We start from the raw sequence: 55,814 nt of genomic DNA on the forward strand, positions 1-55,814 counted from the left end.
TTATCCGCCATAGCTCAGTTGGTAGTAGCGCATGACTGTTAATCATGATGTCGTAGGTTCGAGTCCTACTGGCGGAGTACTAAACGTTCTACGGAACGTTTTTTTATTTTGTTGAAATAGGTATAATAGTTTTGTATCATTTTCACATCTATTTTTACTTCATTTTTTTGTTTTAAGTTATTTTAGCTTTTATTTTTTACGATACAGGATTTTTTATTTCTTTTGTTAACCTTTCTGATAAACTTGTTTTATCAATAAGAAAGGTTTTTTATATGCTTCAAAATTATTATGACTATTGTTTCCATTTCCTAAAACAGGTTGAAAAGGAATATTCGTTTTTAGTTCAGACAAGTGACGATTGGGAGTCGCTTCATTTAAAATTTCTTCTTTATTACTTAATCCGCTTTAGGATAAAAGATGAGAAGGATTTTATTCTCTGCCATTTTAGGGCTGCTTATCGTATCTACCTAAATCGTTTACTGGGACATCGATTTACATATTGTTAGTAAGCATAGTTAATTTCCATTTATTACGAACGTTAGTTTATGGTTAGAAAAAAATATATAGAATAAGCTTTAAATTGGCCTTTTTTTAATTACAAATTGAAGGAAAACCCTAATCTTTTCTATTGTTTATTCTTGATTAAATGGTGTTTTTTTCTTATAATAAATTGTAAGATATAATTGTGGGTGAAAGTCCCACCATGTATATGAGAAAGGACGAGCCTTTTGGCTCAGACGAAAATATGACTTCAGTTGTTGTTGTAGGTACCCAATGGGGTGATGAAGGTAAAGGAAAAATTACAGATTTTCTTTCAGCTAATGCGGAAGTGATTGCTCGTTACCAAGGTGGTGACAATGCAGGGCACACTATCGTCATTGATGGGAAAAAATTTAAATTGCACTTGATTCCATCTGGTATTTTCTTCCCTGAAAAAATCTCTGTAATTGGGAATGGTATGGTTGTAAATCCTAAGTCTCTTGTCAATGAATTGTCATACCTTCATGCAGAGGGAGTTACAACGGATAACCTACGTATTTCTGATCGTGCGCATGTAATTTTGCCTTATCATATTGAGTTAGACCGTCTTCAAGAAGAAGCTAAGGGTGATAACAAGATTGGGACGACAATTAAAGGAATTGGTCCAGCCTATATGGACAAGGCAGCTCGTGTTGGAATTCGTATTGCGGATCTTTTGGATAAAGAAATTTTCCGTGAACGTTTAGAACGTAATCTTGCTGAGAAAAATCGTCAATTTGTAAAATTGTATGATAGTGAACCTATTTCAATTGATGATATTTTTGAAGAATACTATGAGTATGGCCAACAAATCAAGCAATATGTGACTGATACTTCCGTAATCTTGAACGATGCACTTGATAATGGGAAACGTGTTCTCTTTGAAGGTGCACAAGGTGTTATGTTAGACATCGACCAAGGTACTTATCCGTTTGTTACTTCATCAAACCCTGTTGCTGGTGGTGTTACTATCGGTTCTGGTGTGGGCCCAAGTAAAATCGATAAGGTTGTCGGTGTATGTAAGGCCTATACTAGTCGTGTAGGAGACGGTCCTTTCCCAACTGAACTATTTGATGAAGTTGGACATCGTATCCGTGAAGTTGGGCATGAGTATGGAACAACTACTGGTCGTCCACGTCGTGTAGGTTGGTTTGACTCAGTGGTTATGCGTCATAGTCGCCGTGTCTCTGGCATCACAAATCTCTCTTTGAACTCGATTGATGTGTTGAGTGGTTTGGATACTGTGAAAATTTGTGTGGCCTACGATCTTGATGGTCAACGTATTGATTACTATCCGGCTAGTCTCGAACAATTGAAACGTTGTAAACCAATCTACGAAGAATTGCCTGGTTGGTCTGAAGATATTACTGGAGTACGTACTTTGGAAGACCTTCCTGAAAATGCACGTAACTATGTTCGCCGTGTCAGTGAATTGGTGGGTGTTCGTATTTCTACCTTCTCAGTAGGTCCTGATCGTGATCAAACAAATATTTTAGAGAGTGTTTGGTCATAGGAGATTTTTTAAGATTTGTTTAAGACAGGTTGGATATACTATAGACAGTTACAAGAAGACCTCCTAACTTGTTGTAACAAATTTCCTAAACTTTTCTTTTTCATAATAATCTCCCTATAAAGTCACCGCATTCGGTGGCTTTTTTTGTGTTGAGAAACATGGTATAATGATAGAATTGATAGCTAGGAAGAGAGAGAGAAGAGATGAATTACACGCTTGAAGAGAAAGAAGCTTTTATGAGAGAGGCCTTAAAGGAGGCAGAAATTGCTTTAGAGCATGATGAAATCCCGATTGGTTGTGTGATTGTCAAGGATGGAAAAATCATAGGGAGGGGCCATAATGCGCGCGAGGAGTTGCAACGTGCAGTCATGCATGCAGAAATTATGGCTATAGAAAATGCTAATCTAAGCGAAGAGAGTTGGCGTTTGCTGGATTGTACGCTTTTTGTGACTATTGAGCCTTGCGTTATGTGTAGTGGGGCAATTGGTCTTGCCCGCATTCCAAACGTGGTCTACGGGGCTAAAAACCAAAAATTTGGCGCTGCTGGAAGCTTGTATGATATTTTGACAGATGAAAGACTCAATCACCGTGTGGACGTTGAAACAGGTGTTTTAGAGAGTGAGTGTGCAGCGATTATGCAAGACTTTTTCCGAAATCGACGTAAAAAATAATTTCTCTTTAAAAACAGAGGGGAATGTGGTATAATAACTAGTGGAGCAACAGTTCTGCGTGAAGCGGGTCAGGGGAGGAATCCAGCAGCCCTAAGCGAGTGTGAATTGTGTGCTCTTTTTTCGTGCTTTTTTCGAATAAATAAGATAAAATAGCCTAGAATATAAGATTAAAAAAGAGGGGAAATATGAAAATTCGTGGTTTTGAATTAGTTTCTAGTTTTACGGATGAAAATTTGTTGCCAAAGCGTGAGACAGCTCATGCAGCTGGTTACGATTTAAAGGTTGCAGAACGTACTGTGATTGCTCCAGGAGAGATTGTTCTCGTCCCAACTGGTGTTAAGGCTTATATGCAGCCGACTGAGGTTCTCTACCTCTATGATCGTTCTTCAAACCCTCGTAAGAAGGGGCTAGTCTTGATCAATTCTGTGGGTGTCATTGATGGAGACTATTATGGCAACCCTGGAAATGAAGGACATATCTTTGCTCAGATGAAAAACATCACCGATCAAGAAGTTGTTCTTGAAGTTGGGGAACGTGTGGTCCAGGCTGTCTTTGCACCATTTTTAATCGCAGATGGAGATGAGGCGGATGGCGTACGGACCGGTGGATTTGGGTCAACAGGGCACTAAGATGAAGATTATCTTTGTACGTCATGGAGAGCCAGATTATAGTATGCTTGATAAACTTGAAAACCCGCAACTCTATAGTGGTTTTGGTCGTGATTTAGCACCATTGACAGGAAAAGGGCGCGGTCTAGCAAAAGAAGTTGCTAAAACTGCATGTTTTGGAAAGGCAGAGATTATTATTTCATCATCTGTGACGAGGGCTTTAGAAACAGCACATTATATAGCGGTTGAAACAGGATTGGACTTATTTGTAGAGCCGTTTTTTCATGAGTGGCGTCCAGACTTAGATGGCACTAACTCTGATTTAACTAGTGTATTGGTAGCTCATGAATATTATCTAAAACATCAAGGAGGTTTATCTGAAGATTCTCCTTATCGCTATGAAACTGATCTAGAGATGCGTCATCGTTTTTTAAGAGCTTTGGAAAAATATAAAGATTATAAAACTATTATCATTGTAACTCACGGAATGCTCATGCGCCAATTTGTACCAGACGAGAAGATTGATTTTTGCCAAGTGATTGAGTGTGAGATAGAGATATAGAAAGAGGTTTATTATAGCAAAGAAAAAGGCGACATTTGTGTGTCAAAATTGTGAATATAACTCACCTAAGTATTTAGGACGCTGTCCAAACTGTGGGTCTTGGTCTTCTTTTGTGGAGGAAGTTGAGGTTGCAGAAGTCAAAAATGCGCGTGTGTCCTTGACAGGTGAGAAAACCAAGCCTATGAAATTGGCTGAAGTAACTTCTATTAATGTCAATCGAACCAAGACTGAGATGGAGGAATTCAACCGTGTACTCGGTGGAGGTGTGGTACCAGGGAGTCTTGTCCTTATCGGTGGGGATCCAGGGATTGGGAAATCAACCCTTCTCTTACAAGTATCAACCCAGTTATCTCATGTGGGAACGGTTCTCTATGTCAGTGGAGAGGAGTCGGCCCAACAGATCAAACTCCGTGCAGAGCGTTTAGGTGATATTGATAGCGAATTTTATCTCTATGCAGAGACCAATATGCAAAGCGTTCGTGCAGAAGTAGAGCGCATCCAGCCAGATTTCCTTATTATCGATTCGATCCAGACCATTATGTCTCCTGAGATTTCAGGGGTGCAGGGGTCAGTTTCCCAGGTACGCGAGGTAACTGCTGAACTCATGCAGTTGGCCAAGACTAATAACATCGCTATCTTTATCGTAGGGCATGTGACCAAGGAGGGAACCTTGGCTGGTCCTCGGATGTTGGAACATATGGTGGATACGGTGCTTTACTTTGAAGGGGAACGCCACCATACCTTCCGTATCTTGAGAGCGGTCAAAAACCGTTTTGGCTCCACCAATGAGATTGGGATCTTCGAGATGCAGTCGGGCGGTCTAGTTGAGGTACTCAATCCGAGTCAAGTTTTCCTAGAAGAACGTTTAGACGGTGCGACTGGTTCGTCCATCGTGGTGACTATGGAAGGAACACGTCCAATTCTTGCGGAAGTGCAGGCCTTGGTGACGCCAACCATGTTTGGAAACGCTAAGCGTACGACGACAGGGCTTGATTTCAATCGAGCTAGTCTGATTATGGCTGTCTTGGAGAAACGGGCAGGCTTACTCCTTCAAAATCAGGATGCCTATCTCAAATCGGCTGGTGGTGTCAAATTAGATGAGCCTGCCATTGACCTGGCTGTTGCGGTTGCTATTGCTTCGAGCTACAAGGACAAGCCAACCAATCCCCAGGAATGTTTTGTAGGAGAGTTGGGTTTGACGGGAGAGATTCGGCGCGTAAATCGTATCGAACAACGGATCAATGAAGCTGCTAAGCTTGGATTTACAAAAATCTATGTACCAAAAAATTCCCTAACAGGTATAAAGCCACCTAAGGAAATTCAGGTGATTGGGGTGACAACTATTCAGGAAGTCTTGAAAAAAGTATTCTCCTAATAGTTAAACTTAGTTTTAGATTGCAAAATATTTTGTAGCCAATATTTATAAAAAAGGAGGAATTTCTGATGAAATTTTCTATGGATAGTCACATGCAATTTCCTTTGGTAGAGTTGTCGCTCAATCAGGGAGAAACGCTCTTTATCCAGCGCGGTAGTATGGTTTACCATACACCCAATGTAAGTCTAAATACCCAGCTCAATGCAAGCGGTTCTGGTTTGGGACGTTTTGTCAAAGCTGTGGGGCGTTCGATGGTTTCTGGCGAAAGCACCTTCATTACTCAAGCTGTTGCAGAGTCAGATAACGGCAACCTTGCTCTAGCACCAGATACTCCTGGTCAAGTGATTGCTCTTGAGCTAGGCGAAAAGCAATATCGATTGAATGATGGGGCTTTTCTAGCTCTTGATGGTACGGCCTTCTATACAATGGAGCGCCAGTCTATCGGGAAGGCTCTGTTTGGAGGGCAAGGCGGTCTCTTTGTGATGACAACCCAAGGTCAGGGGACTCTCTTGGCCAATGCTTTTGGTTCTATTAAGAAAATTGAACTGCAAAACCAAGAAATGACGATCGACAATGCCCATGTGGTTGCTTGGGACCAGTTTTTGGACTATAATATCCATCTAGAAAATGGCTTCTGGCAATCTATCGGTACAGGTGAAGGAGTCGTTAATACCTTCCGAGGTACGGGTGAGGTTTATGTACAAAGCCTCAATCTTCAGAGCTTTGCAGGATCTCTTAACAAGTATATCCAAAAAGGTTCATAACAATAAAAAAACTAGGACAGGGCCCCAAGTTAGTTGCTGGATGTCTCTGTCCTAGTTTTCTATATATAGTCTGAAAGCTGACAAACGAGGTAAAAGATGGTAAGATAGAAAATAAATAATTTGGTGTTCAAATTATCTTGAAAGTAAGAAAGTGTGTTGTCATGTCCTATTTCGAACAATTTATGCAGGCTAATCAGGCTTATGTGGCCTTACACGGAGAACTCAATCTTCCAATCAAACCTAAAACAAGAGTAGCGATTGTCACTTGTATGGATTCTCGTTTACATGTTGCCCAAGCTTTGGGGCTTGCACTGGGTGATGCCCATATTTTACGGAATGCGGGTGGCCGTGTGACAGATGACATGATCCGTTCCCTCGTGATTTCCCAGCAACAAATGGGAACAAGAGAAATTGTGGTTCTCCATCATACAGACTGTGGTGCTCAAACTTTCAATAATGAGGATTTTCAAGAGCACTTAAAATGCGAACTGGGAGTTGATGTATCTGGTCAAGATTTTCTTCCTTTCCAAGACGTTGAGGAAAGTGTTCGCGAGGATATTAAATTGCTTCGAGAATGTCCGTTAATTCCAGATGATGTCATTATTTCGGGGGCTGTTTATGATGTGGACACAGGAAGAATGATTGAAGTATACTAATTTTCCATTTGAAAGTGTATATCATACAGATGATAAGGTAGTAGATTTTCGCTTGGATATCACTAATATAAAATAGCATAAGACAAGGGTATAAAAGTCTACTCTTGTCTTATTTTTTATTGAAAAATTGAAAAAAAAGCGCTACAATGGTAGTTGGAAAAGTGTTGTGGAAAACACAAGCGATACATAAATACTGGAGGAAATCATGTCTTTTTCTGACTTAAAGCTGTTTGCCCTCTCCTCAAATAGGGAATTGGCAGAGCGTGTGGCACAAGAAATTGGAATGGAATTGGGAAAATCAAGTGTTCGCCAATTTTCAGACGGAGAGATTCAGGTCAATATTGAAGAATCTATCCGTGGAAAACACGTCTTTATCCTGCAATCAACTAGTTCACCAGTCAATGACAATTTGCTTGAAATCTTAATCATGGTGGATGCTTTGAAGCGTGCTAGTGCAGAGTCTGTTAATGTAGTCATGCCTTACTATGGCTATGCACGTCAGGATAGAAAGGCGAGAGCTCGTGAGCCGATTACTTCGAAACTTGTTGCAAATATGCTTGAAGTTGCTGGTGTAGATCGCTTGTTGACCATTGACTTACACGCTGCACAGATTCAAGGCTTCTTTGATATTCCTGTAGATCACTTGATGGGTGCTCCGTTGATTGCGGACTATTTTGAACGTCGTGGTATGGTTGGTTCTGACTATGTGGTTGTTAGTCCAGACCATGGTGGGGTGACTCGTGCTCGTAAATTAGCAGAGTTCTTAAAAACGCCAATTGCCATTATTGACAAACGTCGTAGCGTGGATAAGATGAATACTAGTGAAGTGATGAACATCATTGGTAAGGTAGAAGGCAAGACTTGTATCTTGATCGACGATATGATTGATACAGCTGGAACTATTTGTCATGCGGCAGATGCACTTGCTGAAGCAGGTGCTGTTGAAGTTTACGCAAGCTGTACGCACCCAGTTCTTTCAGGGCCTGCTATGGATAATATCCAGAAGTCTGCGATTAAAAAATTAGTGGTGCTTGATACGATTTACCTCCCAGAAGACCGTTTGATTGACAAGATTGAACAAATCTCTATCGCCCACCTTTTGGCGGATGCCATTGTCCGTATCCACGAAAAACGCCCACTTTCTCCATTGTTTAATATGGAAAAGACCATTTAAAAAGTATCGTCAAACAGATTAAGTTATTTTTACATAATAGCGAGAAACTATTTTAGAATCACTAGCAGCAAAGCGCAAAGATGAACTGATAAATCCAGAGTTACAATGGAATAACACGACAGATTGTTCGGACTTTGCTTGCTTTTGAGCCTGACATCCCAAGAATTTCGCTTGGTTTTTGAGATTACTATTAATGTTACTTATTTTTATTAGAAATTATAAAAAAATTTTTTAAAAAAGCTTGACAACTTAAAAATATGTGATATAATTTGTTTTAATAAGGATTGTCCTTATAATTAAATTTAAAAATTAAAGAGGAGATAAAACAATGAAAAAAGTTTTATTATCATCAGTAGTAGCTCTTGCAGTATTCTCTGCAGCAGCTCCAGCATTTGCAGATATCAATGGTGGAGCTAACACTCCTGGAGCATATGATTCACGTGAAGCATATGAAAACCAATCTGAATTCGTAAGTGCTCGTACAGTTGAAGAGTACCTTGCAGGTCACCAAGAAGATATCGCAGCTGAAGCAGCAGCTGATCCAGCAGTAGTAGCAGCTAAAGCAGCTTTGGATGCAGTTGAAGGTGGAAGCCACAAGTATGGTGAAATCAAAGCAGCATACGATGAAGCATATAACGAAGCATTCTTAAAAGTACGTAACGTATATGTAGAAAAATTCCAAAATGTACAAAATTCAGCTAAGAAAGCTGAAGGCAACTACTACATCTTGAATGAAACTCCAGAGCAAAAAAATGCTCGTTATTTGAAAGAACATGGTCTATCTGACCAAGCAGCAGCTGATCAAGTTTCAGCTGATCAAGCAGCAGCTGATCAAGCAGCAACTGAACCAGAATCTGGTACTGCTGTAGACCAAGCTAAAAAAGCTGACGAAGCAGCTAAAAAAGCTGGTGCTTCTGCAAAAGCAGGTCAAAAAGCTCTTCCAAAAACACACGCTGTTAAATAATTAATTTATTTGGTGAAGTATCCTATCACTGAAACTTTGTTTCAGTGATTTTTTTGGTAAATAATGAGGGAAAAATGATGAGTGGACATTCTAGGACAAAAAAAACACCTATTGGTAAAATAATTGCTTCTATCATTACAGTAGCTGTTGTTGCCTTAGGAGGCTTCTTTATCTACAGTAGCTTCCTAGCTCCAAAATCAGATAAACAAAATGATGTTAAAGTTACTCAGGAGGCTTCAAAACAGGCCTATACTGTTAGTGCAGAAGAAAAGGAATATCTCGCTAATAAATTTAAAGGCCTACTTGCAACCAACTCTGAAACTGTGGCTTATGTATATATTCCAGGTACACAGTTAGATGAACCAGTCGTTCAAACAACGGATAATGCGACTTATTTAGATAAGCGCTTTGATGGCGTTAATGAGCCTTTAATGGGGACAGTCTTTATGGACGCCGATAACAAGAAGGACTTTAGCGATCGATTGACTTGGTTATTTGGTCACGCTCGTGGAAGTAAAGTTCCTGACCATCGTATGTTTAAGGATGTAAATTACTTCAGTCGTCAAGATTATTTTGATAAACATCCGTATGTTGTTATTGAAACTCCAGAGAGAAAGTATTATTATGAAGCTGTTGCTATGATTATTGTTCCAGAAGAAACAGCTTTTTACCGTACAAGTTTTGATGATGATGCTGATTTTGAAAAGCAATTGACAACTATATATGATACTGCACAGGTTAAGAAACCAAATGTTAAGGTTTCGTCTAAAGATAAATATCTTGTTCTTTCTACTTGTCGTGAAGAAGATGATACAATCCGTGCCAACCTTTACCTTCGACAAATTCCTGATTCAGAGATGACTGACTTTGTCAAACAACATGGTGAAGAACTTCAGTATAAACCAACAAGATAATAAAATTAAAAAACTATATGAATCCTCCTAAAATGAAATATTTTTATTTTGGAGGATTTTTGATTTTCTTTTCGAGTGCAGCCCTGCAAGCCTTTTCAAAATGTGGTATACTGATGAAAAAGGAGGAATATTATGACTCAAGAATTTATCAATCCAAGTGATGGTGTCGTGCGTCAATACCTTGCGACCAGCAAAACAATTGCTGTAGTGGGTTTGTCTGACCGTGAGGAAACAACTAGCAATCGAGTTACCAAGGAAATGCAGGCTCGTGGGTATAAAATTATTCCAGTAAATCCTAAGGCTGCTGGTGGTCAAATCTTGGGAGAAAAGGCTTATGCTAGCCTAGCTGAGATTCCTTTTCCAGTAGATATTGTTGATGTTTACCGTCGCAGTGAGTTCTTGCCTGATATTGCGCGTGATTTTCTCAAGGCTGATGCAAGGATTTTCTGGGCTCAATTAGGACTTGAAAGCCTTGAAGCAGAAAAGATTTTACGTGCCGGAGGATGTGATGATATCGTCATGAATCGTTGCATCAAGAGAGAGCATACACGCTTAATTCTTGAACAATAAAAAGGTAGCCTACAGGCTACCTTTTGTGTTATACTCAATGAAAATCAAAGAGCAAACTAGGAAACTAGCCGCAGGCTGTACTTGAGTACGGCAAGATGAAGTTGACGTGGTTTGAATTTGATTTTCGAAGAGTATTAGAAAATACCGATAAGGGTTTGCATCCCAAGACTGGTTAGGATAATGGCGATCCAGCAAAGGGCTCCCAGGAGAATCGATTTTCCACTGGATTTAACCATCGTGATAAGATTGGTTTTGAGTCCGATAGCGCTCATTGCCATGATGATGAGGAATTTTGAGAGTTGTTTGAGAGGTGCGAAGAAGCTACTACTGATACCTAAAGAGGTAAGAAGAGTAGTTAGTAGGGAAGCTAGGATAAAGTAGAGAATAAAAAGTGGGAACACTTTTTTGATTTGAAAGCTTTGTTTATGGCTTTCTTGACGACTTTGCCAGTATGAAAGGAAAAGAGTGATGGGGATAATAGCTAGGGTGCGGGTTAATTTGACAATGGTTGCAGCTTCGAGAGTATTAGACTGATAAAGACTGTCCCAGGCGCTAGCAGTAGCTGTTACAGAAGAGGTATCGTTGACTGCCGTACCTGCAAAGAGGGAAAATCCTTCATTAGAGAGATGTAGCCAGGTTCCTAGGGTTGGAAAGATAAGAGCAGCTATGACATTGAAGAAAAAGATGACAGAGATGGCTTGAGCTACTTCTTTTTCTTTGGCATGAATGACAGGAGCTGTCGCAGCAATAGCAGAGCCTCCGCAAATAGAGGAACCAACACCAATCAAGGTAGCTAGCTTTGTATCTAAGTCAAAAAATCTCTGGAAGAGATAAGCTACAATCAAGGCGATAGAAATGGTTGAAAGAATCACGGGAAGAGAAGATTTCCCAACTGCAAAAACTTGTGAAATATTGAGTCCGAAACCGAGTAAGACAACCGCATATTGAAGCAGTTTTTTGGAGCTGTAAGTCAAGCCTGCATCCAGTTGTTTATAGGGAGTGAGAAAGTGGTGAAGCATCATCCCTATAAAGATGGCAAAAACAGGCGCTCCTACGACTGGAAAGAAACTTCCTAAATACCAAGAAACGATAGAAATGACAAGACAGACTGAGAGACCAGCCCCATTTTTTGATAGAAATGACATAAAAACCTCCTAAAAAATAAGCACTTCTTATTATAGTCTTATCTAGGAGAAAAGTAAAATAGAAAGCGACAGGGAGGGGATAGTATTAGATGGAATTTTGCGGTCAAGAAGCTTTTGTAGTATAATAGAAGTACGTTTTGAAAGTAGGAGGTATCAATGGACTTAACTAAGCGCTTTAACAAACAGTTAGACAAGATTCAAGTTTCTTTGATTCGTCAGTTTGATCAGGCTATTTCAACAATTCCTGGAGTCTTACGATTGACTTTAGGGGAACCTGATTTTACGACTCCAGAACATGTCAAGGAAGCAGCAAAAAGAGCAATCGATCAGAATCAATCCTACTATACCGGAATGAGTGGCTTGCTGACTTTGCGTCAGGCAGCTAGTGATTTTGTAAGAGAGAAATACCAATTAGACTATGCTCCTGAAAATGAGATTTTGGTCACAATTGGTGCGACAGAAGCTTTGTCAGCTACTTTGACAGCTATTTTGGAGGAAGGAGATAAGGTGCTCTTGCCAGCTCCTGCCTATCCAGGTTACGAACCCATTGTCAATCTAGTTGGTGCAGAGGTTGTTGAGATTGACACTACTGAGAATGGTTTTGTATTGACTCCGGAAATGCTTGAAAAAGCAATTCTGGAGCAAGGGGACAAGCTTAAGGCTGTCATTCTCAACTATCCAGCCAATCCGACAGGGATTACCTACAGTCGTGAGCAGTTGGAGGCTTTAGCGGCAGTACTACGCAAGTACGAGATTTTCGTTGTCTGTGATGAGGTCTACTCAGAATTGACTTATACTGGTGAAAATCATGTATCTCTGGGCACTATGCTGAGAGATCAAGCTATTATCATCAACGGTCTATCTAAGTCCCATGCCATGACCGGTTGGCGTTTAGGTTTTATCTTTGCACCAGCAAACTTTACATCCCAGTTAATTAAGAGTCATCAATATTTGGTGACTGCTGCAAATACCATGGCACAACATGCTGCAGTAGAAGCATTAACAGCTGGTAAGAATGATGCAGAACCGATGAAGAAGGAATATATTCAACGTCGAGACTACATTATCGAGAAGATGACGAATCTTGGGTTTGAGATTATCAAACCAGATGGTGCCTTTTATATCTTTGCCAAGATTCCAGCGGGCTACAATCAAGATTCATTTGCTTTTCTGAAAGATTTTGCGCAGAAGAAGGCGGTTGCCTTTATCCCGGGTGCTGCTTTTGGGCGCTACGGAGAAGGCTATGTTCGCATCTCTTATGCAGCTAGCATGGAAACCATCAGAGAAGCTATGAAACGACTAGAAGAGTACATGAGAGAAGTATGATCCAGTCTATTACGAGCCGAGGTTTAGTGCTCTACAATCGCAATTTCCGTGAGGATGATAAGCTTGTCAAAATCTTCACAGAGCAGGCAGGGAAACGCATGTTTTTTGTGAAACATGCTGGGCAAACAAAGTTAGCTCCTGTTATACAGCCCTTGGTGTTAGCGCGCTTTCTCATGAAAGTCAACGATGATGGTCTTAGCTATATCGAGGACTATCGTGAAGTGATGACATTTCCAAAGATTAATAGTGATCTTTTTGTTATGGCCTATGCGACCTATGTTGCAGCCTTGGCAGATGCAAGTTTGCAAGATAATCACGAGGATGCTCCCTTGTTTGCTTTTTTGCAAAAGACCTTGGAGCTGATGGAAGAGGGCTTAGACTATCAGATTTTGACCAATATCTTTGAAATTCAGATTTTGACCCGTTTTGGGATTAGTCTCAACTTTAATGAGTGTACCTTTTGTCATCGTGTGGGGCAAGCCTTTGACTTCTCCTTCAAATACGGGGGTTGCCTTTGTCCCGATCATTACCATGAAGATGAGAAACGATGTCATTTAAATCCCAATATTCCTTATCTGCTCAATCAATTTCAGGCTATTGACTTTGAAACTCTCGAAACCATTTCGCTCAAATCAGAAATCAAACAAGAATTACGGAAATTTATAGATCAACTCTATGAGGAATACGTCGGAATTCACTTAAAATCAAAGAAATTTATCGATTCCCTAGGAGACTGGGGCCAATTACTAAAAGAGGAAGACAAATGAAAAAAATCGCAGTAGATGCAATGGGTGGTGACTACGCACCACAAGCTATTGTAGAGGGTGTCAATCAAGCTCTTGCTGACTTTTCAGATATTGAGATTCAACTTTACGGAGACGAAAGTAAAATCAAGCAATATCTAACAGCGACAGAGCGCGTTAGTATTATCCATACTGATGAAAAAATAGACTCAGACGATGAGCCTACAAAAGCCATCCGTAAGAAGAAAAATGCCAGCATGGTATTGGCAGCTAAGGCTGTCAAAGATGGAGAGGCAGATGCTGTTCTCTCTGCAGGGAATACCGGTTCCTTGTTAGCAGCAGGGTTCTTCATCGTTGGTCGTATCAAAAATATCGATCGACCAGGTCTTATGTCAACACTACCAACAGTTGATGGTAAAGGATTTGACATGCTGGATCTCGGAGCTAATGCCGAAAATACAGCTCATCACCTCCATCAATACGCAATTCTAGGTTCCTTCTATGCCAGCAATGTTCGTGGAGTGAAAAATCCCCGTGTAGGGCTACTGAATAATGGTACAGAAAGTAGCAAGGGGGATCCACTCCGTAAGGAGGCCTACGATCTACTAGCTGCGGATGAACATCTAAACTTTGTTGGAAACGTGGAGGCGCGTGACTTGATGGATGGCGTAGCTGATGTTGTCGTAACCGATGGTTTCACGGGAAACGCTGTTCTAAAAGCGATTGAAGGTACTGCTATGGGTATCATGGGCTTGCTTAAAAATGCTATTGTAGGTGGAGGACTTAGAGCCAAGCTAGGTGCTTTCCTTCTTAAGGACAACCTCAGAGGTTTGAAAAAACAGCTCAACTATTCAGATGTTGGGGGTGCGGTTCTGTTTGGTGTTAAGGCACCAGTAGTCAAGACTCATGGCTCAAGTGACGCCAAGGCCGTATACAGTACGATTCGTCAGATTCGTACCATGCTAGAAACAGACGTAGTTGCTCAAACTGCGCGTGAATTTTCAGGAGAATAATATATATGACAGAAAAAGAAATTTTTGACCGTGTTGTTACGATTATCCAAGAACGTAAAGGGGAAGATTTTATCGTAACCGAAAACTTGAGTTTGAAGGATGATTTGAATGCTGATTCTGTAGATTTAATGGAATTTATCCTGACGATTGAGGAAGAATTTGGAATTGAAATCAGTGATGAGGAAATCGATAATCTCCATAGTGTTGCAGATGTATTAGCAGTCATTAAAAATAAAATATAAGAAAAAGCAACATGTTAGTCATGTTGCTTTTTTAATTAGTGTTTTAGGAGATTACACTTCAAATTCATAAAGAGCTGTAGATAAATAACGTTCTCCATTATCTGGTGCGAGGGCAAGGACTTTTTTACCTGCTCCAAGTTTTTTAGCAACTTCAATGGCAGCATAGATAGCTGCGGCAGAAGAAATACCTACTAAGAAACCTTCTTGACCACCGATGTGACGACCAAGTTCTAGAGCTTGTGCAGATGTTACGCGGACGATACCATCATAGGCTTTTGTATCGAGTGTGTCTGGGATAAATCCAGCTGAAATTCCTTGAATCTTGTGTGGTCCAGGTTTTTCGCCAGATAGGATAGCAGATTCGTCTGCTTCAACGGCATATACTTGAATATTTGGATTTGCTTTTTTTAGAGCGTGTGAAACACCTGAAACTGTTCCTCCAGTACCAACACCGCCAACAAAGGCATCTAATCCATCTGCACCGAAAGCTGCTAGAATTTCAGCACCTGTTGTTCTTTCGTGAACCTCTGGATTAGCAGGATTGTTAAATTGAAGTGGTAGGAAACCATCACGTTCTGCTGCAATTTCTTGAGCCTTAGCAATAGCACCTTTCATTCCTTCGCTACCTGGAGTGAGGACTAGTTCTGCACCGTAGGCTTGAATGATTTTACGGCGTTCAACACTCATAGTTTCAGGCATAACGATGACAACCTTGTAACCTTTAGCAGCACCAACCCATGAAAGACCGATACCGGTATTTCCACTAGTTGCTTCTACAATAGTAGAACCTGGTTTGAGTTTTCCGTCTTGCTCTGCTTTTTCAATCATGCTAAGAGCGATACGGTCTTTGACAGAAGAACCAGGATTAAACGCTTCTAGTTTTACGTAGACGTCTGCTGCACCTTCAGGTACGATGTTGTTTAATTTGACAATTGGTGTTTGTCCAATCAATTCTGTGATATTGTTATAAATAGTCATAATTCTACCTCTTTATCTAAGATGATACTAGTATAACGCTAGCAACAGTATTTGTAAAATATAGAAATCCTATCAAGGTGATAGGATTTTTTTATATCTTTGGTATTTCCTAGTTTATTTGGATAGGAACTTCGATTTCTCGTAGACCTTGGTCTATTAAAGTAACTTTACCATTGTAAAATTCGATAAGGGAGGCTTTAGTATTCTCTTTATCTTCTTTGTCAACAAAGATCGTCGTCTCAACTTGATCGGTAAAATTAGTTTCAAGTTCCATAAGATGATGTCCTTTAAGGAAATTGCCATATTCTTGATACTGAGCGTAGCTCATTTGAATTTGAATTCCTGCTTGTTCCTTAATTTCAACAATTCCAATTTCCTTGACAGCAAGAGCAACACTACCTGCATAAGCGCGAATAAGACCACCGGCTCCAAGTTTGATACCACCAAAATATCGAGTAACAACTACACAGACATTGGTTAAATCGTGATTTTCTAGAACTCCTAGCATTGGTACACCAGCAGTACCACTTGGTTCTCCATCGTCACTAGTTCGTTTGATTTCACTACGCTCTCCAATAATAAAAGCAGAGCAGTTGTGGGTCGCTTTATAATGCTCTTTTTTAATAGCAGTGATGAAAGCTCGAGCTTCTTCTTCACTGTAGACACGCTTTGCATGGCAAATAAAGCGCGATTTTTTGATTTCTTCTTGGACTTGTCCGTCCTCTTTAATCGTTTTACATTCCATGATTTTATTGTACTAAAAAATAGGATAAAGTTCTAGATTTTACGAATAGAGAAGTATGAAAACAAATTCAAATTATTTAGGCCGACTTTTTACTGAACAAGAATTAAGTGTAGAAGAACGTGAATTAGCAGTCAAACTACCAAGTATGAGAAAAGAGAAGGGGAAACTTATTTGTCAACGTTGTGATAGTTTGATTCAGGAGGAATGGTTTTTGCCGCTTGATGCTTATTACTGTCGAGAATGTTTATTGATGAAACGAGTTCGGAGTGATCAAGCATTATATCATTTTCCGCAGGAAGTATTTCCTAGGCAAGATGTTCTAAAATGGCAGGGGCGATTAACTCCATTTCAAGCGAAGGTATCAGAAGGTTTACTTCAAGCTCTAGAAAGTAAGCAACCGACTCTAGTTCATGCTGTGACTGGCGCAGGAAAGACAGAGATGATTTATCAAGTTGTGGCGAAAGTCATTAATGATGGTGGTGCAGTTTGCTTGGCGAGTCCACGGATAGATGTTTGTTTAGAGTTATATAAGCGACTACAGAATGATTTTACCTGTGACATCGCACTTTTACATGGTGAGTCTGAGCCATATTTTAGGACACCCCTAGTTATTGCAACGACTCACCAGCTGTTAAAGTTCTACCAGGCTTTTGATTTATTAATAGTAGATGAGGTAGATGCTTTCCCCTATGTTGACAATAAAATGCTTTACAAAGCTGTAAAGAATTGTGTAAAGGAGGATGGCCTCAGTATATTTCTTACAGCAACTTCTACAGACGAGTTGGACAAAAAGGTTCGCTTAGGAGAGTTGAAAAGGTTAAGCCTACCAAGGCGATTTCATGGCAACCCCTTAATTATTCCCAAACCGGTCTGGTTATCCGCATTGAATAGCTACTTGGATAAACATCGTTTACCTCCCAGATTAAAAAACTATATTGAAAAACAACGAAAAACCGGTTATCCCTTACTCGTGTTTGCATCGGAGATTAAGAAAGGAGAAAAATTAAAAGAGATCTTGCAGGAGCAATTTCCAAAGGAGAAAATTGGCTTCGTTTCTTCGGTAACAGAAGATCGATTAGAACAAGTTCAAGCTTTTAGGGATAGGAAATTAACGATTTTAATAAGTACAACTATATTGGAACGAGGAGTTACCTTTCCTTGTGTGGATGTATGTGTCGTTGAAGCCAATCATCGTCTCTTTACAAAATCGAGTTTAATTCAAATTGGAGGGCGAGTTGGGCGTAGTATAGATAGACCAACTGGAGATTTAATTTTCTTTCATGATGGATTAAATGGTTCGATTAAGAAGGCTATAAAGGAAATTAAGCTGATGAACAAGGAGGCGGGACTATGACTTGTTTACTATGTGGGCAACATTTAAAAAACAATCAAACCTTTAGAAATCTTCTTTTATTGAAAAAGGAGGAGACCTCACTCTGTTTTACTTGTTCTTCAAGTTTTGAAAAGATTGGGGAGGAACATTGCCCAAATTGTCATAAGGTAGGAGTGTCAACTATGTGTCAAGACTGTCAATTTTGGTGTAAAGCAGGGATTGACGTAAGCCATGAAGCAATTTTTACTTATAATCAAGCCATGAAGGATTACTTTAGTCGTTATAAGTTTGATGGAGACTATATTCTTAGAAAAATTTTCGCATCGATTTTAAGGGAAAAATTGAGAAAGTACAAAGAATTTCAAATGATTATAATACCTTTGAGTCCTGGAAGGTTCTCCAAAAGAGGGTTCAATCAGGTCGAGGGATTGGTAGAAGCGGCAGGGCTCTCCTATTGGGATTTATTAGGAAAAAATGAAGAGTTAGCAAGCTCTTCAAAAAACCGTTCAGAACGGTTGACAACCGAACTTCCATTTTTTATTAAAGATGGAGTTACGATTCCAAAGAAGATTCTATTGGTTGATGATATTTATACTACTGGGGCGACTATTAACCGTGTAAAAAAACTATTTGAAGATAGAGGGGCCGAGGAGGTTAGGACATTTTCCCTCGTAAGATGAGGAAAAAGATTGCAATAACCATTTGAAAGCGTTATAATAGAATAGAAAAACAAATATGCTTAGAAAGAAGGTACTGATATGATTAAATATAGTATCCGTGGTGAAAACCTAGAAGTAACTGAAGCAATTCGTGATTATGTAGTTTCTAAACTCGAAAAAATCGAAAAGTATTTCCAAGAAGGACAAGAATTAGATGCGCGTGTGAATTTGAAAGTATACCGCGGAAAAACCGCTAAAGTTGAAGTAACAATTCCACTCGGCTCTATTACTCTTCGTGCAGAAGATGTTTCTCAAGATATGTATGGATCAATTGATTTGGTAACAGATAAGATTGAACGTCAAATTCGTAAAAATAAAACAAAAATTGAACGTAAGAACAGAAACAAAGTTTCTACTAGCCAATTGTTTACAGATGCCGTGGTAGAAGAGACAGATGTTGCTCAACCTAAGGTTGTTCGTTCAAAACAAATTGATTTAAAACCAATGGACCTCGAAGAAGCGCTTCTTCAGATGGACTTATTGGGTCATGACTTCTTTATTTACATTGATGTTGAAGATGAAACAACTAATGTTATTTATCGACGAGAAGATGGAGATATTGGTCTTCTTGAAGTGAAAGAATCATAATCAACAGTTTGGTTGGTCTAAAAAGGTGGTTTACACTAGTGTAAACCACCTTTTGTGTTGATGGTGCTACATACGGGTACAAGTGCTATTCCTTCTTTAAAGGTCGCTTTTTAAGTACAAATATGGTATAATAATGTGCAAGAGGTTTGTAATGAAAAAAAATGAAATGAATCCCTTTTTTATATACCTATTAGTTGTGATTACCTTTTTAATCATGACTATAGTGGTTGTTTTTCTTCAAAATAATCTAGTCACAATTGTATGCTTATTTTTATTGATGATTGCTTTTCTATTGCTTTTTTATTTCCAAAAGAAATGCTATCAAAAAACAGAAATAGAACAAATTCAGTACATAAACCATCAGGCAGAGGATAGTTTAAGTTTACTTTTAGAACAGATGCCTGTTGGAGTTGTGAAACTAAACATGGAAAGCAGTGAGATTGAATGGTTCAATCCTTATGCGGAGTTAATGCTGACAACGGAAGATGGAGAAATCAACCATTCTCAAGTTCAAGAAATCTTTAAAACGGCGATATCTTCGCCTGGTATCTATGCTAATGTGGGAGAGAAACGTTATGCGGTGCACCTAGATAATAAATCTGGTGTGCTCTACTTTTTTGATGTTTCTGGAGAGTACGAAGCTACAGTAGAATTGGTTACTAGTCGTCCGGTCATTGGAGTTATCTCCATTGATAATTATGATGATTTAGAAGATGAAACATCTGATTCAGATATTAGTCATATCAATAGTTTTGTTGCAAATTTTGTCGCAAAATTTACTGGAAAATATCAGATGTTCTCTCGTAGAGTGACCATGGATCGTTTTTACCTGTTTACTGACTATACGGTATTGGAACAATTGATGCAGGACAAATTTTCTGTAATTGATACCTTCCGTGAAGAAGCTAAACAGAGAGATTTACCATTGACCATGAGTATGGGATTATCATACGGTGATGGAGATCATGAGGGTATTGGTAAGGTTGCCTTATCAAATCTCAACCTTGCAGAAGTACGTGGTGGAGACCAAGTCGTTGTAAAAGAAAATGACGAAACGAAGAATCCAATTTATTTTGGTGGTGGTTCTGCTGCCTCCATTAAGCGTACAAGAACACGTACTAGAGCGATGATGACGGCGATCTCTGAGAAATTGAGGAGTGTTGATCGTGTATTCGTTGTTGGCCATAAAAACTTAGACATGGATGCTCTAGGTTCCGCGGTTGGTATGCAATTATTCGCTAGTAACATCTTGGATGAAAGTTATGTAGTCTACGATGCTGAACAAATGTCTCCGGACATTCATCGAGCCATTCAATTTCTAGAGAATGAGGGGGTTACAAAACTCCTCCCTCTAAATCAAGCTATGGGAATGGTCACTAATCGTTCCTTGCTAGTGATGGTGGACCATTCTAAGACGGCTTTGACCTTGTCAAAAGAGTTTTATGATTTATTTACACAAACCATTATTATTGACCACCACAGACGAGATCAGGATTTTCCAGAAAATGCTGTTATTACCTATATTGAGAGTGGAGCTAGTAGCGCGAGCGAGCTTGTAACAGAGTTGCTTCAATTCCAAAATTCTAAGAAGTCACGCTTAAGTCGTATGCAAGCTAGTGTGCTGATGGGTGGTATGATGCTGGATACTAAGAATTTCACGTCTCGTGTGACTAGTCGAACCTTTGACGTGGCAAGTTATCTAAGAACACGTGGTAGTGATAGTGTTGTCATCCAGGAACTTGCAGCGACTGACTTTGAAGAGTATCGATTGGTGAATGAACTAATTTTACAAGGGCAGGCTGTACAACCTTCGATTCTTGTGGCTCAGGCCAAGGATGGTAAGGAGTATGATACTGTAGTGATTAGTAAAGCAGCTGACACTATGCTGGCTATGTCAGGGATTGAGGCTAGCTTTGTCATTGCAAAGAACAGCCAAGGGGATATTTCCATTTCTGCACGAAGTCGAAGTAAGATCAATGTGCAACGGATTATGGAAGAATTGGGTGGCGGAGGCCACTTCAACTTGGCAGCTGCCCGACTTACAGATATGAGTCTACAAGAAGCAGGTGATAGACTAAAAACCGTTATTTTTAATGAAATTCGAGAAAAGGAGACAGAAGAATGAAAGTAATCTTTTTAGCAGATGTAAAAGGTAAAGGGAAAAAAGGCGAAATCAAGGAAGTACCAACAGGCTATGCGCAAAACTTTTTGATTAAAAAAAATCTTGCTAAAGAAGCGACAACTCAAGCTATTGGGGAGTTGCGTGGTAAACAAAAATCTGAAGAAAAAGCGCATGCTCAACTTCTTGCAGAAGCACAAGAAATCAAGGAAAAACTTGAAGCTGAAGAAACAATCGTTGAGTTTGTTGAAAAAGTTGGTCCAGATGGACGAACTTTTGGTTCAATTACTAGCAAGAAAATTGCAGAAGAACTTCAAAAGCAATTTGGAATCAAAATTGATAAACGTCATATCCAAGTTCAGTCTCCAATTCGAGCAGTAGGCTTAATTGATGTTCCTGTAAAAATTTATCAGGATGTAACTAGTGTTATCAATCTTCGTGTAATAGAAGGCTAGTCAAGGTTTGAATAAAGTTTTTGTAAAAGGAAGGAAAGTCTGATGGCAGAAGTAGAGGAACTACGAGTTCAGCCCCAGGATATTTTGGCAGAACAATCTGTATTGGGAGCTATATTTATCGATGAGAGTAAACTCGTATTTGTTCGAGAATATATTGACTCTCGAGACTTCTTTAAGTATGCTCACCGTTTGATTTTTCAGGCCATGGTTGATTTGTCAGATCGTGGCGAAGCCATTGATGCAACAACTGTTCGTACGATTTTAGATAATCAAGGTGATTTACAAAATATTGGCGGGCTATCCTACCTTGTTGAGATTATCAACTCTGTACCGACCTCTGCTAACGCTGAGTATTATGCAAAGATTGTAGCAGAGAAGGCTACGTTACGCCGTTTGATTGCCAAGTTAACTGAATCGGTAAACCAGGCTTACGAAGCTTCTAACCCTGTAGATGAAATTATTGCGAGTGCAGAAAAAGGCTTGATTGATGTTAGTGAGAATGCTAATCGGAACGGTTTTAGAAGTATTCGAGATGTTTTGAACGTTAACTTTGGGAATTTAGAAGCTCGTTCACAACAAACTTCGGATATTACAGGGCTTGCAACTGGTTATCAAGATTTGGATCATATGACAACTGGATTGCACGAGGAGGAGTTGATTATTCTTGCTGCTCGTCCCGCGGTAGGGAAGACTGCTTTTGCCTTGAATATTGCCCAAAATATTGGAACTAAGTTAGACAAGACGGTTGCCATTTTCTCTCTTGAGATGGGGGCTGAGAGTCTAGTCGACCGTATGCTAGCTGCTGAAGGTCTGGTGGAGTCTCATTCAATCCGAACAGGTCAACTAACAGAAGAGGAATGGCGTAAATATACCATTGCTCAAGGAAACCTCGCTAACGCTAGTATTTATATTGACGATACTCCAGGGATTCGAATTACAGAGATTCGGTCACGCGCACGTAAGCTGTCCCAGGAAACTGGCAATTTAGGTCTGATTTTAATTGACTACCTGCAGCTAATCACCGGGACAGGTCGTGAAAATCGTCAACAAGAAGTTTCTGAAATTTCACGTCAGTTGAAAATCTTAGCAAAGGAACTCAAGGTACCTGTGATTGCCCTTAGTCAGTTGTCACGTAGTGTAGAACAACGTCAAGATAAGAGGCCTGTATTGTCAGATATTCGTGAGTCTGGATCTATCGAGCAAGATGCAGATATTGTAGCTTTTCTCTATCGTGATGACTATTATGACCGTGGCGGAGAAGAAGAGGGAAATCTTCCTAAGAATAAAGTGGAAGTTATTATCGAGAAAAACCGTAGTGGTGCACGTGGAACGGTAGAATTGATTTTCCAAAAAGAGTATAATAAATTTTCAAGTATTTCAAGGAGAGAGGAACAAAGATGACAGATGCATTTACAGATGTGGCCAAGATGAAAAAAATCAAGGAAGAAATCAAGGCGCATGAAGGAAAAGTTGTGGAGATGACCTTAGAAAATGGTCGTAAACGCCAAAAGAATCGTTTGGGAAGACTCATTGAAGTTTATCCATCGCTCTTTATCGTTGAATTTGGGAATATTGAGGGGGACAAACAAGCGAATGTTTATGTTGAATCCTTCACGTATTCAGATATTTTAACAGAAAAGAATTTGATTCACTATTTGGATTAAGATTGAAAGTGGGAATTATTCTCACTTTTTTCTTTTTCTTTCGAATAAGATAAGTGAGGCCAACCTCAGAAATTTATCTATTCGAAGGAGAATAAATGACATTTAGTAAAAAGAAAACTTTTCTTAAGAGAACGACAGTGGGAACAGCTTCACTATTGCTAGCAGGTACTTTACTGTTTGGCGGAGGCACTGTTCATGCCAATCAGGGAAACAATGGATCATTGGCGCGTGGAGATGATTATCCCTATTATTATAAAAATGGAAATCAGGAAATTGATAAGTGGCGTCTATACTCTAGACAATGTACATCTTTCGCTGCTTTTCGATTAAGTGGCGTAAATGGATTTGAACTACCTGCTGCTTATGGGCATGCTAAGGAATGGGGTTACCGAGCTCAAAGAGAAGGATATCGTGTGGATCAGAAGCCAGCGATTGGATCTATTGCATGGAGCACAAGGGGATCGTATGGTCACGTAGCTTGGGTTTCTAACGTGATTGGAGACATGGTTGAAATTGAGGAGTACAATTACGATTATACAGAAACGTATCATCGTAGAACAGTAAAAGCAAGTTCTATGACTGGTTTCATTCATTTTAAAGATGTGGGGAATACTAGCGTTGAGAATTATCAATCGACACCAGCTTCTAGTGGGACTCATTACTTTACAGAAAAAGCCGCTATTATGGATCAGCCATCGTTGACATCTACTGTTATCGATTACTATGAGCCTGGAATGAGTGTTCATTATGATCAAACTCTTGAAAAGGATGGGTATAAATGGATTAGCTATATCTCACGAAGTGGGAATAGACGCTATATCCCGTTAACCAAAACTGCAATCTCTAAGAATGGATGGGAAAAACAGGGAACAACTTGGTACTACTATGAAAATGGGAAAGTGGCTCTTGGTTGGAAACAGATAAACGGAAATTGGTACTATTTCCAGACAAATGGGTCAATGAGAACAGGTTGGCTAAAAGACGGTTCCAAGTGGTATTACTTAAAATCGTCTGGAGAAATGCAGACAGGCTGGTTAATGGATAATGGGACGTGGTACTATCTTGAAAGTTCAGGAGCCATGAAGGCTAGTCAGTGGTTCCAGGTTTCAGTGAAATACTACTATGTGAATGCATCGGGAGCCTTAGCAGTCAATACGACTATCGATGGTTTCCAAGTCGACAGCAACGGAGCACGAGTAGAATAATCATCCCAATAAGCGTTCCCTGATAATCTAACTCTTAGCAATGGTATTTTTCCCTGCTTTCCTTTATAATGGGTGTATGGACAAGAAAAAATTATTATTGATTGACGGTTCTTCAGTTGCATTTCGGGCATTTTTTGCACTTTATCAGCAACTGGATCGTTTTAAAAATGCCAATGGACTCCATACTAATGCAATTTATGGATTTCAATTGATGTTAAGCCATTTGTTGGAGCGGATAGAGCCAAGTCATATTTTGGTTGCTTTTGATGCAGGGAAGACAACTTTCCGTACAGAAATGTATGCGGACTACAAGGGGGGACGTGCTAAGACTCCAGATGAGTTTCGTGAGCAATTTCCCTTCATTCGTGAGTTGCTGGACCATCTAGGCATTCGTCACTATGAATTGGCTCAGTATGAAGCAGATGACATTATCGGGACATTGGATAAGCTGGCAGAACAGGCTGGTTTTGATATTACGATTGTTAGTGGAGACAAAGACTTAATCCAGTTGACAGATAAGCATACGGTTGTTGAGATTTCTAAAAAAGGTGTAGCTGAGTTTGAGGCTTTTACTCCAGAATACCTCATGGAAAAGATGGGAATCACACCGGCTCAGTTTATTGATCTTAAGGCCCTTATGGGGGATAAGTCTGATAATATCCCTGGCGTGACCAAGATTGGTGAAAAGACTGGGATTAAACTCTTGTTAGAACACGGATCGCTTGAAGGCATTTATGAAAATATCGATAGTATGAAGGCTTCCAAGATGAAGGAAAATCTTGTCAATGACAAGGAACAGGCCTTCCTGTCTAAAACACTAGCTACCATCGACACGAAAGCGCCAATCGAGATAGGTCTAGATGATTTGGTCTATAATGGACCAAATGTGGAAAACCTTGGAAAATTCTACGATGAGATGGGTTTCAAACAGCTCAAACAAGCTCTAAATATTTCGTCAACGGATGCGTCAGAGAGCTTGAATTTCACTATTGTTGACCAAGTCAGTCAAGACATGCTGAGTGCCGACTCTATCTTCCACTTTGAACTTTTTGGTGAAAATTACCATACAGATGATTTGGTTGGTTTTGCTTGGTCATGTGGGGATAAACTTTACGCTACAGACAAACTTGAGCTCTTGCAGGAGCCGATTCTCAAGGATTTTCTAGAAAAAACACCTCTGAAAGTGTATGACTTTAAGAAAGCTAAAGTTCTCTTAAATCGCTTGGGCTTGAACCTGCAGGCTCCTGCTTTTGACAGTCGCTTGGCCAAATACCTTCTCTCTACTGTAGAGAATAATGAAATTTCAACCATTGCTAGTCTCTACGGTCAAACATACTTGGTCGATGATGAGACTTTCTACGGTAAGGGTGTCAAGAAGGCAATTCCTGAACGTGAGAAATTCTTGGAGCATTTGGCTCGTAAGCTTGCTGTTTTAGTTGAAACTGAGCCTGTTTTACTTGAAAAATTAAGTGAAAACGGACAATTAGACCTTCTCTATGAGATGGAGCAGCCTCTGGCTTTTGTTCTTGCTAAAATGGAAATCGCTGGGATTAAAGTTAAAAAAGAGACCCTACTTGAAATGCAGGCTGGAAATGAGCTTGTCATTGAAAAGCTAACTCAAGAGATTTATGAATTGGCTGGTGAGGAGTTTAACATCAACTCGCCTAAACAACTTGGCGAATTACTTTTTGAAAAACTAGGTCTCCCTCTCGAATACACCAAGAAAACCAAGACCGGTTACTCAACAGCAGTGGATGTGTTAGAGCGCCTAGCTCCTATTGCCCCAATTGTTAAGAAAATCCTCGATTACCGTCAGATTGCTAAGATTCAATCGACTTATGTGATTGGTTTGCAGGATTGGATTTTAGCGGATGGCAAGATTCACACGCGCTATGTGCAGGATTTGACTCAGACAGGGCGCCTGTCTAGTGTGGATCCAAACTTGCAAAATATTCCTGTTCGCTTGGAACAAGGTCGCCTCATTCGTAAGGCTTTCGTGCCAGAGTGGGAGGAAAGTGTCCTTCTCAGCTCTGACTATTCACAGATTGAGTTGCGAGTTTTGGCGCATATCTCTAAAGATGAACACTTGATCAAAGCCTTCCAAGAAGGAGCGGATATCCATACCTCGACAGCCATGCGGGTCTTTGGAATTGAACGTCCTGAGGATGTGACTCCGAATGATCGGCGCAATGCCAAGGCTGTAAACTTCGGAGTGGTTTACGGAATTTCAGACTTTGGTTTATCCAATAATCTAGGCATCAGCCGTAAAGAGGCTAAAGCCTACATCGATACCTACTTTGAACGCTTCCCAGGTATTAAAAACTACATGGATGAAGTGGTACGTGAAGCGCGTGATAAGGGTTATGTAGAGACTCTCTTCAAACGTCGTCGTGAGTTGCCAGATATCAATTCGCGTAACTTTAACATTCGTGGTTTTGCAGAGCGTACAGCTATCAACTCCCCTATTCAAGGATCGGCTGCAGATATTCTCAAAATCGCTATGATACAACTGGATAAAGCATTGGTAGAGGGTGGTTATCAGACTAAGATGCTGTTACAAGTACACGATGAAATTGTTCTCGAAGTGCCTAAGTCAGAATTAGCGGCTATCAAAAAACTGGTCAAACAAACCATGGAAGAAGCCATTCAACTCAGTGTGCCACTGATTGCTGATGAGAATGAAGGTGTGACTTGGTACGAAGCTAAATAGAAAATAGACTATTAGACAAAAAGAAATCCCCTTTGAATAATATTGTTCAAGGGGATTTTTCTATTAGGGAAAGACAAAAGTGAAACTATCTAGCTAACAGGTAGAAACTAAAGGCCGAAATTGTAAAAGTGTTATTCACAACCTGTGTATAACTAGCTAATAAAAAAATGAAACTCTAGTAATAGCTTTTTTTGAAGGGCGCAATAAATTTAAGAACTACATGAGAGAAATAAGCTCGTATAAATCTTGATAAAACAAAGGATCTTGCTTTTTTTCTATTTTAAATTATAGAGAGTCATAATGGAAAGACTATCTGAATAAGTTTGAGAATCATTTTCAAAAAATTGAAAGTTATTCACAATTTGTGGAAAACTTTGATAAGATTTTATAAGACAGTTACTAAAGGTTCCTTCTCCACCCGTTCATTAGCTAAATTTAGAAATGTTACCTGAAAGTTAAAATAATGTGTAAATATATGGTGAAAATTTACAAATATGTTCTTTTTTGCTAGAATGAGGTAAAGAAAGGGGATTATTATGAGTAATATTGATGAACACTCTACTAATGAAGAATTGGTAGAAAAAGAGGAGTTGCAGTCTCCGGAAGTAACAGAAGAGACCGTAAAGGAAGAAGTGCAACCGTCAGAAACACCAGAACCTTCTGTTGAGAAAGAAGAAGCACCATCTTCTGCTGAAGCCTCTAAGCCTGTAGCAGAGGAATCAGCAAAAGAGACAGTGACCGCACCTACAGTTACTAAAGGTTTTGATGTAAATGAACTTGTGGAAAAAGCAAAAGATTTGTTCCAGAAGAAAAAAATTGCTGTTATCGGCGCTCTCGCAGCAGTAGCTGTTCTTATCGTTGCACTTGTTGGATTTAAGATATATAATTCTCAACCTAAGAGTCTGTTAAATGTTGTTCAGGTACAGTTTTCAGGCTATGAGGAATCTGGAACATTGACCTATAATAGTGAGGATGTTGCAGCTAAGCTTCAAGAAATAGCTTATAAGAAAGCCGGCTTTAGCTCCAAACAAGCAGAAGGGTTGGCACAGAAAGATCCTGTTACTTTTTCAGAAGTTACTAGAGATCCAAAATTAGCTACTAAATATAGCAAGGCAGACGCTTTGATTAGAAGCGTTCAATATAGTTTTGATAAAACAAGTGGCTTAAAAAATGGAGACGAGGTTACTTTTAGTGTCGTTACCACTTCTAAGAGTGCACCAGTTAAGGCTGAAAAGAAAACCTTTAAAGTTGAAAATCTTAAAGAATATGAAAAAGTTTCAGCTGCTGATTTGTTGACTGAAACACCTGTAACATTCGCTGGACTTAACGGTTATGGTACAGTTTCAATTGCTAAGAATTCTAAGAACGAAACATACTTTGAGTTTGAAAATGGTGAACGTCCAAAAAATTTGAAAAATGGTGACAAAGTCACTTTGAAAGTGAATGAAGCTTATATCAATTCTTTGAAATCAGCTGGTAAAATGGTAGATTCTAAGACTGTAGAAGTGACAGTTGAAGGTCTAAAAGACTTGAAAGATGTGAAGAATTTTGCTGATTTGTTGAAGAAGAATGAAGACTTCAGTAAGTCAGAACACAAAAATGATTCATATAACACTTATACTCTGGAACCACAAGGAAGCTACTTGAAAGTTATCCCTGGGGAAGATAAAAAATCAAGTGCGAAAATTTCATTAATCACTGTCTATAAAGTAACAAAGGCAAGCTCTGGATTTTCAAATTCAACAACAGTTCGTTACAAATATTTTGGATATGACGCATTTCTGTTGAAGGATGGGAACTTGGATTTGAATACTGCTTCGAAAGTATCTGACAGTTGGGGAACCCAAGACTACGAAGGCTTGAAATCAGAATTGTTGACGAAGGGATATAAAGAATTCGATAACAAAAAAGACGATAAGAAAAGTGAATAAAAAGTTGGGCTTACCCAACTTTTTTCCTTTAACAATATCGTAGCAACCTTGCCGTTTATGACAACTTTTCTTCATCGAATATTTATCTGAAACAAGATCTGAAAATGGGTCTTGTTTTTTATTTTTCGGTCAAATAAATTGCATTCGCTTTCTTGGGGGAGTATACTGGTATAGTTGAATGAAAAATTCTGATAATTTAATCTTAGAAAAGAGAAGCAAATGTCAAAAGATATTCGAGTTTTACTTTACTATAAATATGTCCCAATTGAGAACGCGGAACAATTTGCTGCAGACCACTTGGCTTTCTGTAAGTCTATTGGCCTCAAGGGCCGTATCCTAGTCGCAGACGAAGGAATCAACGGAACTGTTTCTGGTGACTACGAAACAACGCAAAAATACATGGACTACGTCCACAGCCTTCCAGGTATGGAAGACCTCTGGTTCAAGATTGACGAAGAAAGTGAGCAAGCCTTCAAGAAGATGTTTGTTCGCTACAAAAAGGAAATCGTTCACCTTGGTTTAGAGGATGATAACTTTGACAACGACATCAATCCTCTTGAAACAACAGGTGCTTACTTGTCACCAAAAGAATTTAAAGAAGCCCTCCTAGATGAAGATACAGTGGTCCTTGATACTCGTAATGACTATGAGTACGACCTTGGACACTTCCGTGGGGCTATCCGTCCTGACATCCGCAATTTCCGTGAATTACCACAATGGGTTCGTGATAACAAGGAAAAATTCATGGATAAACGTGTTGTAGTTTACTGTACAGGTGGAGTCCGTTGTGAGAAGTTCTCTGGCTGGATGGTTCGTGAAGGCTACAAAGATGTCGGTCAATTGCATGGAGGAATTGCGACTTACGGGAAAGATCCAGAAGTTCAAGGTGAACTTTGGGATGGAAAAATGTACGTCTTTGACGAACGTATTGCAGTCGATGTCAACCATGTCAATCCAACCATTGTAGGGAAAGATTGGTTTGATGGGACACCATGTGAACGTTATGTCAACTGTGGCAATCCTTTCTGTAACCGCCGTATCTTGACGTCAGAAGAGAATGAAGACAAGTACCTCCGTGGTTGCTCGCACGAGTGCCGTGTTCATCCACGCAATCGTTACGTTTTAGAGCATGAATTGACGCAGGATCAAGTCATCGAGCGTCTAGCAGCGATTGGTGAGAACCTAGATCATTCTGAAGTTGTATAAAAGTAACAACAGTCCTTATGGACTGTTTTTTCTTAGTCAAAGTGTATTAGAGCTTGAAAAAATAAGAAAATAATTGAAAAAATGTGGAAAATACAGAGAAAGTTTGACAAGAAGAGAAAAAATGTCTAAAATATAAGAAAACATAAAGAGGAGATTATTATGTCAAACTTTACAGACTCATTCTTGTCAGCAAACACTGCAAACTTCCCATCAGAACAACTTCCATCACTCCGTGAGCGCTTGGCGCAACTAGACGATTCACAAGCCAACCAAGTTATTGCAGCTGCAGACGTTAAAAACCCTACAACAGCTTTGATCCTTTCTATCTTCTTAGGTGGATTTGGAGTTGACCGTTTTTACATCGGTCATACTGGTCTAGGAATTGGGAAGTTATTGGTTACTTTGCTTTTACCTATCGTTACATTGGGAATTTCGCTTTTCTTTAGTTGGATTTGGATTGTTGTTGACTGGTTCCTTATCATGAACGCTACAAAAGCGGCAAACCTTGAGGCTATCAACACTGCTCTTGCTACAATGACAGCTGCTCCAGCGACTGCAAAAGTTGTTGAAGAAAAAGTAGAAGTTTCTGAAGAACCAACAGAAACTACGGAAGATTAAGTATATTTATCTTTTGCATATGAAAGAATCCTGTCAAGAATTGACAGGATTTTTTTAGAGAAGACTGCTAACAAAAGAGATGTAAGTGAAAGGAAGTATGACAGAGGAAGTGAAATCTAGTCATAGTTGGCGGTGACCATAGAGAAGGCTTGACAAAGATGTGAAAAATCTCTAAAATATAAGAAAACATGAAGAGGAGATTATGATGTCAAACTTTACAGATTCGTTCTTGTCAGCAAATACTGGGAGCTTTCCATCTGAGCAACTTCCTTCACTTCGTCAGCGTTTAAGTCAACTAGATGAGTCACAAGCAAATCAAGTTATCGCTACTGCAAACATCAAAAACCCTACAACAGCTTTGATTCTTTCAATCTTCTTAGGAACTCTTGGTGTTGATCGTTTTTACATTGGTCACGTTGGATTGGGCGTTGCAAAACTGCTTTTGGCATGGTTGACTTTTGGAATTTGGACCATTATCGATTGGTTCCTAATCATCAATGCCACCAAGAAAGCAAACTTGGCAGCTCTTAATAACGCCCTTGCTACAATGACAGTATCTTCAGCAAACGAAGGATAAGTAGATTAACGTTTAAAGATAAGTAGTGTTATAAAACCCGGGAGAAAAGTCCCGCTCACTACTTATCTTTTTTTGACAATAATAAAGCAAATGATTAACATTGTTAATAATATGACTCGTCTGACATCTGAGCAAAAGAAGATGACTATACAGGTCTTTTTCAAGTTATTTAATGCTCAGTTTGATGTTTTCAAGAGTTATCTTCCAAAGCCCATTCAGAAGGTCGAAGGTAAAGTGGAACATTTTGCCAAAAGTGCATTTTCAAATATTACAGGAGTTTTCAAAAAATCTAAACGGAAAGGCAAATAGTTCTTGTGTGAAATTTCAAGACCGCTCCTATGGCCTTGGCGCAAGATATAAAATCCCAGCTATTTAAGAATAGCTGGGACTTTTTTTATAAGTAGGCAAGGATTCGGAGATAGTCGAAAACAAGAGCCATTTCTGCGAGGAAGAAGAGAAATAGGATACTACCGTTGACTAGGAAAGCTAAGAGAAGGCGATAAAAGGGATCAGTTTGACTATCCTTGCTAGGCCTTGAAATGATGTAGAGATTAGCCAAGAGAGTCAGACCAATGCTAATCAAGCAAAGCAATACTGCAAATCGTAGACCATTAAAAAGAGCGAAGAAGCTAGCAATACCTGTCAAGAGAACTGGGATAGCCAAGAGTCTGCTATGTGTTTGAAAGGCTCTTTCCAATGTCCAATCACTGTCCTGGTCGACAAAACGTTTGACTACAAATCCACCCATGAGGATAGAGAAGAAGAACAAACTTGTTGCTACCAGGATGGAAAAGATGGAAAAGAGATTTAGTGAAGGGAAATGCTGGAGAGCTTTAGAGTCGATGGCTGCCATATGGCCGTAGTAGACTTGCTTGGCGTGATAAACTGTAAAGAGGAAACTCGTGGCAGAAAAGATAGTTAGGAGCGCAAAGGCAGTATAACTATGTTTTTTATCTGTATCAAATCTTGCTGTCGGTTCTTTAAGAGCACTTTGTAGCCAAATCCAAAAGTCAGCTAATTCTTCTTTGAAGATTTCAAATGCTGCTTTTGTAGGTACAGAGTCTGGTAAAAACGGACTTTCTAAAGACTTGCTGGTATGAGGAGCTTCTTTAACAGGAACTTCTGACTGGTCTGTCTTTGCCACGAGTTCTTCTTGTTCTTCAGCTTCCACTTTTTCCAGGTTAGTTTCCTGTTCTTCTTGATTGGCTTGAAGATTTTCCTCAACTACTGGAGACTCTTCCTTTGTATCTGGATTTTCTTCAAGAAGAACTGAGTCGGATGGACTATCTTTTTTATCATTGTTGGTTGTTTTTTCGAAATCAGCACTTTCAAACCATTCTTGAGTCATAATGGGACCTCCCTTTTTTGAGTAGTAATTACTAGTTATTTTTATTCAATCTTTCTATAAGAAGGTAAGCAATCTTATTTTGGGAAATAGATACGTTGATTCGCTTTTGCGACGAGGAGATCTTGCGTATCTTTTTTTTCTGTTTTGTATGGGCTAGCTAAAGTTTCACCTTTACTACCTCCCTTAGGGCTGTCATGTCCGTCTCGGTGCCAACGATAGATTTCACCATGTTCAGTAGAAAAATCTACATTGATTCGGTCAAGTTCCTTTTGGGATAACTCGAGCGAGATAGTTGTTTTGGCCTCGAATTCCACCCTACCATGTACTTGGATATCGTCTGCCATGATATGTTCATGCTCTGCTTTGATGCGACTATCTGTTAGATTGGTTTCAAATACATTGACAATTCCAGCTATGGTTAGCTGGCTATTTTTGATGTCGCTATTAGTGATACGTAGAAGATAACCATTTGATTGGATTTTGGCATTGCTAAGTTTCGCATTGTTAATCGAAAGGGCTCCATGTTCGACCTGGGCTGTTAGATTTTTTAACTCTTTTCCTTTGGGGAGCGATAGAACGACTTCGTCATTACGGCTAGATACCCCGCTTGCGATAGATAGGATACCCTGGATACTAGAGCCTACGAAGTGGCGTTTAGATTGCTTAGTGTCTGCTATTTCAAGATTTTTTTCTTTGATAGAATGTTGAAGATTTTCTTTTTCAGAGATGCTTGGATGATACTGGATGTGAATCTTTTCATCGCTAGATTCTGTAATAACTAATGAATGCTCTGTCAGTGAGATGTTTAGGCTTTCAATATCTTGGTCAAAAAAGAGCTCTTCCACTCGATTTTCAAAGACGGGTTTTTGTGACATTGCAAGGAGGTTTCTGACGCCATCGGTTTGGATTCCGATGATCATCATGGAGAAACCAATGATACTGGTAACAACTCCGAAAATAAGAAATCCTTTTGTCCATTTACGCATGTCCTTCACCTCTCTTTCCTCTATTCAGAACCCATTGGATGAGTCGAAGAACCAGTAATCCAAAGAATCTGGTCACGTAAGAAGTCGCTAGTAAGACTAAAGACGAAGCTCCAATTGCTAGTAAACCTCCACCAAAAATCAGCACAAAGGCAGATGTAGACTCGGCGAGAACGTAGAAACTTTCAAATAGGAGAATAGCTCCGAGCACAAGTCCACTGATAGATACAGCAAAGAAGGCTAAAAGTACGCTGACAGCTGCGATAAAAATCCCAATGATAGCCATAATAAGACCAATTGCCACAGGAATCCCAATAGGAGCCACAAGAAGTGCAAGGATTGCGATTTGTAAAACTTGACGGTTATTCTTGTTGGGACTCTCTTCATTGATTTTTTTATCAAGTAGTGTAGTCAGGATATCATGGGCAGCTTCTTTAGGACTACCCAGACTAGCCATTAGCTCCTCCTCATTTTCTGGGCCAGCATCATCAAAGAGTTCTTTGAAGTAGTCCATGGCTTCGATGCGATCTGCTTGAGGAAGCTTCATAAGATAGGTTTCAAGCTGATTTAAATATTCAGTTCTTGTCATGACGAATGCTCCCTTCTATGATGCCGTTGATAGTGTCAGTGTAGAGTGTCCATTCCTCTCGAAGGACAAACAGTTGTTCCTCTCCAATTTCTGTCAAGGAGTAGTACTTCCGCATCCGACCTTGATATTCGCGAGAGTATGTAGTCAGATAGCGGTTGATTTCTAGTTTTTTCAGGATGGGGTAGAGGGTAGATTCCTTGATTTTGGCAATGAGTTTAATGGTTTGACTAATTTCATAACCATAGGAATCCCCTTGCTCTAGGATAGCCAAGATGAGAAATTCAATCAAGGCCGATGATGTTGGGAAATACATGGGGCACCTCCTTTTGATATATAAAAATTATATATATAATTATTCTACACATATATCATACAACTAAATGAGAGCGCTGTCAAGATATATGTATAAAAATTTTACATATAAAAAATCTCCTAGTAAAAACTAGAAGATTAGAGGATTTTATCCGCTCGATCAACCATAAAGAGGGCGATTGTCATGATGATATCAATTACTAGAAGAATCAGTACAGCTGGGATCCAAGAATGGAAAAAGTCAAAACTGTAACCAAAGAGAGTTGGTCCAAAGGCTGCTAGAATGTAGCCACCAGTCTGGGCAAGGCCAGATAATTGGGCCGTCTTTTCAGGAGAACTAGTTTTGATGGAGAAGCAAACCATGAGATAAGGGAAAAGTGCGCTACAGGCAGTACCAATCAAGAGCTGCGCTACTAACCAGTACAAGAAACTGTTGCTTGAGTATAGAAGCATAGCGATTCCAAGCATACCAGCAAGGGAGATGACTGTTAACATGATTTGACGGTGATGATTAGACAAACGAGTCGTTAAACTTGGAATAGTCATGGAGAAGGGGATACTAATCAATGAAAAGATAGAAGCCAGAAGGCCAGCGTCCGTATGAGATAGGCCCGCACTGATGGCCATTGTTGGTAACCAGGTCATGCTGGTATAAAAGAGTAAGGATTGAAGCCCACCGAAAATAATGATTGCCCAAACTTGCTTGCTTTTTAGGATATTCTCTTTCTTTTGCTTTTTCTTTTGCCCTTCTAGAAAATGATTGTGGCTCTGGTTAGGGAGCCAGACAAATAAAGTTAGTAGGCAGACAAAGGATAAGCAGAGAATCAAGCCTTTCCAAGATGTTGCCTGAGTAATGGGTACAGAGAGGTAGGAAGCTAGTGCAGTCGCAATTCCCATGGTTGTCACATAAACCGTTGTCAGGAAGCTAATTTTTTGCGGGTAGTTAGCCTGAATCATGCTAGGAAGAAGTACGTTAAAAATAGCAACACTTGCTCCGATGAGTAAGGTTCCTAGATAAAGTAATGGAAGATTAAAGATACGGATTACTGAACCTACAGTCAAGACGAGAAGACTATAGGTGAAAAGGTGTTCGAGCCCAATCTTTTGAGCAAAACGAGTTGCAACAGAGGAGAAAAGGGCGAACATCAATAGAGGAAGGCTGGTCAAGACTCCAAGCGAGCTGACCTCAACTCCTAAACCTTGAGCAATATCTCCCAAAACAGTTGGTAAAGCTGTAAAAGGAGCTCTTAAGACCGCTCCAATTAAGACAATTCCTAAAACAAAAAAGAGAGAACGTTTTTTCATGTGAACCTTTCCAAGCTAACTTTGATAATAGCTTATTTTAAGTTTTTTTCCTATAGATGTCAAGATGACGTGACAAGATTCGCTTCTTAGTTGGAAAATCATTGAAAAAAGTTTGCGAGATTTACTAGTTTTTTTTCTGGTATTCAAATAAAAATAGGAAAGTCAGGAAATTTGTGATAAAATAGTGACAGAAAATCTATATATTGGAGAAAAACTGTGTCTGAAAATCGGAAATTTAGTGTCTTGATGTCAGTCTACACCAAAGAGAATCCAGCCTTTTTGAAGGAGGCAGTGGAGAGTATCTTACATCAAACACTCCAACCAAGCGAAGTGGTTATCGTTGAAGACGGTCCGCTGACACCTGAACTATATCAAGTTTTGGAGAAATTGGAAGCACAGTCAAGCATTCCAATCAAACGCTGCCCGCTTGAGCAAAATCGTGGTCTTGGTTTGGCACTTAAGTATGGCGTCACACAGTGTCAGTATGATGTTATTGCCCGTATGGATACGGATGATATCGCTGTTGAAGATCGTTTCGAGCAACAGTTTGAATTGATGGAAACAGAAAATTTGGACCTGCTAGGTGGTCATATCGCTGAATTTATCGACCAGCCTGATGAGATTGTATCTTACCGTCGTGTACCGACTAAGCATGAGGATATCATTGTTTACCAACGTATGAGAAGTGCTTTTAATCACATGACTGTTATGTTCAAAAAAGAGATGGTTCTCAGGGCGGGTAACTACGAAGATGGACTTTATATGGAGGACGATCTTCTCTGGCTCAATATGATTAGCGTCGGAGCTCGAACTGGAAATGTGGATCAAATTCTATGTAAGGTGCGCGTGGGAGCGGGGATGTTTGAACGCCGTGGAGGTCTTCGCTATCTCAAACTCTATCGCCAAGCACGAAAGAGAATGCACGCTCGTGGACAGATTTCTTATGGTGAATACTTGAGGAGTGTCTTAATCCAAGTTGTTGTTGCTCTGTGTCCAGGATTTGTAAGACAGTTTATCTTCTTAAAACTCCTAAGAAAAAATAAATAAGAAATAGTTGTAGAATTTTAAAGAAAGATTTTATAATTTCTAGAAAATGTGATTTTGTGTAGGAGGATACCATTCACATGAATAAAAAAATGACAGATTATGTAATTGATCTGGTTGAAGTATTAAATAAACAACAAAAACAAATTTTTTGGGGATTTTTTGATATAGCCAGTATGGTTTCCTCAATTATTGTTTCCTATATTCTATTTTATGGGTTGATTAATCCAACCCCAGCAGATTATGTTATTTACACAGGTCTGACATTTCTTTTCTACCAGATTATGATTGGCTTCTGGGGACTTAATGCTAGTATTAGTCGATACAGCAAGATTACAGATTTCATGAAGATTTTCTTCGGAGTGACCATCAGTAGTATTTTATCTTATATTATTTGCTATGCTTTCTTACCACTCTTTTCTGTTCGCTTTATCGTACTCTTTATCCTATTAACAACCTTCTTGATTCTATTTCCTCGTATCACTTGGCAGTTGATTTACTCAAGACGTAAAAAGGGAAATGGAGAAGGAGAACACCGACGTACCTTCTTGATTGGTGCTGGTGATGGTGGTGCGCTCTTCATGAACAGCTACCAACATCCTACTAGTGACCTTGAATTGGTTGGGATTCTAGATAATGATGAAAAGAAAAAGGGACAAAAACTTGGGAAAATCCCAGTTTTAGGTTCTTATAATGATCTACCAGAATTGGCCAAGCGTTATAGAGTTGAAAAAGTTGTCGTTGCGATTCCATCTTTAGATCCATCTGAGTATGAACGAATCCTACAAATGTGTAATCATACCGGCTTGAAATGCTATAAGATGCCGATGATTGAGTCAGTTGTGCAAGGCATCCAGCCTCAAGCAGGTGGTTTCCAGAAAATTGATATTACGGACCTTTTAGGACGTAAAGAGATTCGACTGGATGAATCGCATCTGGGTTCTGAAATCACTGGTAAGACAATCCTCGTGACTGGTGCTGGAGGTTCAATTGGATCTGAAATTTGTCGCCAAGTCAGCCGTTTTAATCCTGAACGTGTCATTTTGTTAGGACATGGGGAAAATTCTATTTACCTGATTTACCATGAATTGATTCGTAAATTCCAGGAAATTGATTTTGTGCCTGTCATCGCCGATATTCAAGATTACGAGCGTTTGCTTCAAGTTTTCGAACAATACGAACCAGCTATTGTGTATCATGCTGCAGCCCATAAACATGTTCCAATGATGGAACGCAATCCCAAAGAAGCCTTTAAGAATAATATCCTTGGAACTTATAATGTCGCTAGAGCGGTTGATGCTGCAAGAGTACCAAAAATGGTCATGATTTCGACAGATAAGGCCGTTAATCCACCAAATGTGATGGGAGCAACTAAACGTGTGGCTGAGTTGATTGTTACAGGCTTTAACCAACGTAGCCAATCAACCTACTGTGCGGTGCGTTTTGGTAATGTTCTCGGTAGTCGAGGTAGTGTGATTCCTGTCTTTGAACGTCAGATTGCTGAAGGTGGTCCTGTAACGGTAACAGATTTCCGAATGACTCGTTACTTTATGACCATTCCAGAAGCTAGTCGTTTGGTGATTCATGCGGGAGCTTATGCCAAGGATGGTGAAGTCTTTATCCTTGATATGGGTAAACCTGTACGCATTTACGATTTGGCTAAGAAAATGGTTCTACTCAGTGGTCATACTGAAAATGAAATTCCAATCGTAGAAGTAGGTATTCGCCCAGGTGAAAAACTATACGAAGAGTTGCTTGTATCAACTGAATTAGTTGATAATCAAGTAATGGACAAAATCTTTGTTGGTAAAGTAAATGTGATGCCTCTAGAGATGATCAGCCAGAAAATTGAAGAGTTTCGTACCTTGCAGGGTTCTGAATTGAAGAGAGCAATCATAGCTTTTGCTAATGAAACAACACATGTTGACTAAAATAGATAAGATATTATCCGCGACTTCTTTTAGGGAAGGAGCAGATAGTATCTTTTTTTAAAACTTAGAGTGATCTTCCGTGAATCAGGCGCTTCCTTGTCAGGTATCGATACTTATGATAAAATATAACAATAAAAGAAAATAGGAGTATTTTATGATTAACGCAATTAAAAATTTCTTTAAAGGTTATGTAGATTTCTCTGGACGTTCAACACGCCCAGATTACTGGTGGATTTGGTTGGCAAACATCATTCTTTCTATTCCTTTCTACATGGCATACGCTAGTGTAATAGCAAATCCACATAGCGAAGCTGCTATTATGACTTTTGGCTTAACCGGATTTGTTTATCTCATTTTTGGTTTGGCACTTTTCTTGCCTGGACTTGCATTGACAGTTCGTCGCCTGCGTGACGCTGGTTTCCATTGGGCACTCATTTTCGTTGCCTTTATTCCATTTGTTGGAGGTATCGCCCTTATGGTGCTACTAGCTATGCCATCAAAGGACTAACGATAAGTTCAACTGTCTGAAGAAAGATACAAGAACCAAGAAGTTTCAATCTTGAATCGAACTTCTTGAGTATTGATGAACCATTTACTAACACTCCCAAGTCTCTTACTAGATTTGGGAGTGTTCTATAACTGAATAGTTAGTTATATTGGTGAAAATAAAAATTGGGAGAATCTCATGATTAACGCGTATAAGAATTTTTTTAAGAATTATGCAGAGTTCACAGGACGTTCAACGCGGCCAGATTACTGGTGGGTTTGGCTAGGAAACTTCGTAATTTCTATTCCTTTATTGATAATATTATATCTTAGTGCCGTGCTGTATTCAGCGAGCCATTCAGCAAGCGAAGCTACTTTCATGTTTACCATTATTTATGCAGTTTTCTACCTACCAATTTTAGTGCCAACTCTAGCTTTGTCAGTTCGTCGTTTGCGTGATGCTGGATTCCACTGGGCCTTTATCTTCCTTCGCTTCGCCCCAATGGGAAGGATTGTCCTTTTGATTTTACATGCTATGCCGACAAAAGAAACTGAAGTGGTAAACTATAGTGAACCTCAAGCAGTCAATGTTGAAGAAGTCATCGAGGTGACACCGTTCGAAGAATCAGATAAGGACTAAGGGATTCTAATTTTACACGTGAATCTGGTTTGGACTTCTTGTATTTTATGATCAACAAGCTAAAAAAGCACTCCAATTTAATTGGAGTGCTTTTGTTTAAGTCTTTTATTGTAGTTGACGTAAAATGTCTGTTGGCTGATGAGCAACCCAGTCAGGTTGATAGGTCATGAGATCTTCCACATCACCGAATCCCCAAGTAACCGCTAGTTTTTTAATACCAGTTTCTTGGGCGCCAATCATATCATATTTTGTATCTCCGACGATAACCACATTTTCTGGGGCTAGATTATGAGCTGTCAAAGCTTGACGGATAACATCTGCCTTGTGCAGGGCTTGAGGACTTGAACCATGGATTCCATCAAAGAAGTGGTCAATTCCAAAATTGCTAGTCATATGGACTGCGGTTGGTGTGTTTTTAGTTGTCGTGATATAGACTGGATATTGTTGAGCTAGTTCAGTGAGCAGATCTTTGATTTGTGGAAAGAGCTGGGCTTCGTACATACCCTTTTCCTTATAGTAGGAGCGATAAAGCTGTATAGCCAGTTCGATTTGATTCGCTGGGAGACAACTAGAAAAACTGGTTTCCAAGGGAGGTCCCATAAAACTACGAATGGTTTTTGCATCGGGGCTAGGGACTCCAAGTTGTTCAAAAGTATAGGTGAAACCATTGTGAATACCGATTGAGCTATCCACAAGAGTCCCATCTAAATCAAAAAAGATAGCTGATAGAGATGACATTGGTTCTCCTGATAATGATGAAATTATTCGCCAAAGATTTCTCTTTGAAGGCGACGACCTGTTGGTGTAGCAGCGAGACCCCCCTCGGCAGTTTCACGAAAGGCAGTTGGAAGGCTAGATCCTACTTGGTACATGGCATCAATGACTTCATCAACCGGGATTTTTGATTCGATACCAGCTAAGGCCATATCAGCTGCGATGAAAGCGAAACTTGCCCCCATGGCATTACGTTTAACACAAGGAACTTCAACCAAACCTGCAACGGGGTCACAGATAAGACCGAGCATATTTTTGATAACGAAGGCGATGGCCTGGCTCGCTTGGTAGGGAGTTCCACCTGCAGCTAAAGTTAGGGCAGCAGCGCTCATGGCAGAGGCAGATCCAACTTCGGCTTGGCAGCCTCCTTCAGCTCCAGAGATAGAAGCGTTATTAGCAATGACGAGACCAAAAGCCCCAGCAGCAAAGAGAAAATCTAGTTGTTGTTCATGAGTTAGATTGAGCTTTTGGATAGCTGCTGTGAGAACCGCAGGGAGGCAACCGGCACTACCTGCAGTAGGTGTTGCACAGACCAGTCCCATCTTGGCATTGTGCTCGTTAACGGCGATGGCGTTACGGGCTGCAGACAAGACAGTGAAGTCTGATAGCGTCTTTCCCTTTTTGATGTAGTGGTCGAGCTTGGCTGCGTCACCACCTGTCAAACCGCTACGAGATTTCTTTTCACTAAGCCCGAGCTTAACAGAGGATTTCATGACTTCAAGATTGCGCTCCATGAGGAGGAGAACTTCTTCACGTTCACGACCAGTTAGCTCAAACTCAGTCCTAATCATGAGCTCAGCCACATTTCCTTGAAAGTCTAGATCGGCTTGTTGGACTAATTCTTTGATAGAGTAAAACATATTTTCTCCTATTTAAAGAAATTGACATTGTGTAGATGAGGAATTTTACGAATTTCTTCGATAGATTCTTCACAGTTACGACTATCAACTTCGATAATCATGATGGCTTTCTCACCAGCTTTTTCACGAGTTACATTCATTTGGGCGATGTTAATGTCAAAGCGAGATAAGGCCTCTGTCACATGAGCAATCATACCAGGTACATCCTGATGAACGATGATAATGGTAGGAGTATTCATGTTGAGAGATACGGCAAAGCCATTTAATTCTGTCACTTGAATATTACCACCGCCGATTGAAATTCCAGTAACACTGATAGTCTTTTTCTCATTCTTCATAGTTATTTTAGTGGTGTTTGGATGGGGAGCATTACTGTCCTTTTGGATAGTCCAAACGATTTTAATACCACGTTTGTGGGCGATTTCTAAACTATTTGGAATTTCAGGATCATCAGTATCCATTCCTAAAATACCAGCTACGAGAGCAAGGTCGGTTCCGTGCCCTCGATAGGTTTTTGCAAAAGAATTAAAAAGCTGAAATTCAACTTCGGTTGGAGTGTCATCAAAAATGGAAGAGACGATTTTACCGATACGAACAGCTCCTGCCGTGTGACTACTAGATGGCCCAATCATTACAGGGCCAATGATATCAAAGACAGATTGAAAACGAAGTGATTGCATCTGTTTCCCCTTAAAAAGATTCTTACTTCTATTATAGCAAAGATTACTTTCCTTGGCTTGAATCTGTCATAAAATATCTTTTTCCTACTTTAAATAGTGTAAATCAGGGGCTTTTGTGACAAAAAATGGCTTTTAAGGGCAAATAAAACACAGTTCTGTAACATTTCTACATAAATTCGTTAACAAATAGTAACATTAGAAAGGTATCATGGTAATATAAGAGAAAAGGAGAACTTTTTTAAATGAAATTAAACATTAAAACTAAATTTGCAGGATTTGCAGTAGTACTTGCTTTCCTTGCACCATCATTAGCTTTTGCACAAGAAACAAAAACTTACACAGTTAAAGCTGGGGATACTCTTTCAGAGATTGCTGAAACTCACAATACAACAGTTGAAAAATTGGCTAAATTAAACAATATTAAAAATGTTCACCTCATCTATGTTGACCAAGTATTGGTTATCGATGGTGAAGCACCTGCTACAACTGAAGCTTCAACTTCAGTAACTCCAGCTCCAGCTGAGACAGCGGCAACAACTGAAACTGCAGTTGCAGCACCAGCAGTCGCAGCACCAGCAGTTGTAGAAGAGACTTCTGCACCAGTAGTAGAGGAGAGCGCCCCAGCACCTGCTGCAACAGTAAGTGGATCTGAAGCAGAAGCTAAAGAATGGATTGCTCAAAAAGAATCAGGCGGTAGCTATACAGCAACAAACGGACAATACATTGGACGTTACCAATTAACAGATTCATACTTGAACGGTGATTATTCAGCTGCAAACCAAGAGCGTGTCGCAGACGCTTACGTTGCAGGACGTTATGGATCATGGTCTGCAGCCAAGGATTTCTGGCTTGCAAATGGTTGGTACTAAGAACTAACGAATAAAATAAGATGCAAAAGTCGAGGAATTTCCTCGACTTTTTTTGCGCCATCTAAAAGAAGTCTTCTACTTTCTTGTCTTCTCCCACCAAGCATGTTATAATGAATACTGCTCAAGCGACCTTCAATCGTGAAGCACACACGACCTTCAATCGTGAACTAGTCATTTCGTTTATCTTTTATTACTTTGTTAACTCGTCTTACCTAACTCGAGTTATGCCTGCGACTCGTTGCCTAGTCCTAAAAGCAAACGAAAAGACTATACTCAAAGAAATTCTATTGAAAGTCATAATAAATAGAATTTTGAAGGGTATGAATAAACGAATAGATGGGAGACTTACCATGAGTGATAACTCTAAAACACGTGTTGTCGTGGGGATGAGTGGTGGTGTCGATTCGTCAGTGACAGCTCTCTTACTTAAGGAGCAGGGCTATGATGTGATTGGAATCTTCATGAAAAACTGGGATGACACAGATGAAAACGGCGTCTGTACGGCGACCGAAGATTACAAGGATGTGGCTGCAGTGGCAGATCAGATTGGTATTCCTTACTACTCTGTCAATTTTGAAAAAGAGTACTGGGACCGCGTTTTTGAGTATTTCCTAGCGGAATACCGTGCAGGACGCACGCCAAATCCAGATGTTATGTGTAATAAGGAAATCAAGTTCAAGGCCTTTTTGGACTATGCTATGACCTTGGGAGCCGATTATGTAGCGACTGGGCACTATGCTAGAGTGGCGCGTGATGAGGATGGCATCGTTCACATGCTTCGTGGTGTGGACAATGGCAAGGACCAGACCTATTTCCTCAGCCAACTTTCACAAGAACAACTCCAAAAAACCATGTTCCCTTTGGGACATTTGGAAAAACCTGAAGTACGTAAAATAGCTGAAGAAGCAGGACTTGCGACTGCTAAGAAGAAAGATTCGACAGGAATTTGTTTTATCGGAGAAAAGAACTTTAAAGAATTTCTCGGTAACTACCTACCAGCCCAACCTGGTCGCATGATGACTGTGGATGGTCGCGATATGGGCGAACATGCAGGTCTTATGTATTATACAATTGGTCAGCGTGGAGGACTTGGTATTGGGGGTCAACACGGTGGTGACAATGCCCCTTGGTTCGTTGTTGGGAAAGACCTGAGCAAAAATATCCTGTATGTAGGTCAAGGTTTCTACCATGAAGCGCTCATGTCAACTAGCTTAGAAGCCAGTCAGGTTCACTTTACTCGTGACATGCCAGAGGAATTTACTTTAGAATGCATAGCTAAATTTCGCTACCGCCAGCCTGACTCCAAGGTGACTGTTCATGTCAAAGGAGATAAGGCAGAAGTTATTTTTGCGGAACCGCAACGCGCTATCACGCCAGGGCAGGCAGTTGTCTTTTACGATGGTGAAGAGTGTCTCGGTGGTGGTTTGATTGATAATGCCTACCGTGATGGTAAAGTTTGTCAGTACATTTAGATTGACAAATTTTCTCAATCTGCTACAATAATAAAAGCAATAGAAATGATGGTCAAAGCTCATGGATGTTGCAGGCTTTTTTGTCCTGCACTTCTCAGAGTTTTGACTGTTTTTGTGTCGTTTAAAGGAAAGGATAAAAATGATTCAACAAGATTTTCGGACAAAAGTGGGAAATACTGTTTTCGGTGTGAGAGCGACCGCTTTGATTGTAAAAGACAATCGCTTGTTAGTCGTAGAAGATGGGGATGGTTTTTATACAATTGGTGGTGCCATTCAAGTGGATGAAGCTACTGAAGATGCTGTGGCTCGAGAAGTAAAAGAAGAACTTGGTGTCGCATCTAAAGCTGTTCAGTTAGCTTTCATTGTAGAAAATCGCTTTGAACAAGCAGGTGTCCACTATCATAATATTGAGTTTCATTATTTGGTTGATTTGTTAGAAAGAGCTCCATTGACGATGCAGGAAGATGCAAAGCGATTACCTTGCCGTTGGATTGCTTTAGATGATTTGCAGACTGTTGACCTGAAACCAGACTTTTTAAAAACAGCCTTACCAGAATGGGACGGCCAATTACAACACATTCATCTTGAAGAATAGGAGAGAAAAATGGCTTATCATTTTATTGAAGAATACGATATCATTGTCATTGGTGCTGGGCATGCGGGAGTTGAGGCTTCACTTGCTGCTAGTCGTATGGGCTGTAAGGTATTACTTGCGACCATTAATATCGAGATGTTGGCCTTTATGCCTTGTAATCCATCAATTGGTGGTTCTGCAAAGGGGATTGTTGTCCGTGAAGTAGACGCACTTGGTGGCGAAATGGCTAAGAACATAGACAAGACCTATATCCAAATGAAAATGCTCAACACTGGTAAAGGTCCTGCGGTACGTGCCCTTCGTGCGCAAGCTGACAAGGAGCTTTACTCTAAGGAAATGCGCAAAACGGTTGAAAATCAAGAAAATCTCACTCTCCGTCAAACTATGATTGACGAGATTTTGGTAGAAGATGGCAAGGTTTTCGGTGTTCGGACAGCGACTCATCAAGAATACGGTGCAAAGGCCGTTATCGTAACCACGGGGACTGCCCTTCGTGGAGAAATTATCATCGGGGATCTCAAGTATTCGTCAGGTCCGAATCACAGTCTAGCATCTGTTAATTTAGCAGATAATCTCAAAGAGTTAGGCCTAGAAATTGGGCGTTTCAAGACAGGGACACCCCCTCGTGTCAAAGCTTCTTCTATCAACTATGACGAAACAGAGATTCAGCCAGGAGATGAAACACCAAACCACTTCTCCTACACATCACGTGATGAAGACTATCTAAAAGATCAAGTGCCGTGTTGGTTGACCTATACGAATGGTCATAGCCATGAAATTATTCAAAATAATCTTTACCGTGCGCCGATGTTTACAGGGGTTGTAAAGGGAGTAGGTCCTCGCTATTGCCCATCTATTGAAGACAAGATTGTGCGTTTTGCGGACAAAGAACGTCACCAACTCTTCCTTGAGCCTGAAGGCCGAGATACTGAAGAGGTTTACGTGCAAGGCTTGTCAACGAGTCTTCCTGAAGATGTACAACGTGATTTAGTCCATTCTATCAAAGGCTTGGAAAATGCTGAGATGATGCGTACCGGTTATGCAATCGAGTATGATATGGTCTTGCCTCATCAATTGCGAGCGACACTTGAAACCAAGAAAATCTCAGGACTTTTCACAGCTGGTCAGACCAACGGAACGTCTGGTTACGAAGAAGCAGCAGGCCAAGGGATTATCGCTGGAATTAATGCGGCTTTGAAAATCCAAGGGAAACCTGAGTTGATTTTGAAGCGAAGTGATGGTTACATTGGGGTCATGATTGATGACTTGGTAACCAAGGGAACTGTTGAACCTTACCGTCTCTTGACTAGTCGTGCTGAATACCGTCTTATTCTCCGTCATGACAATGCGGACATGCGCTTGACAGAGATGGGACGTGAGATTGGCCTTGTTGACGATGAACGCTGGACGCGCTTTGAAATCAAGAAAAATCAATTTGAAAATGAAATGAAGCGCTTGGAAAGCATTAAGTTAAAACCTGTAAAGGAAACGAATGAGAAAGTTGCTGCAATGGGCTTCAAACCATTGACAGATGCGGTGACTGCCAAGGAGTTTCTTCGTCGTCCAGAAGTTTCTTACCAAGATGTGGTGGCCTTCATCGGACCAGCTGCTGAGGATTTGGATGACAAGATTATCGAATTGATTGAGACAGAAATCAAGTACGAAGGCTATATTTCAAAAGCCATGGATCAAGTTGCCAAGATGAAACGGATGGAAGAAAAACGCATTCCAGCCAACATCGATTGGGATGATATTGACTCGATCGCGACTGAAGCTCGCCAGAAGTTCAAGCTCATCAATCCAGAAACGATTGGTCAAGCCAGTCGAATTTCTGGTGTCAATCCAGCGGACATTTCTATCCTCATGGTGTATCTGGAAGGTAAAAATCGAAGTATTTCTAGGAATCAAGAAAAAAATGCTGACTAATTGCATCTCACTGAATTCTCTTTTGGGGAATTCAGTTTTTTAGATTTTTCCTCTTTTTTTCGAATGAAGAGAAAAGGAGGGATGACGATGTTAACTGTAGAAGAAAAAGCCTTTTTAGACCATTATAAGAAGTCTCCTTATCATCGTTTTTATGAGGTTGAACGTTTTGTTTCTTTGTCTGAAAAATTGCGTAAGCGTTCGCCACAGGCTGACAAGAACTAGACTTTTTGATATACTAGAACAAATTAAACGACAGGAGAGAATGAATGAACGTATATGGCAGATTAGAAGAGGAACCAACTCCATCTTGGACGGGAATTCAGGATGATTTAGTTGGGAGAGAGGAGCGTTTCGAGGATGAACCAAGTTCATTTGCTCCCTTACCATTATTTAAAATCCTAATCTGGAGCACTCTAGTTGTACTTGTATCTGTAGTTCTTCCTTTCTTGCTAGGACTAACTAGCCCAGAGCAGGCACAAGATTTTTATATCGGATGGGCTATGCACCAAGGGGGAGATATCTACACAGACTATTTTGGAACTAGTGGTCTCCTCTATTACTTTTTACAGTATTTAACCAAGGGCAGTATTTTGTTTGCTGTTTTTAATTGGTTGGCCTTAGTAGGTGCTGGATTCTTTCTTTTTCATTCGGCTTACAATCTGACGGAACAAAATCAGCAATCGCAACAAGTGTTGACGGTCTTTTATGTCCTGGCTAGTGTTCTTAGCTTTGGTGGTGGCTATGCAACTATTCTTGCCCTCCCATTCTTGTTCTATGCCCTCAGTTTAGTGACTGCCTATTTGGCAGAACCAGGTCATGATAAAGGTTTCATCCTCATTGGAATTGTCTTGGCTCTAGCATTTTTCTTTGCACCTTTAGTTACAATCTTGTTTGCATTTGTTTTATTTTTTGCTGTAACATCTTTTAATGTTGGCCGTAACAACTTAACTCATGGTCTTTATCAATTCTTTGCAGCGGGCCTTGGTTTTTCAATTTTCTTTTATCCGATTGGTTACTATACGGTTTATAAGGGAAGTTTCGGAAATGCGATTAGTCAAATCCTCTACCCAATAGATAGTTTGAATTTTGTATCTAACCCAAGTTTATTAGATAACCTTCTCTTCTATGGATTGTTGGCAATTGCTCTTGGAGCCTTGACGCTGGCATTTATAGGCCTTTTCCAATCGAAACCATTAAAGCAGTCAGTTTTATCAGTGTTTGCTGCAATAGCGGTCGTTTTAGCGTTAGGTCTAGAAATTTTTTCTACAGATCTCATCCATGGTAGCCGTATGGTTGAATTACTACCTTTCTTGTCGCTTCTTCTAATAACGCGAATTCGTACAGAGAAACCAGAAGGAGCCAATCGTCGTAGAAGACGCAGAGAAGAAACATCAGTATGGGGAACTTTTGTAAAAGGAAATGCCTATTTACCAATTTTGGCCCTAGTTTACCTATTTTTAGCTCCTATAGTCTCACGCTATGTGCTTCATGCAGAGCAATATCAAGAACGTACAAGCATTGAAGCTAAGATTAAAGGCGAAACACAGGCTACAGATCGTATCTATGTCTGGGACAATCATACAGGCAGTTATAAGGCTAGCGAGCGCTTATCAGCTAGTCAGTTGCTATCGCCTAGATTGCATACAGGACTTGATGCAAATCGGACCAAACTTGTAAATGATCTGCGAGATAATCAACCAAAGATGATTGTCGTAAATACAAAAACACCCCTATGGACAGAAGTTGAGCAGCTTCTAGCTGAAAATTATCAAGCGGTTCAAGGTGAATTTAAAGATTTCAAACTCTACAAACTAAAATAAAAACTATCAATATCTTGTGTAATTTTTAAAAATTTTTATTTTCTTACACAAGATATTGATTTTTATTTTTTTAGTGATATAATACTTTTTAGAATCAATATTATATTTAAGAAAAGGGTGTGGATATGATTGTACTGGAAGAGAAGGCTGCCCCTGCTCCAACTTTATTCGTTGAAAAGCGTGACGGCAGACGTGTCATTTTTGATGTAGATAAGATTGACAAAGCGCTTCATAAGGCTGCTGAAAAGGTTATGGATGTGACTCCCTTGGTCGAAAAGCGACTTAGTACTCTCGTTGAGCGTATTGTCGCAGAGATTCACAGCCGCTTCCCACAAGGTGTAAAAATCTATGAAATCCAAAACATCGTAGAACATGAGTTGTTGGAAGCTAAAGAGTATGCCTTGGCTGAGGAGTATATCACTTATCGGACTCAAAGGGATTTTGAGCGCTCAAAAGCGACAGATATCAACTTTAGCATTCATAAGCTTCTCAATAAAGATCAGTCCGTTGTCAATGAAAATGCTAATAAGGATAGTGATGTCTTTAATACCCAGCGTGATTTAACAGCAGGGATTGTAGGAAAATCCATCGGTTTGCAAATGTTGCCTAAGCATGTAGCCAATGCTCATCAAAAAGGAGATATCCACTATCACGATTTGGACTACAGCCCTTACACACCGATGACAAACTGTTGTTTGATTGATTTCAAAGGTATGCTTGCTAATGGTTTCAAGATTGGGAATGCCGAGGTAGAGAGCCCTAAGTCTATCCAAACTGCGACAGCGCAGATTTCACAGATCATCGCAAATGTTGCTTCAAGCCAATATGGTGGCTGCTCGGCTGACCGTATCGATGAAGTTCTGGCGCCTTATGCAGAAAAAAATTATCAAAAACACCTCAAAGATGCAGAGGAATGGGTGTTGCCAGAAAAACGTGAAGATTATGCATGGAAAAAGACAAAGAAAGACATCTATGATGCCATGCAGTCTCTTGAATATGAAATCAATACTCTCTTCACATCAAATGGGCAAACACCATTTACATCGCTTGGTTTTGGTCTAGGAACCAGTCGTTTTGAACGTGAAATTCAAAAGGCAATTTTGAATATTCGAATTAAAGGTCTTGGTTCAGAACACCGTACAGCTATCTTCCCTAAACTAATCTTCACCCTTAAAAGAGGATTAAACTTAGAAGAAGGAACTCCGAACTACGATATTAAGCAGTTGGCTTTAGAGTGCGCTACCAAGCGGATGTATCCGGATGTTTTGTCTTACGATAAAATTGTTGAGCTGACAGGTTCTTTCAAGGTTCCAATGGGATGCCGTTCTTTCCTTCAAGGATGGAAGGATGAAAACGGGGTAGAAGTTAATTCAGGCCGTATGAACTTAGGTGTTGTAACGGTCAATCTTCCACGTATTGCTCTTGAATCCGAAGGCGATATGAATAAGTTCTGGGAAATCTTTAATGAACGAATGAATATTGCTGAAGATGCACTTGTTTATCGAGTGGAACGTACGAAAGAGGCAACTCCAGCTAATGCGCCTATCCTCTATCAATATGGAGCTTTTGGTCATCGCCTTGGGAAGGAAGAAAGTGTTGACCAACTCTTTAAGAATCGTCGTGCGACTGTTTCGCTTGGCTATATCGGCCTTTATGAAGTGGCGACAGTCTTCTTTGGAAACAATTGGGAAACCAATCCTGAAGCTAAAGAATTCACCCTTGATATCATTCGAGACATGAAACATCGAGTAGAAGAGTGGTCAGACCAATATGGCTATCACTTCTCTATTTATTCAACGCCGTCTGAAAGTCTGACCGACCGTTTCTGTCGCCTGGATACGGAAAAATTTGGAAAGGTTCCGGACATAACTGATAAGGAATATTATACGAATAGTTTCCATTATGATGTCCGTAAAAATCCAACTCCTTTTGAAAAATTGGACTTCGAGAAGGTTTATCCAGAAGCGGGTGCATCAGGTGGTTTTATCCACTACTGTGAGTACCCAGTTCTTCAGCAAAATCCAAAGGCCTTGGAAGCTGTTTGGGATTATGCTTATGACCGTGTAGGTTATCTCGGAACCAATACTCCAATTGACCGCTGTTACAAGTGTGATTTTGAAGGAGATTTTACTCCGACTGAGAGAGGATTTGTTTGTCCAAATTGTGGCAATAGTGATCCAAAAACGGTAGATGTAGTCAAACGAACTTGTGGTTATCTTGGAAATCCGCAAGCTCGTCCGATGGTTAATGGTCGTCACAAGGAAATCGCTGCGCGTGTGAAACACATGAACGGTTCAACGATTAAGACACCTGGTCATAAAGTATAACTAAGAAAAGGAATTATGGGAAAATATCAATTAGACGATAAGGGCAAGGCTTTGGTTCAACGATTCCACGAAAAGCATTCAAAGGGTGGAGTCAATAAAAAAGACCGAGTAGCTAGCCTTAGAGAACAGTTTTTAAACAAAAACAAGAAAAAGTGAGAGTTGCCTCTCGCTTTTCTTATAGCGGGGAGGGGAATATGGAACTACGCAGACCGACATTGGCAGATAAAGAGACTGTTTTAGACATGATGGCAGAGTTTGAAAAGGGCCAATCAGCCCACGACGGTGGCTTTTGGGATGCTGAGGGTTTTTCTTACGAGAATTGGCTAGAAACTAACCTGAATAAAGAAATGGGAATAAACTTGCCTGAAAATCGCGTTCCATCAATTCAGTTCGTATTGTTTGATGAATCAGGTCATGCTTTAGGTTTTTTAAATTTACGGTTGAGACTGAATGAGGGGTTGCTGAATCATGCGGGCCATATTGGCTATTCCATCCGCCCGTCTGAAAGAGACAAGGGCTACGCCAAAGAGTCCCTCCGACAAGGTCTACAAGTTGCTAAGGGAAAGAATATCAAACGAGCGCTTGTGACTTGTAGTACGGAAAATCCTGCCAGTCGAGAGGTTATCTTAGGTAATGGTGGAGAGTTGGAGGATGTTCAAAATGGAACGGAGCGTTATTGGATAGAGTTGGGGTAAAAGTATGACATGGAATACACCAAAACCAGGCGAGTGGAAGAGTGAAGAGCTCAGTAAAGGACGCATCATCGATTACAAGGCTTTTAACTTTGTGGATGGAGAAGGGGTGCGCAACTCTCTCTATGTATCAGGTTGCATGTTTCACTGTGAAGGTTGTTACAATGTAGCAACCTGGTCCTTTAATGCAGGCATACCTTATACCCCAGAGTTAGAAGAACAAATCATGGCAGACTTAGCCCAGCCCTATGTTCAAGGATTGACTTTGCTAGGAGGAGAACCATTCCTAAATACAGGTATCCTTTTGCCCCTTGTAAAACGTATTCGAAAAGAGTTGCCAGAAAAAGATATCTGGTCTTGGACGGGCTACACTTGGGAAGAAATGATGTTAGAAACCCCTGATAAACTGGAGCTCTTGTCGCTGATTGATATCCTAGTCGATGGTCGGTATGACAAAAGCAAGCGTAATCTCATGCTCCAGTTCCGAGGTTCTTCTAATCAGCGGATTATCGATGTGCAAAAATCTCTACAAAGTGGAAAAGTAGTTATTTGGGACAAGCTTAACGATGGGAAGCAAAACTATGAGCAGGTGAAGAGAGAATGAAGAAAAAAGAGCTAATAGAAAGACTAGTATCAGAAATAGAATCAGGAAGAGTAAAAACGGTTGGAATCTATGGGCATGGAGCTTCGGGAAAGTCTTATTTTGCTAAAGAGCTGTACCAAGCTTTGGATCCGCAAAGTGTCAATCTGTTAGAAACAGATCCATACATTACCTCTTATAGACATTTGGTGGTGCCGAAAGAAGCAACAGAACAGAAGGTGACGGCTTGCCTACCTGTAGCTCATGAACTAGCAAGTTTAGAAAGAGATATTCTAGCACTACAAAATGGCATGGACTTATTGACGATTGAAGAGCCGTGGAAAGCAAGTGAAGTGTTATCGGGTTCGAAATCAACGTTGATTGTAGAAGGAATGTCCGTTGCATATTTACCTAAACGTTTATTTGATTTAACCATTTGTTTTTATACGGATGATGAAACTGAGTTGGAACGTCGTCTAGCTCGGGACACTACTGTGAGAAAAAGAGAGGCCTCGTTTGTTCGTGAAACTCATCAAATCCGACGCGGACAATATCGCCGATATTATCAAGAAACAGAAAAAGAAGCGGATGTGTTAATTAATCAATCTCAAAATCAGTTTCAAATAGAGAAAGACAATTTAATAGTAAAAGATATGTAAAAATTGAGAATAGGTTGTCTTTTTTAGATCAGGAATATACGAAAACATTTTCATACTAAAAATTTTAAAAAACAGCTACAAACCCCTTGCATTCGCGAGGGGTTTGTGTTATTCTATTATGGTGCTGTAAAAACAGCTATAGCTTTGATGCAAGAGGTTGCGACACGCTCGGTTGCATTGCCACGCAACGCGCGTCGGTTTTCTTGTGGAGCTAGCCTATTATCTTAAATAGACGAAAAGGAGAAAAAGATGGCAAACAAAAAAATCCGTATCCGTTTGAAAGCATACGAACACCGTACACTTGACACAGCGGCTGCAAAAATCGTAGAATCAGCTACTCGTACAGGTGCACAAGTTGCGGGTCCAATCCCACTTCCAACTGAACGTAGCCTCTACACAATCATTCGTGCGACTCATAAATATAAAGATTCTCGCGAACAATTCGAAATGCGTACACACAAACGTTTGATCGATATCGTTAACCCAACTCAAAAAACAGTTGATGCCTTGATGAAATTGGATCTTCCAAGTGGTGTAAACGTAGAAATCAAACTTTAATTTAAAGCTTGATACCTTGAGCATGAAAAACGCTCGTTAAAAACTTTTTGAATAAAAAATATAGAAAAGGAACTATTTTCTCATGACAAAAGGAATCTTAGGGAAAAAAGTGGGAATGACTCAAATCTTCACTGAAGCTGGCGAATTGATCCCTGTAACAGTTATCGAAGCAACTCCAAACGTTGTTCTTCAAGTTAAAACTGTTGAAACAGATGGTTACAACGCTATCCAAGTTGGTTTCGATGACAAACGCGAAGTATTGAGCAACAAACCTGCTAAAGGACATGTAGCAAAAGCTAACACGGCTCCTAAGCGCTTCATTCGTGAATTCAAAAACGTTGAAGGCTTGGAAGTTGGTGCTGAAATCACAGTTGAAACTTTCGCAGCTGGAGATGTTGTTGACGTAACTGGTACTTCTAAAGGTAAAGGTTTCCAAGGTGTTATCAAACGCCACGGACAATCACGTGGACCTATGGCTCACGGTTCTCGTTACCACCGTCGTCCAGGTTCTATGGGACCTGTTGCACCTAACCGCGTATTCAAAGGTAAAAACCTTGCAGGACGTATGGGTGGCGACCGTGTAACCATTCAAAACCTTGAAGTTGTACAAGTCGTTCCAGAAAAGAACGTTATCCTTATTAAAGGTAACGTACCAGGTGCTAAGAAATCTCTTATCACAATCAAGTCGGCAGTTAAAGCTGGTAAATAATAAGGAAAGGGGAATACAGTCAAAATGGCAAATGTAACATTATTCGACCAAACTGGGAAACAAGCGGGCGAAGTTGTTCTTAACGATGCAATCTTTGGTATCGAACCAAATGAATCAGTTGTGTTTGATGTCATCGTTAGCCAACGTGCTAGCCTTCGTCAAGGAACTCACGCAGTTAAAAACCGCTCTGCTGTTTCAGGTGGCGGACGCAAACCATGGCGTCAAAAAGGAACTGGACGTGCTCGTCAAGGATCTATCCGCTCTCCACAATGGCGTGGTGGTGGAATCGTCTTCGGGCCAACTCCACGTAGCTATGCGTACAAACTTCCTCAAAAAGTTCGTCGCCTTGCACTTAAATCTGTTTATTCAGAAAAAGTTGCTGAAAACAAATTTGTAGCCGTTGATTCTCTTGAATTTACAGCTCCAAAAACTGCTGAATTTGCAAAAGTTCTTGCAGCTTTGAGCATCGATTCTAAAGTCCTTGTTATTCTTGAAGAAGGAAATGAATTCGCAGCTCTTTCAGCTCGTAACCTTCCAAATGTGAAAGTTGCGACTGCTACAACTGCAAGTGTTCTTGACATCGCAAATAGTGACAAACTTCTTGTTACTCAAGCAGCTATCTCTAAAATCGAGGAGGTTCTTGCATAATGAATTTGTATGATGTTATTAAAAAACCTGTTATCACTGAAGGCACAATGGCTCAACTTGAAGCAGGAAAATACGTATTTGAAGTTGACACTCGTGCACACAAACTTTTGATCAAGCAAGCTGTTGAAGCTGCTTTTGAAGGCGTAAAAGTTGCCAACGTTAATACAATCACTGTAAAACCTAAAGCTAAACGCGTTGGACGTTATACTGGTTTTACTAACAAAACTAAGAAAGCTATCATCACACTTACAGCTGATTCAAAAGCAATCGAGTTGTTTGCTGCTGAAGCTGAATAATCTAAGGAGGAAATATCGTGGGAATTCGTGTTTATAAACCAACATCAAACGGTCGCCGTAATATGACTTCTTTGGATTTCGCTGAAATCACAACAAGCACACCA

General features: G+C 40.0%; 60 protein-coding genes, 1 tRNA gene and 1 other RNA gene (1 of these 62 running past the window's edge). 51 read left to right on the forward strand and 11 right to left on the reverse strand.

Annotated features, from left to right (window positions below; all coding sequences use genetic code 11):
- Nucleotides 1-3: 3 nt before the first annotated feature.
- The 14 genes from HMPREF3237_RS01365 to HMPREF3237_RS01430 all read left to right on the forward strand — a co-directional run bounded on the left by HMPREF3237_RS01365 (nucleotide 4) and on the right by HMPREF3237_RS01430 (nucleotide 10,290).
- Nucleotides 4-77: transfer RNA gene (locus tag HMPREF3237_RS01365), tRNA-Asn, on the forward strand.
- A gap of 195 nt (nucleotides 78-272) precedes the next feature.
- Nucleotides 273-506: a sigma(X)-activator ComW gene (comW, locus tag HMPREF3237_RS09015; protein ID WP_025168550.1), complete on the forward strand. Its 234-nt coding sequence runs from the start codon at nucleotides 273-275 to the stop codon at nucleotides 504-506.
- 239 nt (nucleotides 507-745) lie between these two features.
- Nucleotides 746-2,032, forward strand: a complete 1,287-nt coding sequence (locus HMPREF3237_RS01375; RefSeq protein WP_070888636.1) for an adenylosuccinate synthase — start codon at nucleotides 746-748, stop codon at nucleotides 2,030-2,032.
- 203 nt (nucleotides 2,033-2,235) lie between these two features.
- The gene (gene tadA, locus HMPREF3237_RS01380; protein ID WP_070888595.1) at nucleotides 2,236-2,703 is read left to right on the forward strand and encodes a tRNA adenosine(34) deaminase TadA; all 468 of its coding nucleotides are present in this window, start codon (nucleotides 2,236-2,238) and stop codon (nucleotides 2,701-2,703) included.
- 32 nt (nucleotides 2,704-2,735) lie between these two features.
- Nucleotides 2,736-2,834, forward strand: an RNA gene (gene ffs / locus HMPREF3237_RS01385) — signal recognition particle sRNA small type.
- A gap of 54 nt (nucleotides 2,835-2,888) precedes the next feature.
- Nucleotides 2,889-3,332, forward strand: a complete 444-nt coding sequence (locus HMPREF3237_RS01390; RefSeq protein WP_000701981.1) for a dUTP diphosphatase — start codon at nucleotides 2,889-2,891, stop codon at nucleotides 3,330-3,332.
- Between the two features lies 1 nt (nucleotide 3,333).
- Nucleotides 3,334-3,873, forward strand: a complete 540-nt coding sequence (locus HMPREF3237_RS01395) for a histidine phosphatase family protein (protein ID WP_070888596.1) — start codon at nucleotides 3,334-3,336, stop codon at nucleotides 3,871-3,873.
- 13 nt (nucleotides 3,874-3,886) lie between these two features.
- A complete protein-coding gene (gene radA / locus HMPREF3237_RS01400) occupies nucleotides 3,887-5,248 on the forward strand; it encodes a DNA repair protein RadA (RefSeq protein ID WP_083327651.1) in 1,362 nt (453 codons plus the stop codon).
- A 68-nt stretch (nucleotides 5,249-5,316) separates the two neighbouring features.
- Nucleotides 5,317-6,012 (forward strand): TIGR00266 family protein, encoded by a 696-nt coding sequence (locus HMPREF3237_RS01405; protein ID WP_070888597.1) that lies wholly within the window; start codon nucleotides 5,317-5,319, stop codon nucleotides 6,010-6,012.
- 161 nt (nucleotides 6,013-6,173) lie between these two features.
- On the forward strand, nucleotides 6,174-6,668 hold the full coding sequence (locus HMPREF3237_RS01410) for a beta-class carbonic anhydrase (protein WP_006144605.1): 495 nt from the start codon (nucleotides 6,174-6,176) through the stop codon (nucleotides 6,666-6,668).
- Between the two features lie 205 nt (nucleotides 6,669-6,873).
- Nucleotides 6,874-7,842 (forward strand): ribose-phosphate diphosphokinase, encoded by a 969-nt coding sequence (locus tag HMPREF3237_RS01415; RefSeq protein ID WP_006144606.1) that lies wholly within the window; start codon nucleotides 6,874-6,876, stop codon nucleotides 7,840-7,842.
- A gap of 328 nt (nucleotides 7,843-8,170) precedes the next feature.
- On the forward strand, nucleotides 8,171-8,806 hold the full coding sequence (abpA, locus tag HMPREF3237_RS01420) for an amylase-binding adhesin AbpA (protein ID WP_070888598.1): 636 nt from the start codon (nucleotides 8,171-8,173) through the stop codon (nucleotides 8,804-8,806).
- 77 nt (nucleotides 8,807-8,883) lie between these two features.
- Nucleotides 8,884-9,720, forward strand: a complete 837-nt coding sequence (gene srtB / locus HMPREF3237_RS01425; RefSeq protein ID WP_070888638.1) for a class B sortase, LPKTxAVK-specific — start codon at nucleotides 8,884-8,886, stop codon at nucleotides 9,718-9,720.
- A 132-nt stretch (nucleotides 9,721-9,852) separates the two neighbouring features.
- On the forward strand, nucleotides 9,853-10,290 hold the full coding sequence (locus tag HMPREF3237_RS01430; protein WP_070888599.1) for a CoA-binding protein: 438 nt from the start codon (nucleotides 9,853-9,855) through the stop codon (nucleotides 10,288-10,290).
- Between the two features lie 134 nt (nucleotides 10,291-10,424).
- On the opposite strand, the gene HMPREF3237_RS01435 is transcribed toward HMPREF3237_RS01430, so the two are convergent.
- A complete protein-coding gene (locus HMPREF3237_RS01435) occupies nucleotides 10,425-11,435 on the reverse strand; it encodes a YeiH family protein (RefSeq protein ID WP_006144612.1) in 1,011 nt (336 codons plus the stop codon).
- A 156-nt stretch (nucleotides 11,436-11,591) separates the two neighbouring features.
- Between HMPREF3237_RS01435 and HMPREF3237_RS01440 the strand changes: the two genes are divergently transcribed.
- Genes HMPREF3237_RS01440 through HMPREF3237_RS01455 form a run of 4 tightly spaced genes read left to right on the forward strand, consistent with a single transcriptional unit; the run spans nucleotide 11,592 to nucleotide 14,759 of the window.
- On the forward strand, nucleotides 11,592-12,761 hold the full coding sequence (locus HMPREF3237_RS01440; protein WP_070888600.1) for a pyridoxal phosphate-dependent aminotransferase: 1,170 nt from the start codon (nucleotides 11,592-11,594) through the stop codon (nucleotides 12,759-12,761).
- The gene (gene recO, locus HMPREF3237_RS01445) at nucleotides 12,758-13,528 is read left to right on the forward strand and encodes a DNA repair protein RecO (RefSeq protein WP_070888601.1); all 771 of its coding nucleotides are present in this window, start codon (nucleotides 12,758-12,760) and stop codon (nucleotides 13,526-13,528) included. Before HMPREF3237_RS01440 ends, recO begins: the two co-directional genes overlap by 4 nt.
- The gene (gene plsX, locus HMPREF3237_RS01450) at nucleotides 13,525-14,517 is read left to right on the forward strand and encodes a phosphate acyltransferase PlsX (RefSeq protein ID WP_070888602.1); all 993 of its coding nucleotides are present in this window, start codon (nucleotides 13,525-13,527) and stop codon (nucleotides 14,515-14,517) included. The genes recO and plsX overlap by 4 nt, the downstream gene beginning before the upstream one ends.
- Before the next feature lie 5 nt (nucleotides 14,518-14,522).
- A complete protein-coding gene (locus HMPREF3237_RS01455) occupies nucleotides 14,523-14,759 on the forward strand; it encodes an acyl carrier protein (protein WP_070888603.1) in 237 nt (78 codons plus the stop codon).
- Between the two features lie 51 nt (nucleotides 14,760-14,810).
- Here the strand turns inward: HMPREF3237_RS01455 and cysK are convergent, their stop codons facing one another.
- Nucleotides 14,811-15,737: a cysteine synthase A gene (gene cysK, locus HMPREF3237_RS01460; protein WP_006144618.1), complete on the reverse strand. Its 927-nt coding sequence runs from the start codon at nucleotides 15,735-15,737 to the stop codon at nucleotides 14,811-14,813.
- Nucleotides 15,738-15,846: 109 nt separating this feature from the next.
- Nucleotides 15,847-16,482 (reverse strand): YigZ family protein, encoded by a 636-nt coding sequence (locus tag HMPREF3237_RS01465; protein WP_070888604.1) that lies wholly within the window; start codon nucleotides 16,480-16,482, stop codon nucleotides 15,847-15,849.
- A gap of 55 nt (nucleotides 16,483-16,537) precedes the next feature.
- On the opposite strand from HMPREF3237_RS01465, the gene HMPREF3237_RS01470 reads away from it, so the two are divergent.
- The 13 genes from HMPREF3237_RS01470 to HMPREF3237_RS01530 all read left to right on the forward strand — a co-directional run bounded on the left by HMPREF3237_RS01470 (nucleotide 16,538) and on the right by HMPREF3237_RS01530 (nucleotide 31,607).
- On the forward strand, nucleotides 16,538-17,836 hold the full coding sequence (locus HMPREF3237_RS01470) for an ATP-dependent helicase ComFA (RefSeq protein WP_006144623.1): 1,299 nt from the start codon (nucleotides 16,538-16,540) through the stop codon (nucleotides 17,834-17,836).
- A complete protein-coding gene (locus tag HMPREF3237_RS01475) occupies nucleotides 17,833-18,495 on the forward strand; it encodes a ComF family protein (protein ID WP_006144624.1) in 663 nt (220 codons plus the stop codon). The genes HMPREF3237_RS01470 and HMPREF3237_RS01475 overlap by 4 nt, the downstream gene beginning before the upstream one ends.
- A gap of 78 nt (nucleotides 18,496-18,573) precedes the next feature.
- Nucleotides 18,574-19,122 (forward strand): ribosome hibernation-promoting factor, HPF/YfiA family, encoded by a 549-nt coding sequence (gene hpf / locus HMPREF3237_RS01480; protein WP_006144626.1) that lies wholly within the window; start codon nucleotides 18,574-18,576, stop codon nucleotides 19,120-19,122.
- 214 nt (nucleotides 19,123-19,336) lie between these two features.
- Complete coding sequence (locus HMPREF3237_RS01485; protein ID WP_373879052.1) at nucleotides 19,337-21,247, forward strand: GGDEF domain-containing protein; 1,911 nt, start codon at nucleotides 19,337-19,339, stop codon at nucleotides 21,245-21,247.
- Entirely contained in the window at nucleotides 21,244-21,696 is a 453-nt protein-coding gene (rplI, locus tag HMPREF3237_RS01490) for a 50S ribosomal protein L9 (protein ID WP_006144630.1), read from the forward strand. Before HMPREF3237_RS01485 ends, rplI begins: the two co-directional genes overlap by 4 nt.
- Nucleotides 21,697-21,738: 42 nt before the next feature.
- Nucleotides 21,739-23,097 carry a replicative DNA helicase gene (gene dnaB / locus HMPREF3237_RS01495; protein WP_070888606.1) on the forward strand — a complete coding sequence of 453 codons (1,359 nt, stop codon included), beginning with the start codon at nucleotides 21,739-21,741 and terminating at the stop codon, nucleotides 23,095-23,097.
- Nucleotides 23,094-23,360, forward strand: a complete 267-nt coding sequence (locus HMPREF3237_RS01500; protein WP_006144632.1) for a Veg family protein — start codon at nucleotides 23,094-23,096, stop codon at nucleotides 23,358-23,360. The genes dnaB and HMPREF3237_RS01500 overlap by 4 nt, the downstream gene beginning before the upstream one ends.
- A gap of 95 nt (nucleotides 23,361-23,455) precedes the next feature.
- Nucleotides 23,456-24,565, forward strand: coding sequence for an N-acetylmuramoyl-L-alanine amidase family protein (locus HMPREF3237_RS01505; protein ID WP_070888607.1), 1,110 nt, complete (start codon nucleotides 23,456-23,458; stop codon nucleotides 24,563-24,565).
- A gap of 76 nt (nucleotides 24,566-24,641) precedes the next feature.
- Nucleotides 24,642-27,275, forward strand: a complete 2,634-nt coding sequence (gene polA / locus HMPREF3237_RS01510) for a DNA polymerase I (RefSeq protein ID WP_070888608.1) — start codon at nucleotides 24,642-24,644, stop codon at nucleotides 27,273-27,275.
- Nucleotides 27,276-27,811: 536 nt separating this feature from the next.
- A complete protein-coding gene (locus HMPREF3237_RS01515) occupies nucleotides 27,812-29,206 on the forward strand; it encodes a hypothetical protein (protein ID WP_070888609.1) in 1,395 nt (464 codons plus the stop codon).
- A 219-nt stretch (nucleotides 29,207-29,425) separates the two neighbouring features.
- A complete protein-coding gene (locus HMPREF3237_RS01520; protein WP_070888610.1) occupies nucleotides 29,426-30,412 on the forward strand; it encodes an oxygen-dependent tRNA uridine(34) hydroxylase TrhO in 987 nt (328 codons plus the stop codon).
- A 159-nt stretch (nucleotides 30,413-30,571) separates the two neighbouring features.
- Nucleotides 30,572-31,030, forward strand: a complete 459-nt coding sequence (locus HMPREF3237_RS01525; RefSeq protein ID WP_006144637.1) for a TM2 domain-containing protein — start codon at nucleotides 30,572-30,574, stop codon at nucleotides 31,028-31,030.
- A 205-nt stretch (nucleotides 31,031-31,235) separates the two neighbouring features.
- Entirely contained in the window at nucleotides 31,236-31,607 is a 372-nt protein-coding gene (locus tag HMPREF3237_RS01530; RefSeq protein ID WP_070888611.1) for a TM2 domain-containing protein, read from the forward strand.
- A 394-nt stretch (nucleotides 31,608-32,001) separates the two neighbouring features.
- Here the strand turns inward: HMPREF3237_RS01530 and HMPREF3237_RS01535 are convergent, their stop codons facing one another.
- From HMPREF3237_RS01535 to HMPREF3237_RS01555, 5 genes are all read right to left on the reverse strand, one after another.
- On the reverse strand, nucleotides 32,002-32,955 hold the full coding sequence (locus HMPREF3237_RS01535) for a DUF6574 domain-containing protein (RefSeq protein WP_070888612.1): 954 nt from the start codon (nucleotides 32,953-32,955) through the stop codon (nucleotides 32,002-32,004).
- A gap of 74 nt (nucleotides 32,956-33,029) precedes the next feature.
- Nucleotides 33,030-33,941: a DUF4097 family beta strand repeat-containing protein gene (locus HMPREF3237_RS01540; RefSeq protein ID WP_070888613.1), complete on the reverse strand. Its 912-nt coding sequence runs from the start codon at nucleotides 33,939-33,941 to the stop codon at nucleotides 33,030-33,032.
- A complete protein-coding gene (locus tag HMPREF3237_RS01545; RefSeq protein WP_070888614.1) occupies nucleotides 33,934-34,527 on the reverse strand; it encodes a DUF1700 domain-containing protein in 594 nt (197 codons plus the stop codon). The genes HMPREF3237_RS01540 and HMPREF3237_RS01545 overlap by 8 nt, the downstream gene beginning before the upstream one ends.
- Complete coding sequence (locus tag HMPREF3237_RS01550; protein ID WP_006144643.1) at nucleotides 34,514-34,840, reverse strand: PadR family transcriptional regulator; 327 nt, start codon at nucleotides 34,838-34,840, stop codon at nucleotides 34,514-34,516. Before HMPREF3237_RS01550 ends, HMPREF3237_RS01545 begins: the two co-directional genes overlap by 14 nt.
- A gap of 137 nt (nucleotides 34,841-34,977) precedes the next feature.
- Nucleotides 34,978-36,144 (reverse strand): CynX/NimT family MFS transporter, encoded by a 1,167-nt coding sequence (locus tag HMPREF3237_RS01555; RefSeq protein ID WP_070888615.1) that lies wholly within the window; start codon nucleotides 36,142-36,144, stop codon nucleotides 34,978-34,980.
- Between the two features lie 216 nt (nucleotides 36,145-36,360).
- On the opposite strand from HMPREF3237_RS01555, the gene HMPREF3237_RS01560 reads away from it, so the two are divergent.
- The 4 genes from HMPREF3237_RS01560 to HMPREF3237_RS01575 all read left to right on the forward strand — a co-directional run bounded on the left by HMPREF3237_RS01560 (nucleotide 36,361) and on the right by HMPREF3237_RS01575 (nucleotide 40,245).
- Nucleotides 36,361-37,191, forward strand: a complete 831-nt coding sequence (locus HMPREF3237_RS01560) for a glycosyltransferase (protein WP_070888616.1) — start codon at nucleotides 36,361-36,363, stop codon at nucleotides 37,189-37,191.
- Nucleotides 37,192-37,268: 77 nt separating this feature from the next.
- Nucleotides 37,269-39,119 (forward strand): polysaccharide biosynthesis protein, encoded by a 1,851-nt coding sequence (locus tag HMPREF3237_RS01565; RefSeq protein WP_070888617.1) that lies wholly within the window; start codon nucleotides 37,269-37,271, stop codon nucleotides 39,117-39,119.
- A 154-nt stretch (nucleotides 39,120-39,273) separates the two neighbouring features.
- A complete protein-coding gene (locus HMPREF3237_RS01570) occupies nucleotides 39,274-39,627 on the forward strand; it encodes a DUF805 domain-containing protein (RefSeq protein ID WP_070888618.1) in 354 nt (117 codons plus the stop codon).
- A 177-nt stretch (nucleotides 39,628-39,804) separates the two neighbouring features.
- Complete coding sequence (locus tag HMPREF3237_RS01575) at nucleotides 39,805-40,245, forward strand: DUF805 domain-containing protein (protein ID WP_006144648.1); 441 nt, start codon at nucleotides 39,805-39,807, stop codon at nucleotides 40,243-40,245.
- A 105-nt stretch (nucleotides 40,246-40,350) separates the two neighbouring features.
- Here the strand turns inward: HMPREF3237_RS01575 and HMPREF3237_RS01580 are convergent, their stop codons facing one another.
- The 3 genes from HMPREF3237_RS01580 to sdaAB are packed head-to-tail and all read right to left on the reverse strand — an operon-like array spanning nucleotide 40,351 to nucleotide 42,559.
- Nucleotides 40,351-40,983 (reverse strand): HAD-IA family hydrolase, encoded by a 633-nt coding sequence (locus HMPREF3237_RS01580; RefSeq protein ID WP_006144649.1) that lies wholly within the window; start codon nucleotides 40,981-40,983, stop codon nucleotides 40,351-40,353.
- Nucleotides 40,984-41,006: 23 nt separating this feature from the next.
- Nucleotides 41,007-41,879: an L-serine ammonia-lyase, iron-sulfur-dependent, subunit alpha gene (gene sdaAA, locus HMPREF3237_RS01585; RefSeq protein ID WP_006144650.1), complete on the reverse strand. Its 873-nt coding sequence runs from the start codon at nucleotides 41,877-41,879 to the stop codon at nucleotides 41,007-41,009.
- Nucleotides 41,880-41,887: 8 nt separating this feature from the next.
- The gene (gene sdaAB, locus HMPREF3237_RS01590) at nucleotides 41,888-42,559 is read right to left on the reverse strand and encodes an L-serine ammonia-lyase, iron-sulfur-dependent subunit beta (protein WP_070888619.1); all 672 of its coding nucleotides are present in this window, start codon (nucleotides 42,557-42,559) and stop codon (nucleotides 41,888-41,890) included.
- 242 nt (nucleotides 42,560-42,801) lie between these two features.
- Between sdaAB and HMPREF3237_RS01595 the strand changes: the two genes are divergently transcribed.
- The 16 genes from HMPREF3237_RS01595 to rplB all read left to right on the forward strand — a co-directional run.
- Entirely contained in the window at nucleotides 42,802-43,428 is a 627-nt protein-coding gene (locus HMPREF3237_RS01595; protein WP_070888620.1) for an aggregation-promoting factor, read from the forward strand.
- Nucleotides 43,429-43,778: 350 nt separating this feature from the next.
- Nucleotides 43,779-44,900, forward strand: a complete 1,122-nt coding sequence (gene mnmA, locus HMPREF3237_RS01600) for a tRNA 2-thiouridine(34) synthase MnmA (protein ID WP_025168559.1) — start codon at nucleotides 43,779-43,781, stop codon at nucleotides 44,898-44,900.
- A gap of 139 nt (nucleotides 44,901-45,039) precedes the next feature.
- Nucleotides 45,040-45,495, forward strand: coding sequence for an NUDIX hydrolase (locus tag HMPREF3237_RS01605; protein WP_006144654.1), 456 nt, complete (start codon nucleotides 45,040-45,042; stop codon nucleotides 45,493-45,495).
- Between the two features lie 9 nt (nucleotides 45,496-45,504).
- Entirely contained in the window at nucleotides 45,505-47,421 is a 1,917-nt protein-coding gene (mnmG, locus tag HMPREF3237_RS01610) for a tRNA uridine-5-carboxymethylaminomethyl(34) synthesis enzyme MnmG (RefSeq protein ID WP_070888621.1), read from the forward strand.
- Between the two features lie 87 nt (nucleotides 47,422-47,508).
- Nucleotides 47,509-47,643 (forward strand): hypothetical protein, encoded by a 135-nt coding sequence (locus tag HMPREF3237_RS09045; protein WP_257364500.1) that lies wholly within the window; start codon nucleotides 47,509-47,511, stop codon nucleotides 47,641-47,643.
- A gap of 44 nt (nucleotides 47,644-47,687) precedes the next feature.
- Nucleotides 47,688-49,241: a damage-inducible protein CinA gene (locus HMPREF3237_RS01615; protein WP_070888622.1), complete on the forward strand. Its 1,554-nt coding sequence runs from the start codon at nucleotides 47,688-47,690 to the stop codon at nucleotides 49,239-49,241.
- Nucleotides 49,242-49,366: 125 nt separating this feature from the next.
- The gene (gene nrdD / locus HMPREF3237_RS01620; RefSeq protein WP_070888623.1) at nucleotides 49,367-51,568 is read left to right on the forward strand and encodes an anaerobic ribonucleoside-triphosphate reductase; all 2,202 of its coding nucleotides are present in this window, start codon (nucleotides 49,367-49,369) and stop codon (nucleotides 51,566-51,568) included.
- 15 nt (nucleotides 51,569-51,583) lie between these two features.
- Nucleotides 51,584-51,724, forward strand: a complete 141-nt coding sequence (locus HMPREF3237_RS08975; RefSeq protein WP_000521611.1) for a hypothetical protein — start codon at nucleotides 51,584-51,586, stop codon at nucleotides 51,722-51,724.
- Nucleotides 51,725-51,762: 38 nt separating this feature from the next.
- Entirely contained in the window at nucleotides 51,763-52,263 is a 501-nt protein-coding gene (locus HMPREF3237_RS01630; RefSeq protein ID WP_070888624.1) for a GNAT family N-acetyltransferase, read from the forward strand.
- A 4-nt stretch (nucleotides 52,264-52,267) separates the two neighbouring features.
- Nucleotides 52,268-52,864 carry an anaerobic ribonucleoside-triphosphate reductase activating protein gene (nrdG, locus tag HMPREF3237_RS01635; protein WP_006144660.1) on the forward strand — a complete coding sequence of 199 codons (597 nt, stop codon included), beginning with the start codon at nucleotides 52,268-52,270 and terminating at the stop codon, nucleotides 52,862-52,864.
- Complete coding sequence (locus tag HMPREF3237_RS01640; protein ID WP_006144661.1) at nucleotides 52,861-53,499, forward strand: uridine kinase family protein; 639 nt, start codon at nucleotides 52,861-52,863, stop codon at nucleotides 53,497-53,499. The genes nrdG and HMPREF3237_RS01640 overlap by 4 nt, the downstream gene beginning before the upstream one ends.
- A 249-nt stretch (nucleotides 53,500-53,748) precedes the next feature.
- Nucleotides 53,749-54,057, forward strand: a complete 309-nt coding sequence (rpsJ, locus tag HMPREF3237_RS01645; RefSeq protein WP_001284513.1) for a 30S ribosomal protein S10 — start codon at nucleotides 53,749-53,751, stop codon at nucleotides 54,055-54,057.
- Between the two features lie 82 nt (nucleotides 54,058-54,139).
- A complete protein-coding gene (gene rplC, locus HMPREF3237_RS01650) occupies nucleotides 54,140-54,766 on the forward strand; it encodes a 50S ribosomal protein L3 (RefSeq protein WP_000160197.1) in 627 nt (208 codons plus the stop codon).
- Nucleotides 54,767-54,790: 24 nt separating this feature from the next.
- The gene (rplD, locus tag HMPREF3237_RS01655) at nucleotides 54,791-55,414 is read left to right on the forward strand and encodes a 50S ribosomal protein L4 (protein ID WP_006144704.1); all 624 of its coding nucleotides are present in this window, start codon (nucleotides 54,791-54,793) and stop codon (nucleotides 55,412-55,414) included.
- Nucleotides 55,414-55,710 carry a 50S ribosomal protein L23 gene (locus HMPREF3237_RS01660; protein WP_070888625.1) on the forward strand — a complete coding sequence of 99 codons (297 nt, stop codon included), beginning with the start codon at nucleotides 55,414-55,416 and terminating at the stop codon, nucleotides 55,708-55,710. Before rplD ends, HMPREF3237_RS01660 begins: the two co-directional genes overlap by 1 nt.
- A 17-nt stretch (nucleotides 55,711-55,727) precedes the next feature.
- Nucleotides 55,728-55,814: the start of a 50S ribosomal protein L2 gene (gene rplB / locus HMPREF3237_RS01665; protein WP_070888626.1), read on the forward strand. The gene runs 747 nt beyond the window's last position; only the first 87 of its 834 coding nucleotides appear in the window; the start codon lies at nucleotides 55,728-55,730; its stop codon lies beyond the right edge, outside the window.

This window comes from Streptococcus sp. HMSC34B10, assembly GCF_001839505.1.
In the GTDB taxonomy this organism is placed as follows: Bacteria; Bacillota; Bacilli; order Lactobacillales; family Streptococcaceae; genus Streptococcus; species Streptococcus peroris.

What these genes read in the sequence shown, in the direction of transcription:
- HMPREF3237_RS01410 (WP_006144605.1), top strand. Translation starts at nt 6,174, where the DNA reads ATGTCCTATTTCGAACAATTTATGCAGGCTAATCAGGCTTATGTGGCC.
- HMPREF3237_RS01500 (WP_006144632.1), top strand. Translation starts at nt 23,094, where the DNA reads ATGACAGATGCATTTACAGATGTGGCCAAGATGAAAAAAATCAAGGAA.
- HMPREF3237_RS01580 (WP_006144649.1), bottom strand. Translation starts at nt 40,983, where the DNA reads ATGTCATCTCTATCAGCTATCTTTTTTGATTTAGATGGGACTCTTGTG.
- HMPREF3237_RS01555 (WP_070888615.1), bottom strand. Translation starts at nt 36,144, where the DNA reads ATGAAAAAACGTTCTCTCTTTTTTGTTTTAGGAATTGTCTTAATTGGA.
- dnaB (WP_070888606.1), top strand. Translation starts at nt 21,739, where the DNA reads ATGGCAGAAGTAGAGGAACTACGAGTTCAGCCCCAGGATATTTTGGCA.
- HMPREF3237_RS01540 (WP_070888613.1), bottom strand. Translation starts at nt 33,941, where the DNA reads ATGCGTAAATGGACAAAAGGATTTCTTATTTTCGGAGTTGTTACCAGT.
- nrdD (WP_070888623.1), top strand. Translation starts at nt 49,367, where the DNA reads ATGATTGTACTGGAAGAGAAGGCTGCCCCTGCTCCAACTTTATTCGTT.
- HMPREF3237_RS01545 (WP_070888614.1), bottom strand. Translation starts at nt 34,527, where the DNA reads ATGACAAGAACTGAATATTTAAATCAGCTTGAAACCTATCTTATGAAG.
- HMPREF3237_RS01395 (WP_070888596.1), top strand. Translation starts at nt 3,334, where the DNA reads ATGAAGATTATCTTTGTACGTCATGGAGAGCCAGATTATAGTATGCTT.
- srtB (WP_070888638.1), top strand. Translation starts at nt 8,884, where the DNA reads ATGAGTGGACATTCTAGGACAAAAAAAACACCTATTGGTAAAATAATT.
- rplD (WP_006144704.1), top strand. Translation starts at nt 54,791, where the DNA reads ATGGCAAATGTAACATTATTCGACCAAACTGGGAAACAAGCGGGCGAA.
- nrdG (WP_006144660.1), top strand. Translation starts at nt 52,268, where the DNA reads ATGACATGGAATACACCAAAACCAGGCGAGTGGAAGAGTGAAGAGCTC.
- HMPREF3237_RS01565 (WP_070888617.1), top strand. Translation starts at nt 37,269, where the DNA reads ATGAATAAAAAAATGACAGATTATGTAATTGATCTGGTTGAAGTATTA.
- mnmA (WP_025168559.1), top strand. Translation starts at nt 43,779, where the DNA reads ATGAGTGATAACTCTAAAACACGTGTTGTCGTGGGGATGAGTGGTGGT.
- sdaAA (WP_006144650.1), bottom strand. Translation starts at nt 41,879, where the DNA reads ATGTTTTACTCTATCAAAGAATTAGTCCAACAAGCCGATCTAGACTTT.
- HMPREF3237_RS01605 (WP_006144654.1), top strand. Translation starts at nt 45,040, where the DNA reads ATGATTCAACAAGATTTTCGGACAAAAGTGGGAAATACTGTTTTCGGT.
- HMPREF3237_RS01435 (WP_006144612.1), bottom strand. Translation starts at nt 11,435, where the DNA reads ATGTCATTTCTATCAAAAAATGGGGCTGGTCTCTCAGTCTGTCTTGTC.
- rplC (WP_000160197.1), top strand. Translation starts at nt 54,140, where the DNA reads ATGACAAAAGGAATCTTAGGGAAAAAAGTGGGAATGACTCAAATCTTC.
- HMPREF3237_RS09045 (WP_257364500.1), top strand. Translation starts at nt 47,509, where the DNA reads ATGTTAACTGTAGAAGAAAAAGCCTTTTTAGACCATTATAAGAAGTCT.
- HMPREF3237_RS01440 (WP_070888600.1), top strand. Translation starts at nt 11,592, where the DNA reads ATGGACTTAACTAAGCGCTTTAACAAACAGTTAGACAAGATTCAAGTT.
- cysK (WP_006144618.1), bottom strand. Translation starts at nt 15,737, where the DNA reads ATGACTATTTATAACAATATCACAGAATTGATTGGACAAACACCAATT.
- HMPREF3237_RS01615 (WP_070888622.1), top strand. Translation starts at nt 47,688, where the DNA reads ATGAACGTATATGGCAGATTAGAAGAGGAACCAACTCCATCTTGGACG.
- hpf (WP_006144626.1), top strand. Translation starts at nt 18,574, where the DNA reads ATGATTAAATATAGTATCCGTGGTGAAAACCTAGAAGTAACTGAAGCA.
- plsX (WP_070888602.1), top strand. Translation starts at nt 13,525, where the DNA reads ATGAAAAAAATCGCAGTAGATGCAATGGGTGGTGACTACGCACCACAA.
- HMPREF3237_RS01570 (WP_070888618.1), top strand. Translation starts at nt 39,274, where the DNA reads ATGATTAACGCAATTAAAAATTTCTTTAAAGGTTATGTAGATTTCTCT.
- rplI (WP_006144630.1), top strand. Translation starts at nt 21,244, where the DNA reads ATGAAAGTAATCTTTTTAGCAGATGTAAAAGGTAAAGGGAAAAAAGGC.
- tadA (WP_070888595.1), top strand. Translation starts at nt 2,236, where the DNA reads ATGAATTACACGCTTGAAGAGAAAGAAGCTTTTATGAGAGAGGCCTTA.
- HMPREF3237_RS01535 (WP_070888612.1), bottom strand. Translation starts at nt 32,955, where the DNA reads ATGACTCAAGAATGGTTTGAAAGTGCTGATTTCGAAAAAACAACCAAC.
- HMPREF3237_RS01405 (WP_070888597.1), top strand. Translation starts at nt 5,317, where the DNA reads ATGAAATTTTCTATGGATAGTCACATGCAATTTCCTTTGGTAGAGTTG.
- HMPREF3237_RS01515 (WP_070888609.1), top strand. Translation starts at nt 27,812, where the DNA reads ATGAGTAATATTGATGAACACTCTACTAATGAAGAATTGGTAGAAAAA.
- HMPREF3237_RS01595 (WP_070888620.1), top strand. Translation starts at nt 42,802, where the DNA reads ATGAAATTAAACATTAAAACTAAATTTGCAGGATTTGCAGTAGTACTT.
- HMPREF3237_RS01575 (WP_006144648.1), top strand. Translation starts at nt 39,805, where the DNA reads ATGATTAACGCGTATAAGAATTTTTTTAAGAATTATGCAGAGTTCACA.
- recO (WP_070888601.1), top strand. Translation starts at nt 12,758, where the DNA reads ATGATCCAGTCTATTACGAGCCGAGGTTTAGTGCTCTACAATCGCAAT.
- polA (WP_070888608.1), top strand. Translation starts at nt 24,642, where the DNA reads ATGGACAAGAAAAAATTATTATTGATTGACGGTTCTTCAGTTGCATTT.
- HMPREF3237_RS01520 (WP_070888610.1), top strand. Translation starts at nt 29,426, where the DNA reads ATGTCAAAAGATATTCGAGTTTTACTTTACTATAAATATGTCCCAATT.
- HMPREF3237_RS01660 (WP_070888625.1), top strand. Translation starts at nt 55,414, where the DNA reads ATGAATTTGTATGATGTTATTAAAAAACCTGTTATCACTGAAGGCACA.
- rpsJ (WP_001284513.1), top strand. Translation starts at nt 53,749, where the DNA reads ATGGCAAACAAAAAAATCCGTATCCGTTTGAAAGCATACGAACACCGT.
- HMPREF3237_RS01485 (WP_373879052.1), top strand. Translation starts at nt 19,337, where the DNA reads ATGACTATAGTGGTTGTTTTTCTTCAAAATAATCTAGTCACAATTGTA.
- HMPREF3237_RS01550 (WP_006144643.1), bottom strand. Translation starts at nt 34,840, where the DNA reads ATGTATTTCCCAACATCATCGGCCTTGATTGAATTTCTCATCTTGGCT.
- HMPREF3237_RS01525 (WP_006144637.1), top strand. Translation starts at nt 30,572, where the DNA reads ATGTCAAACTTTACAGACTCATTCTTGTCAGCAAACACTGCAAACTTC.
- sdaAB (WP_070888619.1), bottom strand. Translation starts at nt 42,559, where the DNA reads ATGCAATCACTTCGTTTTCAATCTGTCTTTGATATCATTGGCCCTGTA.
- HMPREF3237_RS01375 (WP_070888636.1), top strand. Translation starts at nt 746, where the DNA reads ATGACTTCAGTTGTTGTTGTAGGTACCCAATGGGGTGATGAAGGTAAA.
- HMPREF3237_RS01470 (WP_006144623.1), top strand. Translation starts at nt 16,538, where the DNA reads ATGAAAACAAATTCAAATTATTTAGGCCGACTTTTTACTGAACAAGAA.
- abpA (WP_070888598.1), top strand. Translation starts at nt 8,171, where the DNA reads ATGAAAAAAGTTTTATTATCATCAGTAGTAGCTCTTGCAGTATTCTCT.
- HMPREF3237_RS01475 (WP_006144624.1), top strand. Translation starts at nt 17,833, where the DNA reads ATGACTTGTTTACTATGTGGGCAACATTTAAAAAACAATCAAACCTTT.
- HMPREF3237_RS01430 (WP_070888599.1), top strand. Translation starts at nt 9,853, where the DNA reads ATGACTCAAGAATTTATCAATCCAAGTGATGGTGTCGTGCGTCAATAC.
- HMPREF3237_RS01390 (WP_000701981.1), top strand. Translation starts at nt 2,889, where the DNA reads ATGAAAATTCGTGGTTTTGAATTAGTTTCTAGTTTTACGGATGAAAAT.
- HMPREF3237_RS01640 (WP_006144661.1), top strand. Translation starts at nt 52,861, where the DNA reads ATGAAGAAAAAAGAGCTAATAGAAAGACTAGTATCAGAAATAGAATCA.
- HMPREF3237_RS01415 (WP_006144606.1), top strand. Translation starts at nt 6,874, where the DNA reads ATGTCTTTTTCTGACTTAAAGCTGTTTGCCCTCTCCTCAAATAGGGAA.
- HMPREF3237_RS01505 (WP_070888607.1), top strand. Translation starts at nt 23,456, where the DNA reads ATGACATTTAGTAAAAAGAAAACTTTTCTTAAGAGAACGACAGTGGGA.
- HMPREF3237_RS01630 (WP_070888624.1), top strand. Translation starts at nt 51,763, where the DNA reads ATGGAACTACGCAGACCGACATTGGCAGATAAAGAGACTGTTTTAGAC.
- HMPREF3237_RS01530 (WP_070888611.1), top strand. Translation starts at nt 31,236, where the DNA reads ATGTCAAACTTTACAGATTCGTTCTTGTCAGCAAATACTGGGAGCTTT.
- comW (WP_025168550.1), top strand. Translation starts at nt 273, where the DNA reads ATGCTTCAAAATTATTATGACTATTGTTTCCATTTCCTAAAACAGGTT.
- mnmG (WP_070888621.1), top strand. Translation starts at nt 45,505, where the DNA reads ATGGCTTATCATTTTATTGAAGAATACGATATCATTGTCATTGGTGCT.
- HMPREF3237_RS01455 (WP_070888603.1), top strand. Translation starts at nt 14,523, where the DNA reads ATGACAGAAAAAGAAATTTTTGACCGTGTTGTTACGATTATCCAAGAA.
- HMPREF3237_RS08975 (WP_000521611.1), top strand. Translation starts at nt 51,584, where the DNA reads ATGGGAAAATATCAATTAGACGATAAGGGCAAGGCTTTGGTTCAACGA.
- HMPREF3237_RS01465 (WP_070888604.1), bottom strand. Translation starts at nt 16,482, where the DNA reads ATGGAATGTAAAACGATTAAAGAGGACGGACAAGTCCAAGAAGAAATC.